This window comes from Saccharomonospora sp. NB11 (assembly GCF_015910535.1).
Classification (GTDB): domain Bacteria; phylum Actinomycetota; class Actinomycetes; order Mycobacteriales; family Pseudonocardiaceae; genus Saccharomonospora.
Genome location: NZ_JACBJG010000001.1, coordinates 1 through 57,671, shown reverse-complemented (window position 1 = coordinate 57,671; position 57,671 = coordinate 1). Strand labels below are relative to the sequence as shown.

The window sequence follows — 57,671 nt, the reverse complement described above, 5'->3', positions numbered from 1 at the left end:
GTGAATGCTTTCACGAACCCTCGGGTTCGACAAGTGTTCGGCGACGATCGGTGAGTCAGCTCACCCGGCCCAGCTACACGCTTGACCTGCGGCTTTGTCCATTCGTCGCCGCTGGGACGGAAAAGCGGTGCGGTGAACGGACCGTTCCCGTCGCCGAGTGGCAACGCGGACTTTGCCGCGAGCGATCACGTCGCTGTTGCTCGCCGACCACGGTGACTCACACCGCAACCTTGAGCGCTCGGGGCACGCTGACGAACTCCACGTGAGTGCGTTGACCCACCAGATCTCCGTCGACCTGCAAGTTTACCGGCGATGGCGCCGTGATGCCGACCAACGACAGATCGTCGTGACGAAGCAGACGCCGACCGCGATGCTCGCCACGTTTCCGCAACGCCTGCCGAACGTGCCGCAACACCGTGGGCAGACCGAGTCCGGTGAGGGCGAAAAGGCCCAGGCCGGTGTCGAACGAACAGTTGTCGTTGAGGTGGACGGGCCGGGGGCCGAGATAGCTCCACGGGTCGGTGTTCGACACGAACGCCGTGCGCACCGTGGTCGGTTCCTCGCCGGGCACCTGCACCGTCAGCTCCGGATGCCCCTGCGGCGGCCGCAAGTAGCACCGCACGGCCGTACGGAGGTACAGCGACGGACTCGCGCGCTTGCCGCGTCGCTGGTCGACCGCGGCGACCACGTCCGCGTCCCAGCCCATCCCGGCGTTGAACGTGAACCAGCGGCCGTCCGCCCTGCCGAGTCCCACCTGCCTGCTGCGCCGCTGCCGCAGCGCGTTCAGCAGATGGTGTGTCGCCTCGACGGGGTCGCGAGGCAGGCCGAGGGCGCGCGCGAACACGTTCGCCGACCCACCCGGCACCACGCCCAGCATCGGGATCTCGTCGAAGGAGCCGGGCCTGCCGTCCGTTACCGCGAGCAGGCCATTGACGACCTCGTTGACGGTGCCGTCACCGCCGTGCGCGACCACCAGGTCGATGTCGTCGGCCGCGGCGGCACGCGCCACGGTCATGGCATGCCCTCGGTAGTCGGTCTCGACCACGTCGAGCTTCACCTGGCTGGCGAGAGCGTGCGCCAGCACGTCGCGACCAGCCGGTGTGGTGGCGGTTGCCTGAGGGTTGACGACGAGTACAGCGCGCACCAGGCGCAGCGTAGGTGAGTCGACGCGGTTTGCGGTGACTTCGCGACGGAACTACCGATGCGAATCTCGTCACTGCGTTGCCCTCGGCTCCCGCCGGACCTGCTTACTCGTTCACTTCCGCCAGTTGCCTCCCGTCGAGTCGTGGACACCGACAGCGTCGTGACGAGTGCACCCCGGGCACGACCGCCCGCTCATCGACGACACCTGAATCATTGCCCGCCGCGGCGCGGAGTAAAACGGCCGACCGGGTGGCATACCATCGGAGGCGTTCACGCAGTGTCACGGTCACCCGTGTCACAGTCTGCTCGCTCAGGAAGGCAAGCATCCCGTGCCGATCAGCGACCTCGTCTCCCCAGCGCCGCGTCAGGTTCGTCTCGCGGGTGCACTCACCGCTCTGCCCGGTCTCGCACTCCTCGCCTTCGGAGTCCTGCTCGCCGTGAACGCGGGTGACGAACCCGCCATGACGGGCAACAACGTCGCGGCCGAGATCGCCTACTACGTGGTGCTCGCGGCCGGTGTGCTGGCGTGTGCGGTGGCGTTGTTGTTCGGCAAGACGTGGGCGCGGTCGCCGTCGTTGGTCGTCAATCTCGTGGTGATCGGGATGGGGTGGTACGCCACGGGACCGTCGAACCAGCCGGGCTTCGGCGTCCCCGTGATGATCGTGGGTGCGGTCGTGATCGTCCTGCTGTTCCAGGAGCCGTCGCGAGCCTGGGTGCTCGGGCAGCGTCCGGGGGAGAGCGAGGAGGAGGCCGCCCGCCGTGGCGGTGCGGCGGGACGTGCCGCCGAACGCGAGCAGCGAGGCGAGTGACCGGCGAGTGACCTCAGCCCTCGACGGCAGGGGCCTCGGACGCCAGCTCGGTGAGCGGTCGGTCGGTGAGCCGGTAGACGGTCCACTCGTCCATCGCCTGTGCGCCGAGCGAGGCGTAGAACTCGATCGCCGGGTTCCAGTTCAGCACCCACCACTCCAGGCGGGCGTAGCCGCGGTCGACGCACTCCTTGGCGAGGGTCGCCAGCAGCGCCTTGCCCAGCCCGCGTCCGCGCATCTCGGGCCGGACGTAGAGGTCCTCGAGGTAGATGCCGTGCACGCCACGCCAGGTGGAGAAGTTGAGGAACCACAGCGTGAACCCGACGACCTCGCCGTCGACCTCGGCGACGTGCCCGTAGAGCGCCGGATTCTCACCGAACAGCGCGCTGCGGAGCTGGTCCGACGTGAGGTGGCACTCGTGCGGTGCCTTCTCGTACTCGGCGAGATCGTGGACGAGTGAGACGACGGTGTCGACGTCCGACTCGCGGACCCGACGGATGTGGCTTTCCAAGACGATTCCTCTTCCGGCGACTTCGACGCGGTGATCAGGACGGTGGCAGGTTCAAGTGCAGTAGCCGCGGCCCGTGGGCGGCGCGACCGAGCACGGTGAGGCTCGCGGGGTCGAGGCCGAAGGACCGGCCCGCCGTGGTGGGGAGATGCAGCCAGCGCGCGACGAGTACCCGCCCGAAGTCGCCTGGCACCACCAGGGCGACCGGTTGGCGGGTCAGCTCCTCGCGCACACGGGCCAGCAGGGCGTCGGCACGCTGCTCCACGTGGTCGACCGACTCGCCGTCGGGGACGGGATGGGACCACACCGACCAGCCCGGGACGCGGTACCGGACCTCGTCGACGGTGCGGCCCTCGTACGTCCCGTGGTCCCACTCCAGCAGCGCGTCGGTGGTCTCGGACACGGCGAGCCCGGCGAGTTCGGCGGTCCGGAGCGGAGCCCGGCGAGGACTGCTCAGCACGAGCGTCGGAACGTCGTCCGACATGAGGGCATAGGTGCGCCCTGCCGCGTGGGCCTGCCGTTCTCCGACGGCGGTCAGGGGCGGGTCGCTCCTCCCGGTGAATCGCCCGACCGCGGACCACTCGGTCAGGGCGTGTCGCAGGAGGAACAGGCGGTGGTCGGGCACGCCTGCAATATAGCTGTCTTCCAGGGAATCAGGGGCTCGTCGAGGCACACCTCGACTCCCTTGTGACGTGCCCGTTCGAGTGTCACACGTGTCGGGACCAGTCGTGGCTGAGGGTGACTGCGACGGTCACGCTCGGCGGTCGGTCGCCCGTCAGCTCTCGCCCTTCCGCAGTCGCTCGTAGTGGGCGACGCAGTCCTCGTAACGGGGCAGCAAGCCGCTCGTGAGAGCGTCGGCGAGTGTCGGGGCGGCGGCGTCTTTCTCCGACAGCAGCGGCTCGACGTCCGACGGCCAGGGCAGCCCGAGCGCCGGGTCGAGCGGATCGACCCCGTGTTCGGTTGCCGGGTCGTACCCGGTGGAGCACAGGTACGTCATCACGGTGTCGTCCTCCAGGGACATGACCGCGTGACCGAGTCCCTCGGCGAGATAGACGCACCGGAGGCTCCGGTCGTCGAGGCGCACGGCGTCCCACTTGCCGAAGGTCGGCGAGCCCACCCGAAGATCGACGACGACGTCGAGCAGGGCTCCCCGAGCGCAGTAGACGTACTTGCCCTGCCCCGGCGGGACGTCCTTGAAGTGGATGCCGCGCACCGTCCCCCGGCGGGACACCGTGTTGTTGGTCTGCGCGACGGACAACGGGTGGCCGACCGCGTCGACGAACGCCGCCTGCTGGTAGGGGGCGGAGAAGAAGCCTCGCTGGTCCGGGAAAGTCCGGGGAACGAACTCGTAGGAGTCCTTCACGGACAGTTCGCGCACGTCCATGCGCGCCAGCTTAGAGCGCGTCGGTCGCGATGCCGGGAGAGGCCACACAAGCCGGACGGACGTCTTGCTAACCGCCCGCTGACCAGCCTAAAGAGTGGAGTCTTCTGTGATCTCAACCGCACCGGGCGACAGGGCGAGCGGGCCTACTGGCACACTGGTCGAACCGCTGCGTCCGCGGCCACGGTGTCATCCGACCCACCTCACCACGGGCCTCGACGGACGCCTCGGCGGCGAGGTGCGCTACAGCGCCGGACTCGCCGTGTGGAGGAACCCACTTCACCGGGGACGCCCGGATTCTTCGAATGCGTCCCGTCTTCCAGTCACGGAGATTGTTGTGTCCCAGGCTCAGGTGAGCGACGAAGACATCTTCCATGGTCACGAGCGCGGAAAGCTCTCGGTGGCCGCCACCCGCCCCATCTGCGAGGCGCGTGACCTCTCCATCGCCTACACCCCCGGTGTGGCGAAGGTCAGCCGCGCCATCGCCGACGACCCCGCGTTGGCCGCCCGCTACACGTGGGCCGACCGCCTCGTCGCCGTGGTGAGCGACGGCACGGCGGTACTGGGCCTCGGCGACATCGGGGCGCGAGCGTCGCTTCCGGTGATGGAAGGCAAGTCGGTGCTGTTCAAGACGTTCGCCGGGCTCGACTCCATCCCCCTCGTGTTGGACACCACGGACGTCGACGAGATCGTCGAGACCCTCGTGCGGCTCCGGCCGTCGTTCGGTGCGGTCAACCTCGAGGACGTGTCCGCTCCGCGGTGCTTCGAGCTGGAGGCCAAGCTGGTCGAGGCGCTCGACTGCCCGGTCATGCACGACGATCAACACGGCACGGCCATCGTGGTGCTGGCGGCGCTGCGTGGGGCCGCCCAGGTGCTCGGACGCGACGTGGCCGACCAGCGCGTGGTCATCTCCGGCGCCGGAGCCGCGGGAGTCGCGTGCGCGAAGATCCTGCGGGCCGCCGGAGTCGGCGACGTCACGGTGCTCGACTCCAAGGGCATCATCCACAGCGGGCGCGACCACCTGAACCCGGTCAAGGCCGAACTCGCGGAACTCACCAACGCGGAGGGGCTGCGCGGGGGGATCGCCGAGGCGCTGCGCGGGGCGGACGTTTTCATCGGACTCTCCAGCTCCCGTGTGGACGGCGAACTGCTCGCGACGATGGCTCCCGACCCCGTGGTGTTCGCGTTGTCGAATCCGGACCCGGAGGTGCATCCGGAGGTCGCGGCCCGGTACGCCTCGGTGGTGGCCACGGGACGCAGCGACTTCCCCAACCAGATCAACAACGTGTTGGCGTTCCCCGGGGTGTTCAAGGGCGCGCTCGACGCCGGGGCGACGGCCATCACGGAGAACATGAAGCTCGCGGCAGCCGACGCGATCCTGTCCGTCGCGGCCGACTCGCTGGCCGTCGACCGGATCGTGCCGAGCCCGCTCGACGAGCGCGTGGCCCCGGAGGTCGCCGCGGCCGTGGCGAAGGCCGCCGAGTCCGACGGCGTGTCCACGTCGGCGACGCGGTGACGACGTCGGGCGGTCGAGGGCGATCCGGTCCTCGGCCGCCCGTCGGTTCCCCCTTCGACCGGGCCTCGATCGTCGGTCGGTCACGCTAAGCTGCGGCGTCCGCGGCGCAGGGTGCGCTGACGGAGGAGAGGAGAACGATGTCGGTAGACCCTCACGGGACCGGCTCTCCGCAGGGGCCGCAGTACCAGCAACCGGGCATGGCGCCGCCCCCTGCGATGCCGCCGATGCCGCCGATGCCGGGAGGTGCGCTGCCTGCCAGCCCCATGCCCGGCGACATCCACATGGTGCGTCCCGAGCGTCCCGGCACGCTCACCGCGGCGGCCGTGTTCGGGTTCATCACGTCGGCCTTCGAGATCATCGGTGGGCTGCTGTGGATTCTCGGTGGCTCGCTCGTGGGCGACCTGGAGGACGCGTACGCGACGGGCACCGACTACGGCACCCTCATCATGCTGCTGGGCCTGGCCTCGCTCGTGGTGGGCGGTGTCTACATCTGGGGCGGTGCGACGGCGCTGAAGTGCAAGACGCCGGTGCTGTACGCCGCGTGCGGAGTCGGCCTCGTGCTCAACACCGTGGCGATGGTGCTGTCGGAGGGACGCAACGGGTGGCTGTCCGGCGTGCTCGGGCTCGTGACGCTCATCCTGTTGGCGGTTCCGGCGAGCCGGAAGTTCTGATCGCCCTAGTCGGCGGTGTCGCCCTCCGAGAGTCGACGGAGCACGTCGACGATGCGGTGGCGGGGGAGGTCGATCAACCGCCGGTCGGCCACGTCGCCGGGAGCTTCCGGCCAGACGTTGCCCAGGCGGGCGTGGGCTCTGGTCCACACCGGATGCGCGGCCGTGGTGGTTCCGGTCTTCTCCGCGACCACCACGGCGTGCTTGTTGTCCGGAGTGCTGCGCAGCAGCCGCAGTCGGTACTTCGGCGCGACGAGGTCGATCAGCGCCGCCTGCGCGGCGGCGTCGGCGAGGTCGGGATGGGCGTTGGGCACCAGCACGGCCAGGCGTTCGGCGTTCACCCCGAGCAGCACGCGGCACAACCACGGACCGGGGTCTCCCGTGAGGTCGACGGTCGCCGCCCTGCCCGGGTCCACCGTGGTCGGCTTCGTCCAATCAGGACCCGCCGACACGACGTCGCGCCCGCCCTCTCCGGCGATCCGGTCCACCGCTGCGCGCACCTCGGGGGCGGCGGTGCCGCCGGACTCGACGGACCGAGGGCCGTGCGTGTAGATCGCCTGGGGCGACTTGGTCTTCCTGCGGGCTCGGGGCGTCGGCTGACAGACGTAGAGGTCGGCGGAGCTGCCGACGGCCTGCGCGCCGTGGTAGCGGTGGAAACCCGGCAGGATCGCCTCGAACGTCAGTCCGAGGTTGAGTAGTGCCTTCTGGACCTGCTGGCCGAGTGTGGGATGGCGTCGGCTGTAGCCGTAGGCGAGCAGGACCCGGCCGTGCGGAGGATCGGACAGACACTCGATCGCGCGCGCCGCGAACAGGCCCATGCCCTCCGGGGTGTAGGGCGGGTCGCTGAACACGAGGTCGGCCGAGCCGGCCACGGCGCGGGGCAACCCGAACCGCAGGTCGGCGTGCACGACGTCGATCGTGCCTCCGCTGCGCCGGTCGACGTGTTCGAGCACGCGGTCGTCCACGTCGACCACGGCGAGATCGGCGTCGGGGCGAAGCTCTCGCACCGCGAGCGAGGTCAGGTCGTGGTCTCCCACGAACACGAGCCGGAGTCGACCGAGGTCGTACTGCTCGTCGAGCCACAGGGCACGGTTCACCACGGTGTCGACGGTCGCCTGGACGTGGTCGAGGGCGGGCAACGGTGGAGGCACGTCGGCGAGGTGAGCCGCGACGCGGGCGGTGAAGTCGGTCGGCACTTCGGCCCGGCGACCGGCGAGGCGAGGCCGCGCGGTGTCCGGACGCAGTCGCAGGGCGGTGCCGTCGCGTTCGAGATCGTCGGCGAGGTCGTCGAGCAGCTCCTCCACCGAGCGCCGTGGCAGACCCGTGTCGCGCACGAGGTCGTCGAACTGCACCCACCCCGCGTCGAGACGGTCGAGAGCCCACCGGTACTGCCGCGCGAACACGCCGAGATCCACGACACGGAGCCTAGACCGCGGAGGTCCACTCACGTCCGGCGGTCTTTCCCGGTTGTCCAAGGTGTCGTAGATCACAGAGAAGTGGCTCGTTCGGACCAACGGAGCCTGTCCGGATCAGGACACTCTTCCTACTTTCGGCTCGGACCAACAGGGTGGTTGTCGGGCTGTCCGAGTCGTCAGATGCGGGTCGCTTACCGCTTTTGTCCGTCCGAAACAAGAACTATCTGTGGACGGCCGTCGCGCTTACTTTTTCCGCCAACGTTCACCGGAACGTGTAGGAGGAACAGTGCGAGGTCACAGAGTGTTCAACGGCAGATCGCTCGCCGGTGTGGGACTCACCGCGGGGGTCGCCGTCCTGACCGCGTTGGGGGCGAACCTCCCCGTCGCCGCGGCGCAGGAGGGAACGATCCTGGGGGCGGACGCCGAAGGTGCCATCGACAACAGCTACATCGTCGTCCTGAAGGACGGCGCGACGGTCGACGAGGTCGCCGACCGGCACAGCGCGGACGTGGAACGCGTCTACGACAACGCGCTCAACGGCTTCTCGGCCACGATGAGCGAGACCATGGCCAAGCGCGCCGCCGCCGATCCGCGAGTGGCGTACGTCGAGCAGAACCGGGTCTTCCGCACGATGGCCGACCAGGCGAACCCGCCGTCCTGGGGCCTCGACCGCATCGACCAGCGCAACCTGCCGCTGGACAGCAACTACAGCTACTCCACGACCGCGTCCAACGTGGAGGCCTACGTCATCGACACGGGTATCCGGATCACGCACAACGACTTCGGCGGTCGTGCGCGGTACGGGTACGACTTCGTCGACAACGACGCCAACGCCGACGACTGCAACGGCCACGGCACCCACGTCGCGGGCACCATCGGTGGTAGCTCCTACGGCGTCGCCAAGGGCGTCGAGCTGATCGCCGTCCGCGTGCTCAACTGCTCGGGTTCGGGTACCTACGACGGCGTCATCGCCGGTATCGACTGGGTGACCGAGAATGCCTCCGGCCCGGCCGTGGCGAACATGAGTCTCGGTGGCGGCGCGTCCACCGCCGTGGACGACGCGGTGCGTCGCTCGATCGCCGCGGGTGTCACTTACGCCCTGGCCGCGGGCAACGACTACGGCGCCGACGCCTGCAACACCTCGCCCGCGAGGACGGAGGAGGCCATCACGGTCGGCTCCACCACGAACACCGACGCGCGGTCGAGCTTCTCCAACATCGGCACCTGCGTCGACATCTTCGCCCCGGGCACGAACATCACCTCGGCCTGGATCAGCAGCGACAGCTCCTCGAACACGATCAGCGGCACCTCGATGGCGACGCCGCACGTCGCGGGCGCGGCGGCCCTGTACCTCGCCGACCACCCGTCGGCCACGCCGCAGCAGGTGCGTGACCACCTCGTGGACACCGGCACGACCGGTGTCGTCGGCAACCCGGGCTCCGGCTCGCCGAACGTCCTGCTCTACACGGGTGGCGAGGGCACCAGCGAGCCCAACCCCGAGCCCACCGACTGCAGCCCGGTGACCAACGCCTCGGCGGTGGACATCCGTGACGTCAGCACCGTGACCAGCTCCGTGACGGTCAGTGGCTGCGAGCGTGCCGCGTCGAGCACCACCAAGGTGACGGTGGACATCGAGCACACCTACCGCGGTGACCTGCGCATCGACCTGGTGGCCCCCGACGGCACGACCCACCGGTTGAAGGACAGCGGCTTCGACTCGGGTGACGACGTCAAGGAGACCTACACGGTCAACGCGTCGAGCTCGCCGGCCGACGGCACCTGGGAGCTTCGGGTGACCGACGTGTACTACGGCGACACCGGTCGCCTCAACGGCTGGACCCTCACCGTGTGAGAGTCTGACCGGTTCCTTCCCTGAGGGCCTGTCCGCACCTGCTGTGGTGCGGGCAGGCCCTTCGTCGTCTCCACGGTCGGGTGAATCGGTTGATATGGGATACCCCGGTAGAGTATAACCGTGGATGTCGACATCGAATATCGCTGATCAGCCGAATCCCTGCCATACGGGTACCGGGTACTGTGATAGTGCGGTGTCGGCGAGGCGAGGAGTTCACGATGCGGGGATACACCCAGGGTAAGGACGCGTATCTCAAGCGACTGCGGCGGATCGAAGGTCAGATCCGAGGGCTTCAGCGCATGGTCGAGAACGACGAGTACTGCATCGACGTGTTGACGCAGATCTCGGCGGCGACGAAGGCGTTGCAGGCGGTCTCCCTCGGCCTCATGGACGAGCATCTGCGGCACTGCGTCGCCCAGGCGATCGCCGAGGGCGGCGAGACCGCGGACGCGAAGGTCAAGGAGGCCACCGAGGCCATCGCCAGGCTGGTGCGGTCCTGAGCCGTCGGGGCGTCCCCGAAGCACCGACAGAACCGGGAAAGGAAGTCCACATGGCCGAGCAGACCTACACGGTGACCGGCATGACCTGCGGCCACTGCGCCAGTTCCGTGACCGAGGAGGTCCAGGAGATCGCCGGTGTCACGAACGTCTCTGTGGACCTGCCCACGGGCAAGGTCACGGTGACCAGCGAGCGTGAGCTGGCCCTCGACGACGTCCGCAAGGCCGTGGAAGAGGCCGGGTACTCGCTGAGCGCCTGATCGACGCCTCGGGACGGGACGCGACATGAACACAGCAGCCAAGCTCTCGGCCTACGGCGTGTCGCTGGCGCTGGTCGCCGTCGGCGGCTGGCTGGTCGGCGAGGCTGTCGGTCCCGGCGACACCGGTGTGCGCGGTGCGGACGCCGCGCACACCGGGCCCGGCGCGGACCACAGTGGTGAGGGCGACGCCGGAGACGTCCACTACGGGCACGCGGCGGGAGAGCACCTGCCGGACGGGCTCGCGTCGTCGAAGAACGGCTACACCTTCACGCCGGAGACCACGACACTCGAAGCGGGCGAGAAGACCACGTTGTCCTTCCGGATCACGGGCCCGCAGGGCGAGCCGGTGACCCGGTTCGACGTCGAGCACGAGAAGCGGATGCACCTGATCCTGCTGCGCCGCGACACCACGAACTTCCAGCACGTCCACCCGACGATGGCCGCCGACGGCACGTGGAGCGTGCCGATCACGATCGACGACCCGGGCAGCTACCGGGCTTTCGCCGACTTCACCCCGACCGGCGGGGAGTCGACGACCCTGGGGATCGACCTGGCGGTGCCGGGCGACTTCCAGCCCGTCCACCACGAGCCCTCGCGGGTGGCGCACGTGGACGGCTACGACGTCCGCCTCGACGGCGCGCTGGTGCCGGGCCGCACGTCGACGGTCACCGCGACCGTCAGCAAGGACGGCCGCCCGGTCACGGACCTGCAGCCCTACCTCGGGGCCACGGGGCACCTCGTCGCCGTGCGCACGGGCGACCTCGCGTACCTGCACGTGCATCCCGGCGACCACGATGGGAACCCCGGTCCTGCGATCGAGTTCGCCGCCGAGGTGCCGTCGGAGGGCACCTACCGGTTGTTCCTCGACTTCCGGCACGAGGACACCGTCCACACGGCGGAGTTCACCGTCGAGACCGGGCACGCGGAGCACCCGCCGGGCCCCGGCCACGGTCATTGATCGACGTCGACGCGAGTCGACCTAGGAGCTGACACATGACTTCCGACGTCTCCACCGAGACCCGAGCGAGCCGTGAACTCGAACTCGCCATCGGAGGGATGACGTGTGCGTCGTGCGCCAACCGTGTGGAGCGCAAGCTCAACAAGCTGGACGGCGTCACGGCCACGGTCAACTACGCCACGGAGAAGGCGAAGGTGACCTTCCCCGCGGAGCTGGACCCGGCCGAACTCGTCTCCACGGTGGAGGCGGCGGGGTACACGGCCGAGCTGCCCCGGCCTGCCGAGCCCGAGGAAGGGACCGATGTCGCGGTCGACGACGAACACCGTTCGCTGCGGCAGCGGCTCGTCGGTGCTGCGGTGCTGTCGGTGCCGGTGGTGCTGCTGGCGATGGTGCCGGCCTGGCAGTTCGAGTACTGGCAGTGGATCTCCCTGACGCTGGCGGCCCCGGTGGTGACGTGGGCGGCCTGGCCGTTCCATCGTGCCGCGTGGACCAACCTGCGCCACGGCGCGGCCACGATGGACACGCTGGTGTCGATGGGGACCCTCGCAGCGTTCGTCTGGTCGCTGTACGCGCTGTTGTTCGGTAGTGCCGGCGTGCCCGGCATGACCCATCCGTTCGAGCTGACCATCGAGCGCACGAGCGGGGACGCCAACATCTACCTGGAGGTCGCGGCGGGGGTGACGACGTTCATCCTCGCGGGCCGTTACTTCGAGGCGCGGTCGAAGCGACGCGCCGGGGCGGCATTGCGGGCTCTGCTGGAGCTCGGGGCGAAGGAGGTCGCCGTCCTCCGCGACGGGGTCGAGCACCGGATCGCCGCGGATCGCTTGGCGGTGGGCGACCGCTTCGTGGTTCGGCCGGGCGAGAAGATCGCCACGGACGGCGTGGTGGAGGAAGGCACGTCCGCGGTCGACGCGAGCATGCTCACCGGCGAGTCGGTGCCCGTGGAGGTGCGGCCCGGTGACGCCGTCGTCGGGGCGACCGTCAATTCCGGTGGACGGCTGGTGGTGCGGGCGACGCGGGTCGGCTCCGACACGCAGCTCGCGCAGATGGCCAAGCTGGTGGAGGACGCGCAGACGGGCAAGGCGGAGGTGCAGCGGCTCGCTGATCGCATCTCCGGCGTGTTCGTCCCGATCGTGATCGCGTTGGCCGTCGGCACGCTCGCGTTCTGGCTCGGGTCCGGGGTCTCGACGTCGGCGGCGTTCACGGCCGCCGTCGCCGTGCTGATCATCGCGTGCCCGTGCGCACTGGGCTTGGCGACGCCGACGGCGCTGCTCGTGGGGACGGGACGCGGTGCTCAACTCGGCATCCTCATCAAGGGGCCGGAGGCGCTGGAGTCCACCCGGCGCGTGGACACGGTGGTGCTCGACAAGACCGGCACCGTCACCACCGGCGTCATGACCCTGGTGGACGTCCACGTCGCCGACGGCGAGGACGCCGACGAGGTGCTGCGGCTCGCCGGGGCGCTCGAACACGCCTCCGAGCACCCGATCGCCAGGGCCGTCGCCGCGAGTGCGGCTGAGCGGGTGGGTCCGCTCGCCACTCCGGAGAGTTTCACGGCCGTGGACGGTCTCGGCGTGCACGGCGTGGTGGACGGTCGCGCGGTGCTGGTCGGGCGGACCGCGCTGCTGGACGACTGGAGCCACCCATTGCCGCCGGAGCTGTCGGACGCCAAGGCCGAGGCGGAGAAGCTCGGCAGGGCGGCCGTCGCCGTGGGCTGGGACGGTCGAGCGAGGGCCGTGTTGGTGGTGGCGGACACGGTGAAGCCGACCTCCGCGCAGGCCGTGGCGCGGCTCAAGGAGCTGGGCCTGCGGCCCGTGCTGCTGACCGGCGACAACACGGCCGTCGCCGAGGCGGTCGCCGCGGAGGTCGGCATCGACGAGGTCATCGCCGAGGTACTGCCCAAGGACAAGGTCGACGTCGTCCGACGCCTGCAGGGCGAGGGCCGGGTCGTCGCGATGGTGGGGGACGGCGTCAACGACGCCGCCGCGCTGGCCCAGGCCGATCTCGGCCTGGCGATGGGCACGGGCACCGACGTCGCCATCGAGGCGAGCGACATCACCCTGGTGCGCGGTGACCTGCGGGTCGTGGCGGACGCGATCCGGCTCTCCCGGCGCACGCTGGCCACTATCAAGGGCAACCTGTTCTGGGCGTTCGCCTACAACGTCGCCGCGCTGCCGTTGGCGGCGGCGGGCCTGCTCAACCCGATGCTCGCGGGAGCGGCGATGGCGTTCAGCTCGGTGTTCGTCGTCAGCAACAGCCTGCGTCTGCGGACCTTCCGCAGCGACGTCACGCCCGAGAACAGCAACTCGAACAGCAACTCGAACCGCCGCTCCGACACCCGTGTCGACTCGGAGCTGCCGAGCCGCACGGCGGTCTGAGCCCGCGGCACCAGCGGCCCTCTCGGGCGTCACCGCGCTACTTGCGGGGAGCCTGACCGGCGCCCTGCCGGGCGAGCCCCGAAACACCGATGGCGGCGGCACCCACCGGGTACCGCCGCCATCGATCGTCGTTCGGCTTACTCGAACGCCTTGGCGATCAGCGCCTTCTGCTCGACCTCGTGCACCTTGGACGAGCCCGCCGACGGCGCGGCCATCGGCCTGCGCGCCACCACCTGCAGGCGCGGGAACGCCTCGGGCAGCCTGCGCGGCAGGTTCAGCCCGAAGAACGGCCAGGCGCCCTGGTTCTCCGGCTCCTCCTGCACCCAGACGATCTCGGCGTCCTTGTTGTAGCGCTCCATCTCGGCGACGAGCTTCTTCTTCGGCAGCGGGTAGTACTGCTCGATGCGCACGATGGCGACGTCGTCGGCCTCCCGCTTGCGGCGCTCGGCCACCAGCTCCCAGTAGAGCTTGCCGGAGGTGAGCAGCACCTTGCGGGCCTTGGCCGGGTCGACCTCCTGCTCACCGATGACCGACAGGAACTTCGAGTCGCCGATGAAGTCCTCCACCGCCGAGGTCGCCGCCTTGTTGCGCAGCATCGACTTCGGGGTGAAGACGATCAGCGGGCGGTTCACGCCGTCGAGGGCGTGCCGACGCAGCAGGTGGAAGTAGTTCGCCGGGGTCGACGGCACCGCCACGGTCATCGAGTGCTCCGCGCAGAGCTGGAGGAAGCGCTCGATGCGGCCGGAGGTGTGGTCGGGACCCTGACCCTCGTGGCCGTGCGGCAGCAGCAGCACGACGTCGGAGAGCTGGCCCCACTTGGCCTCACCGGAGGAGATGTACTCGTCGATGACGGTCTGCGCGCCGTTGACGAAGTCGCCGAACTGCGCCTCCCACATCACGAGCGCCTCGGAGTTGGCCACCGAGTAGCCGTACTCGAAGCCGACCGCCGCGTACTCGGACAGCGCCGAGTCGTAGATCATCACGCGGCCCTGGTCCTCGGACAGGTGCTGCAGCGGCGCGTACTCCTCGCCCGTCTTGCGGTCGATGAGCACCGAGTGCCGCTGGGTGAACGTGCCGCGGCGGGAGTCCTGACCGGACAGCCGCACGAGACGACCCTCGAGGGCCAGCGAACCGAACGCGAGCAGCTCGCCGAACGCCCAGTCGATGTTGCCCTCGCGGGACATCTTCTTCCGCCGCTCCAGCACCGGCTTGACGCGCGGGTGCGGGGTGAAGCCCTCGGGCAGCGTGACGAACGCGTCGCCGATGCGCTCGATCGTCTCGCGGCTCACGGCGGTCGGCACCTGGGCGGGCACCTGCTGGCGCTTCTCCACCGACGGGCTCGGCGCGATCGGGTGCTTCTCCAGCTCCCTGACCTCGTTGAACACGTGCTCCAACTGGCTGGAGAAGTCGCGCAGCGCGGCCTCGGCCTCCTCCATCGAGATGTCGCCGCGACCGATCAGCGCCTCGGTGTAGGTCTTCCGGACACTGCGCTTGGCGTCGATGATGTCGTACATGCCGGGCTGCGTCATCGACGGGTCGTCGCCCTCGTTGTGACCCCGCCTGCGGTAGCAGATCATGTCGATGACGACGTCCTTGTTGAACGCCTGGCGGTAGTCGACGGCCAACCGGGCGACCCAGTACGCGGCCTCGGGGTCGTCGCCGTTGACGTGGAAGATCGGCGCGCCGATCATCTTGGCCACGTCGGTGGCGTACTGCGACGAGCGCGAGTGCTCGGGCGCGGTGGTGAAGCCGACCTGGTTGTTGATGATGACGTGGACCGTGCCACCGGTGCGGTAGCCGCGCAGCAGCGCGAGGTTCAGCGTCTCGGCCACCACACCCTGGCCCGCGAACGCGGCGTCACCGTGCAGCAGCACCGGCAGGACCGTGAAGCCGCCCGTCTCGCGGTCGCCCTTGTCGAGCAGGTCCTGCTTGGCCCGCACGATGCCTTCGAGCACCGGGTCCACAGTCTCCAGGTGCGACGGGTTCGCCGTCAGCGACACCTTGGTCTCGCCGTCGCCGAACATGCGGAAGTACTTGCCCTCGGCCCCGAGGTGGTACTTCACGTCACCGGAGCCGTGTGCCTGACCCGGGTCGAGGTTGCCCTCGAACTCCTGGAAGATCTGCGCGATCGGCTTGCCGACGATGTTGGCCAGCACGTTCAGCCTGCCGCGGTGCGGCATGCCGATGACGACCTCGTCGAGCTGGTGCTCGGCCGCCTTGTCCAGCACGGTGTCGAGCAGCGGGATCACGGTCTCGCCGCCCTCCAGCGAGAACCGCTTCTGGCCGACGTACTTGGTCTGCAGGAACGTCTCGAACGCCTCGGCCGCGTTGAGCTTCGACAGCACGTACTTCTGCACCGACGGCTCGGGCTTCTCGTGCGGAACCTCGACGCGCTCCTGGATCCAGCGACGCTCGTCCGGGTCGAGGATGTGCGTGTACTCCACGCCGACCGTGCGGCAGTAGGAGTCGCGCAGCACGCCGAGCACGTCGCGCAGCTTCATGCGCTCCTTGCCCGCGAAACCACCGACCGCGAACTCGCGGTCGAGGTCCCACAGCGTGAGGCCGTGGGACAGGATGTCGAGGTCCTCGTGCCTGCGCTGGCGGTAGTTCAGCGGGTCGGTGTCGGCCATCAGGTGGCCGCGCATCCGGTAGGCGTCGATCAGTTCGAGCACGCGGGCGGTCTTGTCGATCTCGCCCTCGGGCAGGTCCTCGACCCAGCGCACCGGCTCGTACGGCAGGCGCAGCGACGTGAAGATGTCGTCGTAGAAGCCGTCGCCGCCGAGCAGCAGCTCGTGGATGCGCTTGAGGAACTCACCGGACTCGGCGCCCTGGATGATGCGGTGGTCGTACGTCGAGGTCAGCGTCATGATCTTGCTGACGCCGAGCTGCACCAGGGTCTGCTCGCTGGTGCCCTCGAAGTGCGCCGGGTACTGCATCGCGCCGACACCGATGATCGTGCCCTGGCCCGACTGCAGACGCGGCACCGAGTGGTTGGTGCCGATGCCGCCCGGGTTGGTCAGCGAGATCGTGGTGCCCGCGAAGTCGTCCGCGGTGAGCTTGTTGTTCCTGGCCTTCTTGACGATCTCCTCGTAGGCCTGCCAGAACTGCAGGAACGTCATGTTCTCGCAGTTCTTGATCGAGGCGACGACCAGCGAGCGCTGCCCGTCCTTGCCCTTCATGTCGATGGCGAGGCCGAGGTTCACGTGCTCGGGCGTCACCGCGTACGGCTTGCCGTCCACGAGCGCGTAGTGGCGATTCATGTTCGGGAAGTCGTGCAGCGCACGGATCATCGCGTAGCCGATGAGGTGCGTGTACGAGATCTTGCCGCCACGGGTGCGCTTGAGGTGGTTGTTGATGACGATGCGGTTGTCCGCCATGAGCTTGGCGGGCACCGCGCGCACGCTGGTGGCCGTGGGAACGGTCAGCGAGGCGTCCATGTTGCGCGCGATCGCCGCGGCCGCACCACGGAGCGGCTTGCGCTCGGGCTCGCTCGTCGACTTCGGCGGCGCGGTCCGGGCCGCCGCGGCGGAGGACGCCTGCTTCGGCTCGGTCTTCGGCTTGGGAGCCGTGGGCGCGCTCGCCGTCGGAGCCTTGGGGGCCGGGGCGGGCTTCGAAGCCGTCTTCGGGGCTGCCTTGGGTTCAGTCTTCGGCGCGGTCTGCGTCGACTGACCGTTCGCAGCCGACTTCGGCTCTGCGCCCGTCGCGTCCGGCTTCGCCTGTGCGCTCTGGGCGGGTTTGAAGTCGGCAAAGAACTCATGCCAGGCGGCGTCGACTGAGGAGGGGTCGGCGAGGAACTGGTCGTACATCTCCTCGACGAGCCACTCGTTGGGGCCGAACTGTGACGCAGGGCTGCTGCTGGACACGGCTGGGACTCGCCTCTATCCGTCTCGATCTTGGTTTGGTGAATTCGCGACTACCAGGCTAACCCCCGGGTTTCGGCCCGTGTCACCGAACTCGCCCATGACATGGGTGGAAGACCGGCCCGACCGGGCTGTATCGATAAGGTGAATGTTGTCACAACAACCGGTGGTCAAGATCATCCGTCGTACTGAGGGAAAGCGCGTCCCGATATCGGACCGACTCGCCGCGTCCGCCATGTGAGCACGCCGGGTCACTGCGAGTGACGCCACATCCGCGCGTAGACGCCGCCCGCGGCCACGAGTTCCGCGTGAGACCCCCGCTCCACGATCCGGCCGTGGTCGAGCACCACGATCTCGTCGGCGCGCGCCGCCGTGGCGAGCCGATGGGCCACCACGAACGTCGTGCGGGTCGACGCCAACCGGTCCGTGGCCTGGAGCACGGTGGCCTCGGTGGCCGGGTCGAGCGCGGCCGTGGCCTCGTCGAGCAACAGAACGTCGGGGTCCACAAGCTCCGCCCTGGCCAGTGCCACGAGCTGACGTTGTCCGGCCGACAGGGAGCGGCCTCGCTCGCCGACCTGCTGGTGGAAGCCGTTCGGCAGCGCGGCGACCGCGTCGAGTGCCCCCACCGCGCGGATCGCCGCCTCCACCTCGGCGTCCGTGGCGTCGGGGCGGCCGTACCGCACGTTGTCGGCCACCGTGCCGGAGAACAGGTGGGACTCCTGCGGCACCAGCCCGATCCGGCGGGTGAGCTGCTCGGGGTCGTAGTCGCGGACGTCGACGCCGTCGAGGCACACCCGGCCGCCGGTGACGTCGTAGAAGCGCGCGACGAGTTTGACGATCGTCGACTTCCCGGCCCCCGTCGCTCCCACCAACGCCACCGTGGTGCCCGGGGCCACACGCAGGTTCAGCCCCTGCAGGGCCGGCTTCTCCGCACCCGGGTACCGGAACTCGACGTCGCGGAACTCCACCTCGCCGCGGAGTCGGGGCGGCACGGGAACGGGGTCGGCGGGCGGCGGCACCGACGTCGGCGTGCGGAGCAGGTCGCCGATCCGGCGGAGACCGACCTTCGCCTGCTGGTAGGCGTCGAACACCGTGGACAGTTGCTGCACGGGGGAGAAGAACAACCCGAGGTAGAGCAGGAACGCCATGAGGACGCCGATGGTCAGGGTCCCCTCGGCCACGCGGGTGGCACCCACCACGAGCACGACGGCCTCCGCGACGCCCGACAGCAGCGTGATGAACGGGAAGTACGTCGCCACGTAACGCTGTGCCCGTAGCCGCGAGCGGCGATAGGCGTCGCTGCGGGAGGCGAACTGCTGAGCTGAGCGCTCCTCGCGCGTGTAGGCCTGTGCGACCCGCAGCCCGGAGACGTTCTCCTGCATGTCGGCGTTGACCGCGCTCACCCGCTCCCGGGCCTCGGAGTAGGCCACGGAGGCTCGACGATGGAACAGCACCGTGGCGACCACCAGCACCGGCAGCGCCGCGAACACGTACAGCGCGAGGCCGACGTCCGTCACGATCAGCGCCACGCCGATGCCGCCGAGCGTCAACACGCTCACCACGGCCATGGCGAGGCTCGTCTGGAGGAACGTCGACAACGCGTCGACGTCGGTGGTCATGCGCGTCATGATCCGGCCCGCGAGTTCGCGCTCGTAGTAGTCGAGGCCGAGTCGCTGCAGGTGGGCGTAGCTGCGCACGCGCAGCAGGTAGAGCACCGACTCGCCGCTGCGGGCGGTCAGCCGGGTCTGGGCCCACACGGCGACCCAGTCGGCGGCGATCACCAGAGCACCGACGAGCGCGGCGATCCACACGGCCGACTCGACGCCCACGCGGACTCCGTCGTCGACCCCGCGTTCGTAGAGCGCGGGCACGGCGATGGCAGCGAGCGCGTCGACGGCCACGAGAGCCACCACGGCCGCCAGGATCGGTCGCACCGGGCGGAGCAGCCGCCACAGTCGGAAGTGCGGGTCCTCCGCCGTCGGGTCCTCCCCGGCGAGCTGTGGTTCACCGGTCGCCTCGGGGAGCCGACGGACGCGTTCCAGCAGGTCGGGCGTGGGTGGGAGGTCGAGTGCGGCTCGGGCTCCAGGGCCGACGGCGCTCGTGGTGGTCGGGCGGGTGGCCACGGTGTCCTCGTCGGCGTCCTCGCGGGGTGCGGGCCAGAGCTGTGGTGTCACCCCGCTGGGGTCCGGCACCACCCGGGTGTGCCGGTGGGGTTCCTCGACGTCATCTCCCGGCCCGGACACGAGATCCCGGAAGAGCGCACACCGCTGCCACAGCTCCTCGTGCGTGCCGACGTCGAGCACCCGACCGCCGTCGAGGACGGCGATACGGTCGGCCAGGGCGAGGGTCGAGCGGCGATGCGCGATGAGCAGCGTGGTCCGCGAGCGCGTCACACTGCGCAGGGTGTCGTGGATCGCGGCCTCGGTGACGGTGTCCACGGCGGACGTCGCGTCGTCCAGCACGAGCACCCGGGGGTCGGTGAGCAGCGCCCGGGCCAGGCCGAGGCGTTGTCGTTGCCCGCCCGACAGCGTCAGTCCGCGCTCGCCCACCTGCGTGTCGTAGCCGTCCGGCAGCGCGGTGATGAAGTCGTGGGCCTCGGCCGCCTTCGCGGCGGCGACGATCTCCTCGTCGGAGGCGTCCGGTCGGCCGTAGGCGATGTTCTCGCGCACCGACGTCGAGAACAGGAAGGCCTCCTCGAACACGACGCCCACGGTGCGGCGCAGGTCGGCGAGCGCCAGCTCGCGGACGTCCACGTCGCCCAGTCGCACCGAGCCCGCGTGGGGGTCGTAGAAGCGGGGGAGCAGCAGCGAGATCGTGGATTTCCCCGAGCCCGCCGTGCCCACGAGCGCGAGCGTCTCGCCCGGTCGGACTTCCAGCGACAGCCCCGAGAGCACGGGCTCGCTGCGCGTGTAGCCGAAGCGGACGTCGTCGAAGCGCACCGACAACGGGCCGGGCGGGACGGGACGGGGATTCTCCGGGTCGACGACCTCGGGCTGCGCGTCGACGAGTTCGTGGACGCGCTCGACCCCGGCCCGGGTCAGTTGTGCCTGCACGAGGAGGCTCGCGAGCATCCGGGACGGTCCGACGAGGGCGGAGACGTAGGTGGCGAATGCGAGGAACGTGCCGAGGCTGATCTGTCCCCGCAGGGCGAGCAGGCCGCCCACACCGAGGACGGCCACCTGACCGGCGGCCGGGAGCGCGGAACTGGTGGCCGACGGCACGGCGGACAGTCGAGCGGCGCGAAGCCGCTCGGCGTAGAGCCTGCGCGCCCGGCGGGAGAACGTCTCGACCTCGCGCCCGGACTGTCCGAAGCCCTTCACCACGCGGACTCCGGTGACGGTCTCCTCGACCTGCTGGGCGAGGTCGGCAGCCCGCTGCTGGGCCGACCACGTCGCGGGGAAGAGCCGTTTGCGGCTCACGGCCACCACCACGCCCACGGCGGGCGCCACCACCAGGGCGATGAGCGTGAGCAGCGGCGACATCCACAGCATCGCGCCGAGCGCGAGCAGTGCGAAGACCACCGACCCCGCCGACAGCGGGACCTGCATGAGGAAGCCGGTGACGAGCTGCAGGTCGGTGATGGCCCGCGACACGATCTGCCCGGTCTTCATCGAGTCCTGCTTGCCGCCGTCGAGGCGGGAGACGGACGCGAAGACGTCACGGCGGAGGTCGTGTTGCACGTCGAGGGCGAGTCGACCACCCAGGTAGCGGCGGGCGAACGCGCTGCCGAACGCCAGGAGTTGCAGCCCGACGAGGCCACCCGCCAGAAGTGTCAGCCGAGAGGTGTCACCCGCGACCGCGTCGTCCACCGCGGCCCGCACGAGCAACGGGGTGGCCGCCTGCAGGCCGACCCCGACCACCGCCGCCACCAGCGCGAGCACGACCAGGACGGGGTGTCGCCAACAGGCGGAGGCCAGACGCCGGATCCAACCGTCCCGGGGACGGGACGAGGGGTCGTGAGCGGGTGACGGTGTCGGTGGTCTGCTCTGCACTCACGACCCCTCTTCGTTGCGCGTCAGGTGATGTCGCGGTTCTGGTTGGCGGTCCAACCACTCCCGAAGAACAGCATGGTCCATGCGAGGAAGATCAGGGCGGAGGACCACCACGAGAACGCGCCGGGCGCGCCCGCGAAGAACTGCATCGCCCACTGCAGGTCCTCGTCGATGTCGCCGAGGTTCGCGCCCCACGACGAGCCGATCGCGCCGAACGCCTCCGCGCCGACGGCGCCGACGATGCCGTTGAGCGCCCCGTTGGGCAGCACGCCGCCGAGCCAGTCGAGTTCGGCGGAGAAGTACGCCACCATCACGAGGATGTTCTCGATGAGCAGCATCCACAGGCACAGGAACACGGTCGGCCCGGTGACGCTGTTCCACACCGCGCCGAGCCCGACCCCGAACAGGGTGCCGAGGACGGCGGCCAGCAGGCCGGTCGCTCCGATGCCGAGCCACTGACCCGCCGTGGGGAGGCCGACGCTGTCCACGGTGATCGCCGTGCCGATGCTGGCCGCCGCCACGGCGACGACGCCGTAGAACAGGCCCCACACCGAGAAGGTGATCATCTTCGCGGAGAGCACGGACGCCCGGTTCGGGGCGGTGAGGAACGTCGTGCTGATGGTCTTGTTGCGGTACTCGCCCGCCAGCGCCGTCACCCCGAAGAGCACGGCGAAGAACACCCCGATGTTGATGGCGCGCCCGAGCGAGAGCATGCCCACCGGCATCGTGTCCACGCTGATGCCGAGGATGCTCGCGAGTTCCTGCGCGTCGCTGTTGCCGAGGAAGTCATTGAAGTCGTTGACGCTGGCTCCCCAGCTCAACGAGAACACCAGCGCGGCCAGGAAGGCCGGGATGGCCAGCGCCCACCACAGGTTGAGGCTGAGTGTCTTGCGGAACTCCGCCTTGATCAGGTTGCCCATCACTGCTGCTGACCTCCCCAGCCCTGGTTCGGCTGCGGTTGTTGACCGGGTTGCTGGTAGTTCTGCTGATACGGCTGTGGCGGCGCCTGCTGGTACTGAGGTCCGGACTGCATCGGCTGGGCCGCACCCGGCTGTGCCCAGTTGCCCTGCGCCGCGTACTGGCCGGGCAGCGGAGCCCCGCTGTACTGGCCGGAGGTGAGCTGGAAGAACAGCTGTTCCAGGTCCGCCTTCTGTTCCTCCATGCCGTACACGGCGATGCTCGCCTTCGCGGCGACGTCGCCGATCTGCTGCACCGTCGCGCCGCTCACGGCCACCCGGCCGTCCGGAGTGGGCTCCACCTCGGTGATGCCCGCCTCGCGCAAGGCGGTCGCGAGCGCGGACGCGTCCGCGGGCTGCACGAGCACCCGCGAGCGCTGGCTCTGCCGCAGATTCTCCAGCGGACCGAAGTAGCGCGTCATGCCCGCGCTGACGATGACGACCTGGTCGATCGTCTGCTCGACCTCCGACAGCAGGTGGCTCGACACGAGCACGGTGCGGCCCTGCGCCGCGAACGACCGGAGGAAGGTGCGCAGCCACGCGATGCCTTCGGGGTCGAGCCCGTTGGCGGGTTCGTCGAGCACCAGCACCTGCGGGTCGCCGAGCAGCGCCGTCGCCAATGCGAGTCGTTGTCGCATGCCGAGCGAGAAGCCGCCCGCCTTGCGGTCGGCGGCCGGGCTGAGTCCGACGAGTCCCAGGACCTCGTCGGCGCGCTGGTCCGGGACCCCGATCGCCGCCGCGTACACGCGGAGGTGGTCGCGAGCGGATCGCTTGGGGTGGAAGCTGCCGTTGTCGAGCACCGAACCGACGATGCGGGCGGGGTTGCCCAGTTCGTGATGCTGTCGACCGTTGATGGTGGCCGTGCCTGCTGTCGGGCGGACGAGCCCGAGCAGCATCCGCAACGTCGTGGTCTTGCCTGCACCGTTGGGCCCGAGAAAGCCGGTGACGCTGCCGGGTTCCACCGTGAAGCTGAGGTTCTGCACCGCTGTGACGGCGCCGAACTGCTTGGTGAGGTTCTGCACCGCGATGCGGCCGCTGCCGTCGTGCATGCTGGCCCTCTATTCCTCGTGATCGTGCGCTTGGCTCGCGCCATACTGCCGTACCGGCTGTTTGGACGATCGATGGGAGTGATCGGTTTCGTCGGCGACGGGACGGAAAGTCCGTCAGGTCGGGTCGAACTGGACGATTCACCATGCAATTCACACCGTGGTGGGAAAAAAACACCGTGTGACACCGCGCCCCCGAGCGGCGAAGTCCGAGGTTATTGCTTAAGCTGGGTGTCGGCGGCCCGCTCCCGGTGACCCCCAGGCTGGTTGAGCGGGCCGCCCCTTCTTCTACGTCGAGTTCCGTACCTCACAACGGACCGGCACTTCTTCTCTCCTCGCGCGTTCTCGGGCAGGAACTCCGTCGGGCCTGTGCTCGTCCGCGTTGCCGTGGTGCCGTCGCGATCTTGACCTCCAGTCGAGTCGAGGTTGCAGGCTGGTGACCTGGTAAAGGAGTGAGTCGTGCGCATGATGAGGTTCGGTGGCCCCGCGGTCCTGGTGCCCGGGGAGGCCCGGGATCCGGAGCCGGACGCGGGACAGGTGATGCTCGACTCGGCCGGTGTCGGCGAGGGCGAGCGGGTACTGGTCGAAGCCGCCGGGGGTGGCGTCGGGAGCCTGCTGGTTCAGCTCGCCCGAGCGAGGGGAGCCACGGTGGTCGCGGCCGCGGGAGACAGTCGTAAGAGGGAGCTCGCCGCCGATCTCGGCGCCGAGGTGACCGTCGACTACCGCGACGACCGGTGGGCGAGGACATCCGCCGTCGAACGGGAGGGGTGGACGTGGTGTTCGCCCCTCATCGAGTCGCGCCGGGCGCTCGGCAAGACGCTGCTCGAGGTGCGATGACGGCCTCGACGTTCCGCATCGGCGGAGAGCTGGACGTGGGGCGGCTCGGGTTCGGCGCGATGCGCCTGCCGACCGAGCCGGGCCCCGCCCGGGAGGGCTCGCTCGCGGTCGCGCGACGGGCGGTCGAACTCGGTGTCACGCTGATCGACACCGCGTACCTGTACGGCTGGGGAGCCAACGAGGAACTGCTGGCCGAAGCTTTGCACCCGTACCCCGAGGGGCTGCTGATCACCACCAAGGTCGGTCTCACGCGCTCGGAGTCCGATCCTGGGTGGAGGTTCGACGGGAGACCGGCGATCCTGCGCGATCAGGTGGAGCGGGCGCTCCTGCGGCTGCGAGTCGAACGGATCGAGTTGCTTCAGCTCCACCGCATCGACCCGGAGACGCCGCTGGCCGAGCAACTCGGCGCACTGCGGGAGCTGCAGGACGAGGGCAAGATCGGCCACATCGGACTGTCCGAGGTCACCGTCGACCGACTTGAGCAGGCGCGGGCCATCGTCGACGTCGCGAGCGTGCAGAACCGCTACAACCTGCTCGACCGCGCGCACGATCCGGTACTCGCGGCCTGCGAGGCAGCGGGCATCGCCTTCCTCCCGTGGCACCCCGTCGCCATGGGGGAGGCGGGAACGAACGCCGAAATCGCCGCCGTGGCCGCGGAGTCGGACGCCACGCCCTCGCAGATCGCGCTCGCCTGGTTGCTCGATCGCTCTCCGGTCGTCGTCCCGATCCCCGGCACCGCCAGCATGCGTCATCTGGAGGAGAACGTCGCCGCCGCGCGCATCCGATTGGACCCTGCCCAGCGAGCCCGCCTCGACCGGCTGGCCGACCCGGCGACGGGCGCCGACCGGGAAGCGGCTACTCGCTGAAGACGGACTCGATCCAGCCCGGGACGGGCAGGTCGCGTTCGAGGCACTCGGTGGCCAGGCGCAGCGTCCAGTGCAGAGCGGCGAGCACCACGCTGTCCACCTCGTCGGGTGCGGCGTTGGCGAGCGCGATCTCCACCTGGTCGGCGGCGGCGTCGGTGTTGCCGTGGACCTCGGCGAGCAGCGTGCGCACGGCCGTGCGCATCGCCGGTTCCGCCTGGTCGATCGAGACCTCCTCGCCGGTCTCGTCGAGCACCTGCACCCGGACCGGGCGATCACCACCGTCGCCGAGGGCGGAGATCATCGTGCTGCACGCGCCGAAGAGCAGAAGCAGCAGTTCCCGGGTCTGTGGCATCGTGTTGCGCAGGCCTGCAGGGCCGACGGCTTCGAGCGCGTCCTCCTCGTCGGAGAGCGCGGCGGCCACCAGGGCGCGTTGTGCTCGACGCAGCAGCGCGTCCTCGTGCCCGTGGTGTTCGTCGGCCCACACGGCTCCCATCCAACACGACCCGAGCCGTCTTGGGTGCCGCCCGCCAGGGTGATCGTCACGCGGCGGCGTACAACGCGCCGAGAGCCAGTGTGGTGAGCAGGTCGGCGAGTTCGTCGTCGGGCAGATGTCGGCTGTGGGGCGTGGAGTTCATCAGACCGAACACGGCGTGGGCCGCGGAGCGGGCGCGGACGTCGCCGAGTCCCGGCACGGCCGCCTGCAACACCGACACCCAGATCTCGACGTAACGGCGTTGCAGGGCGCGGACCTCCTTGCGGTCCGATTCGGAGAGGTTCGCGAGGTTGCGTTCCTGCACCGTGATCAGCGCGGGCTGGGAGAGCGCGAAGTCGACGTGGAAGCGGACGAGCCCGGCCAGTACCTCGTCGGGAGAACCGCCGTCGTCGGCTCTGGCCTTGCCTCCGTCGAGCAGGTAGCGGCTGATCGACGTGAGCATCTCGCCGAGCATCGCGTCCTTGCTTCGAAAGTGTCGATACAGGGCCGGGCCGGAAATGCCGACGGCTGCGCCGATCTCGTCGATGCCGACGCCGTGGAAGCCGTGCCGAGCGAACAGCTCTGCGGCGGCGGCGAGGATCTGGTCGCGACGAGTCGTCTTCTCGCCGCGGACGAGCGGGGAGTCCGAAGGCACAGCGACACTGTAGCGACCTTCGTTAGTGCCGGTTAACGATTCGGCCCGACTTCCGGCTTGGTCCGGTCGGGTTATGTCGGGTTCGTGAGCTTCAGTCGTCACACCTTCACCTGATAAAGCTTCGGGCGGCCAATCACTGACGAAAGGTGCGCCCATGAGAGTGCGGACTCGACGGTTGTTCTCGGTTCTGATGGTGTTCGCGTTCGCGCTCGTCGGAGGCGCTGTTTCGGCAACAGCGGCCCCCGCCGCCGTGAACTACGTCGCGCTCGGCGACTCGTACTCGTCCGGCGTCGGTGCCAAGGACTACGGGGACTCGGGCGACTGCATGCGCAGCGCCAACGCCTACCCCCAGCTCTGGGCGAACGCCCACAGCGTGTCGAGCTTCAAGTTCGTCGCGTGCTCCGGTGCGGTGACCTCCGACGTGATCAACCAGGCGTCGGCGGTGGACTCCAGCACCACGTTCATCACGGTGTCGGTCGGCGGTAACGACGCCGGCTTCGCCAACGTGATGACGACCTGCACGACGACCTCGGACAGCGGTTGCATCGCCCGTGTCGAGGAGGCGAAGACCTTCGCCCGCAACACGCTGCCCGGTCGGCTCGACAACGTGTACAGCACGCTGAAGAGCAAGGCGCCGAACGCTCAGATCGTGGTTCTCGGCTACCCGCACTTCTACGAGATCGGCGGCTCGTGCAGCGTCGGCCTGAGCGACACCAAGCGCGAGGCCATCAACTCCGGTGCGGACACGCTGGCCGAGGTGACGGCTGCTCGCGCCGCCGCGCACGGGCTGACCTTCGTCGACATGCGTCCGGCCTTCAAGGGCCACGAGATCTGCGCCTCGGGTGAGCGTTGGCTGCACAGCCTCACCTGGCCGGTCGTGGAGTCGTACCACCCGACCGCCAACGGTCAGCGTTACGGCTACTACGCGGCCCTGACCAGCGTCACCGGCTGAGGTTCCACCTCGGCTCGTCGCGAAACCCTGCCGATCGACGGCCGTCGCACCGAGTGTGCGGCGGCCGTCGTCGTTTTTTCGAATCGCTTTCTGCACCCTAGACGCGCTGGTTAGCGGGCGCTAACATGCCTGAGAAAGGTTAACGGGTGCTAACTTGGTGGTGTGATGGACACTCCTGTTCTCGCCAGCGCTGTCGACACCCGAGGTGAGTCCTACGCCCGCAATGTCGCCCACCACGAAGAGCTGGTGGCCGACCTGCGGAAGCGGCTGGCCACGGTGCGGCAGGGTGGCCCGGAGAAGGCGCGGACCAAGCACGTCGAGCGGGGCAAGCTGTTGCCGCGCGACCGGGTCGACGCGCTGCTCGACCCCGGCTCTCCGCTGCTCGAACTGTCGCCGCTGGCCGCGAACGGCCTCTACGACGACGAGGCGCCCAGCGCGGGCATCATCACCGGCGTCGGCCGGGTGTCCGGTCGGGAGTGCGTCGTCGTCGCCAACGACGCCACCGTCAAGGGCGGCACCTACTACCCCATGACGGTGAAGAAGCACCTCCGGGCGCAGGAGGTGGCACTGCACAACAACCTGCCGTGCCTCTATCTCGTGGACTCGGGCGGTGCGTTCCTGCCCAAGCAGGACGAGGTCTTCCCCGACCGCGAGCACTTCGGCCGCATCTTCTACAACCAGGCGACGATGTCCGCGCGCGGCATCCCGCAGATCGCGGCCGTGCTCGGCTCGTGCACCGCGGGCGGCGCGTACGTGCCCGCGATGAGCGACGAGGCGGTGATCGTCCGCAACCAGGGCACGATCTTCCTCGGCGGCCCGCCCCTGGTGAAGGCCGCCACCGGCGAGGTCGTCACGGCGGAGGAACTGGGTGGCGGCGACGTCCACGCCCGTTCGTCCGGGGTCACCGACCACCTCGCCGCCGACGACGCCGACGCGCTGCGCATCGTGCGCTCGATCGTCGGCACGCTCGGTCCGCGTTCGCCGCGCCCGTGGGACGTGGTTCCCACCGAGGAACCGGTCGTGGACCCCGACGAGCTGTACGGCGTGGTGCCCGCCGACCCGCGGACTCCGTACGACGTGCGCGAGGTGATCGCCCGCATCGTCGACGGCAGCCGATTCGCCGAGTTCAAGAAGGAGTACGGCACCACCCTTGTCACCGGGTTCGCCCGCATCCACGGTCACCCGGTCGGCATCATCGCCAACAACGGTGTGCTGTTCTCCGAGTCCGCCATGAAGGGCGCGCACTTCATCGAGCTGTGCGACCGGCGGTCGGTGCCGCTGGTGTTCCTGCAGAACATCACCGGTTTCATGGTGGGTCGGGACTACGAGGCCGGCGGGATCGCCAAGCACGGCGCGAAGATGGTCACCGCCGTCGCGTGTGCACGCGTACCGAAGTTCACCGTGATCATCGGTGGCTCGTTCGGCGCCGGGAACTACTCGATGTGCGGGCGCGCGTACTCGCCGAGGTTCCTCTGGATGTGGCCGAACGCCCGGATCTCGGTCATGGGCGGGGAGCAGGCCGCGTCCGTGCTGGCCACCGTGCGTCGCGACGGGATGGAGGCGCGCGGCCAGGAGTGGTCGAGCGAGGACGAGGAAGCCTTCAAGAACCCCATTCGCGAGCAGTACGAGGAGCAGGGCAACCCGTACTACTCGACGGCTCGGCTGTGGGACGACGGTGTGATCGACCCGAAGGACACCCGCACCGTGCTGGGGCTGGCGTTGTCGGCGTCCGCCAACGCGCCGCTGGAACCCGTGAACTACGGCGTCTTCAGGATGTGAGGGGCATGTTCGACACCGTGTTGGTCGCCAACCGGGGCGAGATCGCCGTGCGGGTCGTCTCGACCCTGCGACGCCTCGGCATCCGGTCGGTCGCCGTGTATAGCGACGCCGACGCCGACGCCCGGCACGTCGCCGAGGCGGACGTCGCCTGCCGGGTCGGTCCCGCCGAGGCCGCACGCAGTTATCTGTCCATTCCGGACATCATCGCCGCCGCGCGCGCGACCGGTGCGCAGGCCGTGCACCCGGGCTACGGCTTCCTCGCGGAGAATGCGGCGTTCGCCGAGGCGTGCGCGCAGGCCGGTCTGGTATTCGTCGGTCCGCCCGCGGGGGCGATCGAGGCGATGGGCGACAAGATCCGGGCGAAGGAGACGGTGTCGGCGGCGGGTGTCCCCGTGGTTCCCGGTGCCAACGACGTTTCCGATGTGGACTCGGTCGCCGCGGCGGCGGAGCGGGTCGGCTATCCGGTGCTGTTGAAGCCGTCCGCGGGCGGTGGTGGCAAGGGCATGCGGCTGGTGCGCACCCCGGACGAGCTGCCCGCCGCCGTCGAATCGGCACAGCGGGAGGCGCGCAACGCCTTCGGTGACGACCGGCTGCTGGTGGAGCGGTTCGTCGCCGACCCCCGGCACATCGAGATCCAGGTCCTCGCCGACGGCCACGGCGGCGTCGTGCACCTGGGGGAGCGCGAGTGCAGCCTGCAGCGGCGTCACCAGAAGATCGTGGAGGAGGCACCGTCGGCGCTGCTCGACGAGGCCACCCGAGAGCGGATGGGCAAGGCGGCGGTGGAGGCCGCGCGGTCCGTCGGCTACGTCGGGGCGGGGACGGTCGAGTTCATCGTCTCGTCGACGGCCCCGGATGACTTCTTCTTCCTGGAGATGAACACCCGGCTTCAGGTCGAGCACCCCGTCACCGAGTTGGTGACCGGGCTCGACCTCGTGGAGTGGCAGCTCCGCGTCGCGGCGGGTGAGCGGTTGGGGTTCACCCAGGACGACGTCCGGCTCGACGGCCACGCCGTGGAGGCGCGCGTGTACGCCGAGGACCCGGCGCGGGACTTCGTGCCCACGGGCGGAACGGTGCTCGGCCTGCACGAGCCGTCCGGTCCGCACGTGCGCGTGGACTCCGGGATGCGACAGGGCAGCGTCGTGGCGTCGCACTACGACCCGATGCTCGCGAAGGTGATCGCGTGGGGGCCCGACCGCACGTCGGCCCTCCAGCGGCTCGATCGGGCACTGGCCGACACCGCCGTGCTCGGCGTGCCGACGAACGTGCCGTTCCTGCGCGCGTTGCTGCGGCACGACGACGTCCGCGCGGGACGGCTCGACACCGGTCTCGTGGAGCGGGAGCTGCTGAGCCTCACCGATGCCACCACCGACGTCGAGGAGTTCGTCGTCGCGGCGGCGCTCGACCGGGTGCTCTCGCTGTGGCCGACCGGCGAGATCGTCGACCCCTGGGACGTGCCGAGCGGGTGGCGCATCGGCGGCAACGCCGGGCTGACCATGCGGCTGCGCGCGGGGACCGCGGAGGCGCTCGTGCGGGTCGAGGGCACTCCCGACCGGGCCAGGGTGATCGTGGACGGCGCCGAGCCGGTGACGGCCTCCGCCCGCCGGGACGGCACCGACCTCGTCGTGCGCGTGGCGGGCGAACACCGCCGCTACCGGCGTGCCGAGGCCCCGGATGGTGCGGTCTGGTACGCGCGGGAGGGCCGGACCGTCGCGGTCAGCGAGCGCCCCAACCTGCTCGCCTCCCACGCAGAGTCGGTGGACGCGGGACCGGTGACGAGTCCGATGCCCGGCACCGTGCTCGTCGTCAAGGCGGCGCTCGGCGACGTCGTGAAGGCGGGAACCCCGCTGCTCGTCGTCGAGGCGATGAAGATGGAACACACGATCACGGCGCCCGTCGACGGGGTCGTGACGCAACTCGACGTGCGGGCGGGCCAACAGGTCGCGCTCGACGAACCCCTCGCTCTGGTGACCCCGGAAGAAGGCGCATCATGATCGACGACAGGCTGGACAAGGAGTACGAGGACCTGCGGGTCACCGTACGTGACTTCGCCACCTCCGAGGTGGCCCCGGTGATCGGGGACTTCTACGAGAAGGAGGAGTTCCCGTACGAGATCGTCCGCCGCATGGGTGAGATGGGGCTGTTCGGCCTGCCGATCTCCGAGGAGTACGGCGGTATGGGCGGCGACTACTTCGCGCTGTGCCTGACGCTGGAGGAACTCGCGCGGGTCGACTCGTCGGTCGCGATCACCCTGGAGGCCGGGGTGTCGTTGGGTGCGATGCCGATCTACCGGTTCGGCACCGAGGAACAGAAGCAGCGTTGGCTCCCGGCGTTGTGCGAGGGCCGGGCGCTCGGCGCGTTCGGCCTGACGGAGCCGGGTGGCGGTTCCGACGCCTCGGCGACCCGGACCACCGCCAAGCTCGACGACGGCGAGTGGGTCATCAACGGCAGCAAGTCGTTCATCACCAACTCCGGCACCGACATCACGAGCCTCGTCACGGCCACCGCCGTCACCGGGCACAGCGCGGACGGCCGCAAGGAGATCTCGGCGATCATCGTGCCGTCGGGGACTCCCGGCTTCACGGTGCAGCCGAAGTACTCCAAGGTCGGCTGGAACGCCTCCGACACCCACGGGCTGACGTTCGACGACTGCCGCGTGCCGGAGGAGAACCTGCTGGGCGAGCGCGGCAGGGGATACGCGCAGTTCTTGTCCATTCTGGACGAAGGTCGCGTCGCGATCGCCGCGCTGTCGGTGGGACTGGCGCAGGGATGTGTGGACGAATGCCTGCGCTACGTCAAGGAACGTGAGGCGTTCGGCCGACGGATCGGCGAGTACCAGGCGATCCAGTTCAAGATCGCCGACATGGAGCTGCGTGCCCACACCGCCCGGTTGGCCTACTACAACGCGGCGGCGAAGATGCTGCGGGGCGAGCGGTTCAAGAAGGAGGCCGCGATCGCCAAGCTGGTGGCCTCCAACGCGGCGATGGACAACGCCCGCGACGCCACGCAGATCTTCGGCGGGTACGGCTTCATGAACGAGTACCCGGTGGGTCGCTTCTACCGTGACGCCAAAATCCTGGAGGTCGGCGAGGGCACGAGCGAGGTGCAGCGCATGCTGATCGCTCGCGAACTCGGTGTGACGGCGTGATCGAAGCGCGTAGGCTCCCCGCCTTGTGAACGAGATTCGACTCCGGCCGGGCCGTCCCGAGGACGTCACCGTGCTGCTCGACATGTTCGACGGCGCGGTGGCGTGGCTGACCGCGCGCGGCCGCACGGGACAGTGGGGTTCCGTGCCCTTCTCGCAGGACCCGAAGCGGGTGGAACGGGTGCGGGGCATGGCTGCGCACCCGCAGCTGGTCGTGGCGGAGATCGACGGCGTCGCCGCAGGCGCGTCGATCTTCGCCGACCACCCGCCCGCCCACATTCCTCCGGTGGCCGAGCCGGAGGTCTACGTCGACCTGCTCATCACGGCGCGCGCCTTCACCGGACACGGCGTGGGAGCGCAGCTGCTCGACGAGGCACGCCAGGAGGCCCGTCGACGGGGCCGGAGTCTCGTGCGCGTCGACTGCTGGGCGGGTGGCGACGGGGCGTTGGTGCGTTACTACCGCTCCCAGGGGTTCACCCCGACGGAGACGTTCCGGGTGAACGACTGGGTGGGTCAGGTGTTCGAGGACCGGCTGGAGCCGTGAGCACTCGCCGTCGTCGCACGGAGCACGGACGGGCGGATCAGCGGCCCTGCCTGCGCAGCAGCTCGTCGAACGGGACGAACTCCTGCTCCGGCGCGGCGGAGGTGGGGCGTCCGGCCAGCGCGTCGGCGAGTTCCCCGGCGGCCCGGTCGATGCGTTCGGCCAGTTCGGCCGCGCCCTCACCACCCCAGTCCTGCGACGCGGCGTACACGCCGGTGGGCAGCACGACCGCGCGGAGGTAGGCGAAGAGCGGCCGGACGGCGTGGTCCAGGGCGAGCGAGTGGCGTGGCGTGCCGCCCGTCGCCGCGACGAGTACGGGCTTCCCGCGCAGCGCCGTGGGCTCGCCGACGTCGAAGAACGACTTGAACAGTCCGCTGTAGGACGCGTTGAAGATCGGGGTGACCGCGATCAGGCCGTCGGCCTTGGCCACCGCGTCGAGCTCCGTGGCCAGCGCCGGAGGGGCGAACCCGGTGACGAGGTGGTCGGCGATGTCGCGGGCGTGGTCGCGCAGCTCCACGACGTGGGGCTCCACGGGGACGCGGCGGGCCACCGCCTCGGTCAAACGGTCGGCCAGCAACCGCGTGGACGACGGGGTGGTCAGTCCGGCCGTGACCACGGCCAGGGTGTGGGCACTCATGGTCACCTCGCGGTGGTCTCGTCGGCGGTGCGTGCGGCCCGCAGCGACTCGTGAGTGGGGGCGTCCGGCACTCCCGACGCCCGCAGTGCGGCGAACTCCTTGCGCAGCACCGGAAGGATCTCGCCGAGCAGGTCGAGCTGCTCCAGCACCGTCTTCAACGGCAACCCGGCGTGATCCATGAGAAAGAGCTGACGCTGGTAGTCGCCCGCGTACTCGCGGAAGCTCAACGTGCGGTCGACGACCTGCTGCGGGCTGCCGACCGTGAGCGGGGTCTGGGCGGAGAAGTCCTCCAGCGACGGCCCGCCGCCGTAGACGGGGGCGTGGTCGAAGTAGGGGCGGAACTCGCGGACCGCGTCCTGCGAGTTGCGGCGCATGAACACCTGCCCGCCCAGGCCGACGATCGCCTCGTGGGGCTCGCCGTGGCCGTAGTGCGCGAACCGCTCGCGGTACAGCTCGACCATGCGCTTGGTGTGTTCGGGAGGCCAGAAGATGTTGTTGTGGAAGAAGCCGTCGCCGTAGTAGGCGGCCTGCTCGGCGATCTGCGGACTGCGGATGGAGCCGTGCCAGACGAACGGCGGCACCCCGTCGAGCGGACGCGGGGTGGAGGTGAAGCCCTGCAACGGGGTGCGGAACCGGCCCTGCCAGTCGACGACGTCCTTGCGCCACAGCTCGTGCAGCAGCGCGTAATTCTCCACGGCGAGCGGGATGCCCTGGCGGATGTCCTGCCCGAACCACGGGTACACGGGCGGGGTGTTGCCCCTGCCGAGCATCAGGTCGACGCGCCCGTCGGCGATGTGCTGGAGCATCGCGAAGTCCTCGGCGATCTTGACCGGGTCGTTCGTGGTGATCAGCGTCGTGGACGTGGAGAGGATGAGGCGCTCGGTGCGGGCGGCGATGTAGCCCAGCATCGTGGTCGGTGACGACGGCACGAAGGGTGGGTTGTGGTGCTCGCCGGTGGCGAAGACGTCGAGCCCGATCTCCTCGGCCTTGAGCGCGATGCGCAGGATCGCCTTGATCCGCTCGTGCTCGGTCGGGGTCCGGCCCGTCGTGGGGTCGGTCGTCACGTCGCCGACGGTGAAGATGCCGAACTGCATGAGTGTCACCACGCCCCGAAGTAGTTGTCCTGTCAACTATCCACTCTAACGTGTGAACGCACCCAGGTGTTCCCCCACGTCGCTCGGCGCGCACCTCCGCCGTTCCGGCGCTATAACGGCGGGGAAGGCGCAGCGGAAGGAAGGTGTTGCGCGTGGCCGTTCCCGCCGGGCTCGTCGACGAGCCGATCTACCTCGACCACAACGCCACCACACCGGTCGACCCGGTCGTCGCCGACGCCTGCGTGCCGTACCTGACGCACGCGTTCGGCAACCCGTCGAGTGCCCACCACTACGGGACGGAGCCGAGGGCGGCGCTGGAGCGCGCACGCGAGCAGGTGGCCGCCGTCATCGGTGCGCAGGGGGAACACGTCGTGTTCACGGCTTCGGGTTCCGAGGCAGACGCGCTGGCCGTGTGCGGGGTTGCCCTCGCCGTCCGGGGCAAGCGAGCGCACGTCGTCACCCAGTGCACCGAGCATCCCGCCGTGTTGGAGGCGTGCCGGGCACTGGCGAACGCCGGGGTCGACGTGACCGTCCTGCCCGTCGACGGGGACGGTGTGGTCGATCCGGACGCGTTGCGAGCCGCGCTCACGTCGCACACCGTGCTGGTGTCGATCATGGCGGCGAACAACGAGACCGGGGCGCTGCAGCCGATCGCCGAGCTGGCTCGGATCACCCACGAGCACGGCGCGGTGTTCCACTGCGACGCGGCGCAGGCCGTGGGCAAGGTGCCCGTCGACGTCGCCGACCTCGACGTGGACCTGCTGACCGTGGTCGGACACAAGATGTACGCGCCGAAGGGGATCGGTGCCCTCTACGTCCGCCCGGGGGTGCGACTGGAGCCGTTGGTGCGGGGCGGCGGGCAGGAACGCGGGCTGCGGGCGGGCACCGAGAACGTGGCCTTCGCCGTGGCGCTCGGCACTGCCGCCCGGCTGGCGGGTGACGCGCTCGCGGCAGGTGAGGCCGACCGCGTCCGGGCGCTGCGCGACCGCCTGCACGATCGGCTTCGGGAGGGACTGGGGGATCGAGTGCTGCTGAACGGGCCGGTGGCGTCACGGCTGCCGAACACCCTCAACGTCAGCATCGACGGCGTGGCCGCGCACCGGTTGCTCGCGGAGATTCCGCAGGTGGCGGCCTCGACCGGGTCGGCCTGTCACAGCGGCAGCGCCACTCCGTCGCCGGTGTTGACGGCGATGGGGCTGTCCCCGCGCCGGAGTCTGGCGGCCCTGCGGTTGTCCCTCGGGCGATGGAGCACCCGCGAGGACGTCGACCGGGCGGCCGAGCTGATCACCGCGCGGGCGACGGTCGCGGAACCCGTCGGGTGAGGTGCGGTCGGGTGTCACCGGCCGGGGAACATCGGGGTGAGTTCCCCGGCCCGTGACGTCAACGGTCCACGGGGTTTGGCTGGGGCAGCGGGGTGAGGATGTAGTCGGCCTCCCTGTGGCGGTTGGGCATGGCGACCAACGTCCACACCGCGGCCACCATGGACAGGATCGCGGCGGCGACCATCGCCGAGGACAGCCCGCTCAGCCACGCGTCCGTCGTCGTCGCCAGGAAGGACTCCGCGGCGGCGGGACCGGCCTGTGCCTCCACGACCGGAGCCACCCCGTGCACGGCGGCGGCGAAGCTGCTCTCCGTGGCGGCGGCGGCCTCCGGGGGCAGCGTGGCGGTCAGGTCGGCCACGCCGTTCTCGTAGCCGCGGGCGATGAGCGTGCCGAGCACGGCGATGCCGAGCGCGGCACCCAGTTCGCGCACGGTGTCGTTCATCGCCGAGCCCATCCCCGACCGGTTCTTCGGCACGGCCGCGATGATGAGGTTCGTGGCGGGCGGCATCACGAACACCATGCCGACCACGACGATGAGCAGCGAACCGAAGATCTGCCAGTAGCCGCTGTCGGCCGTCCACAGACTGCACACGGCGAACCCGGCGGCGATGACCACCAGGCCCAGCCCGACGGTCAGCCGGGAGCCGAACCGCCCGCTCACCTTGGGCACGAGCGGCGACAGCAACAGCATCGGGATCATGATCGGCAGCGTCAGCAGCGACGACTTCAACGTGCCGTAGCCGAGGACGAGCTGGAACAACTGCGCGAGCAGGTAGAACGCGCCCGCGAGGGCGAAGAACACGATCAGGCACGCGGTGGAGGACACCGAGAACAGCGGATTGCGGAAGAGCGTCAGGTCGAGCATGGGATGCGCGGTTCGCGACTCCCACCACACGAACAGGCCGAGCCCCACCACGGCGGCGGCGATGCCGGTGCGCACGTCGGCCTCGGACCAGCCCTTCGTCGGTCCCTCGATGATGGCGTAGACGAGTCCAAGGATGCCGATGGTGGAGAGCACGCCGCCGAACCAGTCGATCGGCGTCTGCTTCTCGTCCCTCGACTCGTGCGTGAGGATCTGGTTCGCCACCACCGCGAGGACGCCGAACACGACGCTCATGAGGAAGGCCGACCGCCAACTCCAGAACTCCAGCAGCAGTCCACTCGCGACCGTCCCGAGCCCGACACCCGCCCCGGCCACACCGGTCCAGACGGCGATCGCGCCCGCGCGCTGACCACTGGGGAAGGTCGTGTTGATGATCGACAGGGTCGACGGCATCACCATTGCCGCGCCGAGCCCCATGAAGCCACGCATCACGATGACTTCGAGGCCGCTCTGGGCCACGACGCCCGCGTAGAGGCCGGCGGCGGTGAAGATCACGAGGCCGATCTGCAACAGCAGCTTGCGCCCGTACCGGTCGCTGACGGCGCCGGAGGTGAACAGCAGGGCCGCGAACACCAGCGAGTACAGGTCGACGATCCAGGTCTGCTCGGTGGTGGTGATGCCGAGATCGCTGGTCATGCCGGGCAGGGCGAGGTTCATGCTGGAGTTGGCGAGCATGACGACGAGAAGACTCGTGCACATGGCGGCCACCACGATCCAGCGTCGGCGGTAAACCGCCGGGTCGATGCCCTCGGCGACCGCCTCGGCCAGTTGTCTGGCGCGTCTGTCCTCGGCGGACTCGGGCGGGTTCGGCGGAACGGACGAGCTCTCGGACTCGGACATGGTTCTCCTCGCGGAAACGGTGGGGACACGATGCGTCGCCGCACGTCGTCGGGCGGCGGTGGACTGGGGCGGGTCGTCAGTGCCGGGCCGGGCGGATGCCGTTGCGGAGCTGGTCGATCACCGAGGCGACGTGGGGCCGGGGATCACCGCCGTGCCGGGCGCAGAGAGAGGTCGAGACGCGCAGCGCGACGGCGGCGCACTCGACGACGAGCATGCTGGCCGGGTCTCGCGTGAGGTCACCGGGGAGCCGGCGGGCGAACTCGGCGTGCAGCGCTCGCATTCCTTCCTCCAGGGGAAGACGCCCGGAGGCCGTGGCGTCGTGGACCAACAACAACGCGGGGGAGGCACTCACGAGTGCGTCGGCCTCGGCGACGAGCGCGAGGTCGGTGTCCGGGGACGTCAGCGTCTCCTCCACCGCGTGGTGGATCACGTCCCAGATCGGCTCGTCGTCGGGGCGCGCGCCCAAGGCGGCGATGAAGTGGGTGACCATGGCCTGCAGCGGCCACGTGAACGCGGCTTCCTTGGTGGGGAAGTAGTTGAAGAACGTCCGTCGCGAGACCTCTGCGCGTTCCGCGATGGCGTCGACGGTCACGGCGTCGGGCCCGCCGCCGTCGGTCGCGAGCGTGATCGCGGCACGGCTGAGGTTTTCCAGGACGCGCTCGCGTTTCAGCGCACGCCACCCGCTGTCGGGATTCACTCGAAAGAGTGTATCGGCGGGTGTGCACCCGCGTGCAAACCTGCACCGAAGTGCAGAAGGGCGTGGAGTCGTGGCGGGAGTCGGGCCGGGAATACGCGTGTCGCGTTCGGGCGTTTCCGCCGACATGCGAGCGATCATTCAGGAGCAGTACGGCGGCCCCGAGGTGTTGACCCTGGCGGAGCGTCCCGAGCCGAAAGTGGCGCCCGGAGAGGTCCTCATCCGGGTCAAGTCGGCCGGGGTCAATCCCGTCGACTGGAAGCTCGGCGCCGGATACCTCGACGCCATGATGGAGACCCGGTTCCCGATCATCCCGGGCTGGGACGTGTCGGGCGTCGTGGAGGCCGTCGGGCTGGACGTCTACGACTACCAGGTCGGCGACGAGGTCATCGGGTACGCGCGCAAGGACTGGGTGCAGAACGGCACCTACGCCGAGCTGGTGGCGGCCAACGTCCGGTTGATCGCCCGCAAGCCCGCGTCGCTGGACTGGAACGAGGCGGCCGGACTGCCGCTCGCGGGGCTCACCGCGTACCAGAGCCTCCTGCGGGCGCAGGTCACGAAGGGTGAAACGGTGCTCGTGCACGCCGCCGCAGGGGGCGTGGGGACATTCGCCGTGCAGCTCGCGGTGGCCGCCGGTGCTCGTGTGATCGGCACGGCCTCGGAACGCAACCACGACTTCCTGCGCGAGCTGGGTGCCGAGCCCGTGAGCTACGGCGAGGGGCTCGTCGAGCGCATCCGGTCGGTCGCGCCGGACGGGGTGGACGCGGTCGTCGACTGCGTGGGTGGCGAATCGATCGACGCCTCCCGGGAGGTGTTGTCCGACCTCTCGCGGCTGGTGTCGGTGGTGGACTCCCGGGCGGAGGAACTCGGCGGCGCGACCCTGTGGCTGCGGCCCAACGCCGACGACCTCGCCGAGCTGGCGCGACGCGCGGACGCGGGCGAGGTCCGCGTGTTCGTCGACCGTGTGCTGCCGTTGGAGCAGGCCGCCGAAGCCTGGCGCCTGAGTCAGGAAGGCCGCACGCGAGGCAAGATCGTGCTGTCGGTCGCCTGAGGTACCACGCCACGGCGTGTCCTCGCCCCACGCACGCGTGTCCGCAGGCTATGACCGCGTGTCCGCACCTCGCGAACGTGTGTCCGCACCTCGTGAACGTGTGGTCGCAGGTCATGACCATGTCCGCGCGAGCGCGGTGGAAAACCAGTTGTCCACTTCGCACCGCCCCACCCACACTGACTGCCGTCAAGAGGCGGGAATGCTGCCGTCAGGAGGCGGGATGTCGTTGGGTGCCGAGCAGGTCGAGCAGTTCGTTCGTGACGGGTTCGTGAAGGTGGAGGCAGCGTTCCCCGCCGAGGTCGGGGACCGCTGCGTACGTGAACTGTGGGATGCCACGGGGTGCTCGCCCACGGACCCGACCACCTGGACCCAGCCGGTGATCCGTCTCGGCGGCTTCTTCACGCCGCCGTTCCGGGAAGCGGCCAACACGCCCGCGCTGCACGAGGCGTTCGACGCGCTCGTGGGCGCCGGGCGATGGGAGCCGCTGCGTGGGTTGGGCACGTTCCCGGTGCGGTTCCCGAGTGACGACGACCCGGGCGACGCCGGGTGGCACGTCGAGGCCAGCTACACGGGGGCGAGCGGCGAGCTTCGGCTCAACCATCGGTCTCGCGGTCGTGCGCTGCTCCTGCTGTTCCTGTTCTCCGAGGTCGGGGAGGATGACGCGCCGACCCGCATCCGTGTCGGGTCCCACCTCGACGTCCCGCCGCTGCTCGCCGCTTCGGGTGAGGACGGACGCGAGTGGCTGTCGTTGTGCCAGGACGCGGTGGAGGCGTCCGCGGACCGCCCGGTCGCGCTCGCGACGGGCACCGTCGGCGACGTCTACGTGTGTCACCCGTTCCTCGTGCACGCGGCTCAGTCTCATCGGGGGCGCACGCCGCGGTTCATGGCCCAGCCGCCGCTCGTGCCGATCGGGGAGCTCGACCCGTCGGCGAGTGAACCGAATGCGGTCGAGCGCGCCATCGCCCTTGCGTCACCGGGCGCCCGAGAATTGTCGTGACGTTTCTGGGTTGAGGCTGTGTTGATTCGTCACTCTGCGCGGGCTCGTCCGGAAGGTCGCACATGCTTCCGGTGAAATCTTCCGGACGAGTTCGAGCCCGGCGTGGAATCGCGTGAATCGAGCTGATTCGGTCCTGTTGAGGAATTACTTGCGCCGAGCCGCCGAGCGGTTATTCCGGGGTGATCAGCGATTCCTGGCGCACTTCCAGGAAGTCGTTCGGCATGTCAAGCCGGCATTGTCAAGATGATTGTAGTCATAGTAGCGCCACGGCTCGGGTGGAGATAGCGCCCGAGTCGTGGCGTCTACCTGCGACGTCTCGTGGTGTTTGATCAAGCGGAGTGGCGGTTTCGTCAGCTAGATCGGCTGCTTCTGGTGATCTGGATCACCGTCCTATTTGTGGCTTAGGTTACTAAGCGGTTCCGGGACCTCGGCAAGTGAACTAAGACCTCCTTCGCCCGCCCCTCCCGGAAATGAGGGGGAGAACCAAAGGTCATGGAGAGTTTTAGTTGTTTCAGCTCAGTGCAACAACTACCGTTCTCTTATTGGTCGGATTCTACGGACTGACCTACCTTCTCACGCGCACCATTCGCGAGAAGAAGGAGAACGTCGACGGATTCATGGTCTCGAACAACGCTGTGGGGTTCGGGATCTCGGCTGCGAGCATGACCGCCACCTGGGTGTGGGCGGCGTCGTTCTACGCCAGTGCCACGTCGGGCTATACGTACGGATTGTCCGGTCCCATCCATTACGGACTCTGGGGCGCGTTGATGATCCTGTGCATCTACCCCTTCGGCCGGCGCTTCCGTGAGCTCGCGCCCCGCGCGCACACGCTGGCGGAGATGATGCGGGCCCGCCACGGCAAGTCGAGCCAGCTCATTCTCGCCTTCTCGAACATCGCGGGCAGCGTCATCAGCCTGACGGCGAACTTCACGGCCGCGGGGGCGCTGGTGGAGGTGCTCACGCCGTTCGACTTCGTCCACGGTGTCCTTGCGGTGGCGATCGGCGTGCTGGTCTACACGCTCTGGTCGGGCTTCCGTGCGTCCGTGTTGACCGACTTCGCGCAGCTCGTGGCCATGATGGTGGCGGCGGCGATCATCATCCCGATGGTGTTCTTCGCCGCCGGTGGTACGGACCTCGTCGACGAGGGGCTGCGTTCGATCACCGACGAGCAGGCGGACTTCTTCTCCACGACGGCGTTCCTGGAGCAGGGCGCCCCGTACCTGGCGGCCGTGCTGGCCTACGCGGTCGGCAACCAGACCATCGCGCAGCGGCTCTTCGCGGTCCGCAAGGACAAGATCAAGGCCACGTTCGTCACGGCGACCCTCGGCTACGCGGGCACCGTGATCGGTCTCGGCATGATCGGTCTGGTCGCCCTGATGATCGGCCTGGAACCGCTGAACGGCGACATGAACAACATCATCCCGCAGACGGCGTCGGAGTACCTGCCCGCGGCGATGATCGCGCTGCTGTTCATCCTGGTCATCGGTTCGCTGTCGTCCACTGCGGACTCCGACCTCGCTGCGCTGTCGTCGCTCGTGATGACCGACATCTACGGCCGCAACGTGGCCAAGCGCAAGGTCAAGCCGGAGACGATGCTCCTCATCGGCCGGTTGACGATGGTGGGTGCCACGGCGATGGGCGTCATGATCGCCATGACGAAGTTCGACATCCTGGGCCTGCTGGTGTTCATGGGTGGCCTGTGGGGCGCGCTGGTGTTCCCGGTGATCGTGAGCTGTTTCTGGGACCGCATCAGCAACGCGGCTTTCACGTCGGCCGCGCTCGTGGGTGTGGCGTTCTTCCTCGTGTCGCGCTTCGAGTGGCTGCCGCTCACCGGAGTGGTCGGCATCGTCATGGAGCTCGCCGCGCTGATCGGTGCCGCCGTGGTGTTCGGGCTCATGGCCTTCGGTTTCTTCGGCAAGCAGGCCGGTTTCACGATCGCGGGTATCACCGTCGTGGGCCTCGCGCCGTTCGTGTTCGGGTTCCTGCGTGACTACCCGACGCTGCTCGGTGCCCTGGTCGCCTACGGTGCCAGCACCGTGACGTGTGTGCTGGTCACCATGCGCAACACCGAGCGGTACGACTTCGCGCTGCTCAACGAACGCGTGACGGCGTTCCAGGACGAGGAGAAGGAGCTGACCGGGAACGGCGACGACCCGGTCGCGACCCGCTGAGAGGGGTAATGATGGAAACGATCCTGGTGACGGCCTACATCCTGGTGTGGCCGGTGCTCACCGCCGGTGTTCTGGCCGTGTTGGCGCGCGGCGTGATCAAGGACTACCGCAACGCCCGCAAGGACGGCACCACGGTGGTGTAGCACCCTTCGGTGACGACAGCGGCTAGTGGGGCCACGGGGACTTTCCCGTGGCCCCGCTGCTTTTCCGGGTTTCGCCGAACTGTCCACTGTGGCTTTTGAGGGCTCGTCCGCAGGCGCCGGTTCGTACGACACACGGGGATGTGGCAGCCGGTGTCCACGGCGACGGGGCGTCGGCGTAGGCCGAGCCTTCGTGGTGGCCGGAGACGTCGCTACCGGTGAATCGCCGAGGCGGCCGGTGCGTCGGCTCGCGGCCACGGTCCGGCGTGCCACAGCACCGACCGGCTGATCGGACGTCACACGGCACGGACATGTCCCCCGTGAGAGCTACTCGAATCGTCCGCTCGTTGGTGATTCGCCGGTGTGGGGTTCGTTTCTAGTGTGCCCAGCGGGTCGCCCGACCGGGCGGGCCGTGGTCAACCGGAGGTCACCATGCACACGATGTCGGTCGCGCGTACAGATCAGCAGCCTGGGGGAGCGGGCCGTGTCTTGCGGTTCCCGCTCGTCTGGATGCTGGTCGGGACAGTCGGTGTCGGCGCGGTGTCGGCGCTGTCGTCGAACGGGTCGCCGGTGCTCGCGGTCGTGGGTGCACTTGCCGCGATCGCCGTCTACTGGGCGGTCATGCGCTACGTCGCGCGGCGGAGCACGCCGGAGATCGCGAGGTCACGAGCCGGGGGCCAGGCGTTGCTCGGCATCGGGCTCGGCGCCGTGTTCATCACCATCTCGATGCTCATGGTGATCAGCGAGTTCTCGTTCACCACGGCGTCCGGGAGTGTCATGGCGACCGTGGCGAGCATCGCGGCGGTGCAGTTCGGTGCGGCGGTGACGGAGGAACTGCTCTTCCGCGGTCTGCTGTTGCAAGCACTGGAACGGCTGTGGGGCAGTTGGGTGGCGCTGGCGATCAGTGCGGTGCTGTTCGGTGTCGTCCACCTGGCCAACCCCGGCGCCACGTTGTGGACCGGGTTCGCGATCGCCGTCGAGGCCGGGGTCCTGATGGGCGCCGCGTTCCTGTGGCTGCGCAGCATCTGGGCGGTCGTGGGCCTGCACTTCGCCTGGAACACCATCGAAGGGCTGCTCGGCGTCCCGGTCTCGGGTCACACGTCGCCGGGTTTGCTGATCGCCGAACCGACGGGTCCGGAGTTGCTGACCGGCGGCCAGTTCGGCTTCGAGGGGTCGATCATTCCCGTCATCGTGAGCCTGCTGTTCGTCCTGCCCATGCTCATCGCCGCTCACAAGCGAGGCAACCTCGTACCCATGCGGCGGCGCTAAACTCGCCGAATGCTTGCGAGCGCGACATCCCGCCTCAGCACCGCACTCAACGGATGGCGAGACCTTCCACATTCCATAAAAGACAGTGTGTTGGCGGTGGTCGTGACCGTGCTGGCATTCACGCCGACCGTCGCCCACATCGGGCCGGAGATCGGCGATCTTCCGCGGCACGAGCCGGGCGGTGTCGGCGCGGTGGTCGGCGTGGCGCTGACGCTGGCGATGTGCCTGCCGCTCGCAGTACGCAGCCGCATGCCGGCCGTGTGTTTGTCGGTCATCGGCACCGCGTTCGCGATCAGTCAGGCGCTGGGCTACCCGGAGACGTTCGGCAAGGTGGGGATTCTCCTCGCGCTGTACGCCGCCGGCGCGCACCTGGCGCGGTTCCGTCGAACCTTCGCCGTAGTGCTGACCGCGGGTTATGCGGTGCTCGCCGTGGCACTGCACAACCTCGGCTCACCGCAACGGTTTCCGGATTTCGTCGCGTTCTACCTCGTGTTGGTGGTGATCTGGTTGGCCGGCACCGGCGTGCGTCGATGGCGCGCGGAAGAAGCCGAACGTAGACGACTGGCTGCCGAGGTGGCCGCGGCCACCGAACGGGCACGCATTGCTCGGGATCTCCACGACGTGGTCACCCATCACGTGACCGCGATGGTGGTCCAGGCCGACGCGGCGCAGTTCCTGCTCGACTCCGCGCCGGAACGAGCCGGGACGGGCCTGCGCGCCATCAGCGACACCGGACGCCGGGCGTTGACAGAGCTGCGGACCTTGCTCGACGTCCTCGAAGCGACAGGCGAGTCCGGGACCGCGGAGCGGACGCCCGCCCTGGGAAAGATCGCCGACCTGGTCGAACGGGCTCGGCTGTCCGGACAGCCCGTCGAGTTGAGCGAGCAGGGTGAGCCACTACCGCGGTCCGTCGACGTGGAACTGGCCACCTACCGCGTGGTGCAAGAGGCGCTCACCAACGCGCTCAAGCACGCGACCTTAAACCCGACCGAGGTCAGGATCCGACACGGTCAGGATCACATCGAGGTCGAGGTGATCACTCTCGGTCCCGCGGTCGGCGACGCGGCCACACCGTCCGGTGGCCGAGGACTGACAGGACTTCGGGAACGGGTGCGGATGCTCGGCGGGGACCTGGTTTTCGGCGGTCTGCCCGATGACGGCGGCTTCCGCGTCCGGGCCACGATTCCGGGGAGTCACGCATGACCGAGCCGATCCGGGTGCTGATCTGCGAGGACCAGGAACTGGTGCGCGCCGGGTACGTCACCATCTTCTCCGCACAGCCCGACATCGTGGTCGTCGGTGAAGCGGCCGACGGCCGCGCGGCGGTGGAGGCGGCGCGGCGGCTGCACCCTGACGTGATCGTGATGGACGTCCGCATGCCCGTTCTGGACGGCATCGAGGCGACCCGCCTGTTGACCGGTCCCGGCGTCGAGTCGGCGGTGAAGGTGCTGGTCGTCACCACGTTCAACGTCGACGAGTACGTGTACGAGGCACTTCGTGCCGGTGCCAGCGGGTTCCTGCTCAAGGACACGCCGCCCGCGCGGCTGGTCGACGGCGTCCGCACGATCGCCCGCGGCGACTCCCTGCTGGATCCCGCGGTCACCCGAAACCTGATCGGCCACTTCGCCGAACGGCTCCGCCCCGCCGACACCTCCCGCCCCGAACGGGAAGCCGTCGTGCGGGCACTGGCACCTCGCGAGCTGGAAGTGCTCGAACACCTCGCCGCCGGCCTGTCCAACGCCGAGATCGCTGCGGAACTGGTCATCTCCCCCGAGACGGTGAAGACCTACGTGTCCCGCATCCTCACCAAACTCGACCTGCGGGACCGCGTACAAGCAGTCGTGCTCGCCTACCGGACCGGCCTGGCAGCCAACACGGACTGACACTCCGCGATGTCGACCGGAATGCACGAGAGTTGGCGCCAGGACTGGCGGACTGAGTGAACTAACCGCCATCCGCTTCATCGCTGAGTACGGTGCTAAGTACGGGTACAACTTCGTTTGCCAACTTCTCGGCGGCGCACACCGTAGACGGGGAATCGAGACGGTATCCCGAACCATCTTCAGAGACGACTGTCGCTTTGGCCTCACGTGCCACGAGTGTGCCCGCCGCCATGTCCCAGGGCTTGTTGCTGAGGATGACGCAGGCGTCGGTTCGACCTTCGGCGACCCAGGCGAGGTCGAGGGAGGCTGCGCCGAACATGCGGACGCGTTCGACGTTCTCGGCGAGTGCCTTGGTGACGGCGAAGCGGCGGCGGTTCTTGTCGGCGGCTCCTTCTCCGGTGGCGTAGTCACCGATGGAGACGATGGCGCGGCTGAGGTCGGTTGTCTTGCTGGCGTGGATGGGCTTGTCGTTGCAGTAGGCTCCGCCGCCTCTGGTGGCGTGGTAGCGCAGGTTCAGAAACGGTGCGACGATCACGCCGACGATGGGTTCGCCTCGGTGGACCAGCGCTAGTGAGGTGGCGCAGAGCGGGATGCCGTGGGCGAAGTTCGAGGTGCCGTCGATGGGGTCGAGCACCCACACGTGCTCGGTGGTTTCATCGATCGTGCCACCGCCTTCTTCCTCACCGAGGAAGTCGATGTCCGGGGTGGCGCGGGCTAGGAAGTCGCGGATCTCATGCTGAATCCGCACGTCCAGCTCGGTCACGTAGTCCCGGTCGCCCTTGGCGCTGACGGTGCCCGGCGTTGAGGTGGTCATCAGGTCCGCGCCGATGTCGGCGGCTTCCTTCGCCACGGCGAGCAGTGCGTTCAGGTCCTTCACGCGGTGATCTCCTTGCTTCGCGCCCACATCGACTCGAACACCTGCGAGAACGTCTCGAACAGGCCCGGCGGACCGACCTGCTTCGCGACGACGAACGTGGGGGGACTCGACGCCTCGCGCGTCCGGTAGGTAGAGCTGCACCTGCGGAGCGCGCGCGTCTACGCCGAGGTCGCGGAGATCGACCGAGCCCACCACCACGAGGCGAGGTACTGGGCTGACCGGGAACGCCGCAAGGCCGAGGAGATCAAGCGCACCGGGGTTCACGAGGGGCCAGGGCGGACGGTGAGGGTCTGAACGCGAAAACCGCCCGTCACCGCGGAAAGTGCAGTGGACGGGCGGTTTCCCTCACGGTCTACTTCAGTTCCTTGCTTGTCTTCCCCAGCAACCTGCGGGCAACGATGAGCTGCTGGATCTGTTGCGTGCCTTCGAAGATGTCGAGGATCTTCGAGTCGCGCGCCCACTTCTCCAGCAGCGACTCCTCGGTGTAGCCGAGGGTGCCGGCGAGTTCGACGCACTTGAGCGTGATGTCGACGACCGTGCGGCCCGCCTTGGCCTTCGCGATGGACGCCTGCAGCGAGTTCGGCTTGCGGTTGTCCGCCATCCACGCCGCTTCGAGGGTCGTCAGGTACGCGGCCTCGTAGTCGGCTTCGAGCTGCAGGAACGTCGCCGCCGCAGCGTGCTGCGTGAGCGCGGGCTTGTCGTAGTCGATCTCGATGCCCGCCTCGTCGAGGAGCTTGCGGGTCTCCTCCAGCGCCGCGCGGGCGACCCCGATCGCCATGGCCGCCACCAGCGGACGGGTGTTGTCGAAGGTCTGCATGACCCCCGCGAAACCCTTCTTGGTGTCGATCTCCGGCGAGCCGAGCAGGTTCTTCGCGGGCACGCGGCAGTTGTCGAAGCGCAGCACCGCCGTGTCGGAGGCGCGGATGCCGAGCTTGTGCTCCAGTCGCACGACCTCGAACCCGGGGGTGCCCTTCTCGACCACGAACGACTTGATCGCGGCGCGGCCCTTGCTCTTGTCGAGCGTCGCCCACACGACCACGGCGTCGGCGCGGTCGCCGGAGGTGACGAAGATCTTCTCCCCGTTGAGGATGTAGTCGTCGCCGTCCTTGGTCGCCGTCGTGGTGATGGCGGCGGAGTCGGAACCGCAGCCGGGCTCGGTGATGGCCATGGCGGCCCACACCTTGCTGAAGCGTTCGAGCTGCTCGTCGTTGGCCACCGACGCGATGGCCGCGTTGCCGAGTCCCTGTCGGGGCATCGACAGCAGCAGCGCGACGTCACCCCAGCACAGCTCGATGGTGCCGAGCACGGTGAGCAGGTTGCCGCCGTTGCGGTTGCCGCCGGAGTTCTTGTCGTCCTTGCGGCGCACGCCTGCCGCGCCCGCGCCGCCTTCGCCGGAGGTGTTCAACCCGTCCAGCAACGCCGCGAGCATGTCCAATTCGGACGGATACGAGTGCTCGGCGCGGTCGTACTTGCGCGAGATCGGCCGGAACACCTCGGTCGCGGCCTGCCGGGCCTGGTTGACGAGCGCCTTGGCCTTCTTCGGGACCTCAAGGTTGATCATGCTGAGACGACCCCTTCCATGACGCCGACCGCGCGCAGGTCGCGGTACCAGCGCTCCACCGGGTGTTCCTTGATGAAGCCGTGCCCGCCGAGGAGCTGCACACCCGTGCTGCCGATCTGCATGCCCTTGTCGGTGGCGAGCTTGCGGGCGAGCGCGACCTCGCGGGCGTGCGACTTGCCCTGTTCCATGCGGGACGCCGCCCGCAGCGTGACCAGCCGCATGCCTTCCAGTTCGATGCCGATGTCGGCCACCTGGAACGCCACGCCCTGTCGGTGGCTGATCGGCTCGCCGAACGCCTCGCGCTCGTTGACGTACGGGATGACGTAGTCGAGCACTGCCTTCGCGGTGCCGCATGCGAGCGCCGCCCACGCGAGGCGCGAGGAGCGCACCACGTCGGTGAACACGTCACGCGTCCCGCCTCCGACGAGCGCACTCGCGGGCAGCGACACGTTGTCCAGCACGAGCTTGCCCGTGGCGGCGCCACGCAGACCCATCGCGGGCTCGGACTCGATGCTGATGCCCTTCGTGCCCGACTCGACGACGAACAGCGCCGGTCCGGCGCCCTTCGGGCCCTCCAGGGTCGCCGAGACGATGAAGAGTTCCGCCTGCGCGGCCCTCGGCACGAGGTTCTTCACGCCGTCGAGGCGATAGCCGTTGGGGGTGCGGCGCGCGGTGGTGCGCGGCGAGAACACGTCGAACAGCGGGACCTGTTCCTGCAACGCGAGCGCCGCGGCGGGCACGTCCTCGCCGGTGAAGGCGGGCAGGTAGGTGGCCTGCTGGTGGGCGTCGCCGTGTCGGACGAGCACGTTGCTCACCGCCGACGGCGCGAGCACGGCCACGGCCAGTCCGAGGTCGCCGTGGGCGAGGGCCTCGGCCACGAGGACGTTGGTGACGGCGGAGCGTTCGGAGCCGACGCCGCCGACCTCCTCCGGGATCCCGACGACCGTCAACCCGAGTTCCGCCGCTCGCGCGAGCAGGCCGTCCGGGGGAGCGAGCTTGTCGTCGGCCTCGGCCGCCGCAGGCCGCAGCTGCTCGGCGGCGAACTCCGAGACCGTCTCGACGATCATCTGCTGCTCGTCGTCGGGCGTCAGGTCGAACAGTCCCTTGTCGGTGGCGGGCGCGAGTCGCGCGGGCTTGCCGAGCCGGGTGGTCGCCTTGAACGTCCGCTGCGCCGCGCCTGCCACGCGGAAGCCCTGTTTCGTGGCCGTGGCCACGAGGTTCTCCACGGGCTTGCGCAGGCCGGTGCGGTCGAGCAAAGGACTTCCGGCGAGCCGGTTGAGCGCCGCGAGACCGAAGCCCATGGCGTCGCGTCGTGTCGCTTTCTGTCGGGCCACAGCATTCCCTCCGGTTTACCTACTCGCGAGTAGGTTAGCGGGTGTCCCTGCCGTCGCGCCAGTAGGGGTTGACAACGACTCAGTCGATCCCGAGCACCGCGTGCAGGAGGGTGGTCAGTTCCTCGACGAGGTTCGGACGACTCGCGACCCGGCGGGTGCGCGTGAGGTCGTTGGCGATGGTCAGCGCCGCGTGGACGGTGATCTTCGCCTCGCGGGTCTCCAGGTCGGGCTGCGCGGCTTCCAGGAGTCGAACCCACTGGTCGACGTAGTCGCGTTGGATACGCAGCAGTTCCGGACGGTCGCGCTCGTCGATGTGCACGTGGTCCACCGAGAACGCCACGAGCAGCTCCGGCGGGCCGGTCAGGGTCTGCACGTACGACGCGGCGAGTCTGCGCAACGCCTCCCGCTCGTCGGCGGGGGCGCTCGCCCGCAGGGCGTGATCGGCGGCGACCATCAACCGGTCGCCCGCGCGGCGGCCGATGGCGGCCAGCAACGCCGCCTTGCTGGGGAAGTGCCGGTAGACGCTCGGGCCCGCGATGCCCGCGGCCTTGCCGATGTCCTCCATGCTCACGGCGGCGAACCCGCGCTTGCGGAACAGCTCGGCGGCCTCCGTGAGCAGTTGCTCGCGACGCGACGGGGTGCCCAGTGCGCGTGGCGGAGGCGGCTCGGACGGGCCGTCGCCCTCGGGGAGTTCGACGTGCAACACGCGCAGCGCCAACGACGTCAGCAGGTCCGTGAACCGGCGCTTCGGCAGCGTGGTGCGGTGGACCGAGACGCTGCCGAACACCGACAACGTCGCCCAGCACAACAACTCCGCGTCGTCGTCCGACAGCTCGGGTCGCTTGCGCTGCAGTACTCGCGCCCACGCCGCGAGCATGGCCGTGGACCGACGGCGGATCTGCTGCTGGCTCTCGGCGTCGAGGTGACGTCCCTCCCAGCGCCACAGCGCGGCGACGTCCCGACGTTCCACCGAGCGCGCCGCCAGTCCGGTGAGCAACTCCCGGATGCTCTCGTACGACTCGGTGCGCCGCTCGTCGTCGAGCGCGGCCTCCGTGGCCAGCTCCATGTCGCGCAGCCCCGTGAGCAACACGTGCGCCAGGATCGCTTGCTTGTCGGCGAAGTGCCGGTAGAGGGCGGGGCCCGTGATGCCCGCCGCCGCGGCGAGGTCGTTGATGCCGACGCCGTGGTAGCCGCGTTGCCGGAACAGCTCGGACGCGACCGCGGCGAGCTGGGCCTTGCGGTCGCGTGGGCGCCTGTTCCTGCTGCTGTCGTCACTCATAACGCCTGGACACTCTAGCGCGCGTTGGCATCGTGGCAACCCCGACAACACGTTGACAACCTCGGACGATCCGGGATTATGTTAGTAGCGATTAGCACCACGAACGGCAATCTGCGCCAGGAAGGACCTCAGGCGTGAGTACAGAGGCGTTCATCTACGAGGCGATCCGTACGCCTCGTGGCAAGAACAAGGGCGGTTCCCTCCACGGAACCAAGCCGATCGACCTGGTGGTCGGCCTGATCGACGAACTGAAGGCGCGGCACCCGGGGCTCGACCCGGCGCTGATCGACGACATCATCCTGGGTGTCGTCTCGCCGGTCGGTGACCAGGGCGCCGACATCGCCCGCGCGGCCGCCATCGCCGCCGGGCTGCCCGAGACCGTCGCGGGTGTGCAGCTCAACCGCTTCTGCGCCTCCGGGCTGGAGGCCGTCAACCAGGCCGCGCAGAAGGTCCGGGCGGGCTGGGACGACCTCGTCATCGGCGGTGGCGTCGAGTCGATGTCGCGCGTGCCGATGGGCTCCGACGGCGGTGCGATGTTCACCGACCCCGCCACCAACTACGACTCCTACTTCGTGCCGCAGGGCATCGGCGCCGACCTCATCGCCACGGTCGAGGGCTTCTCCCGTGAGGACGTCGACGCCTACGCCGTGCGCTCGCAGGAGCGTGCCGAGGCCGCGTGGTCGGGCGGCTACTTCTCGAAGTCCGTGGTGCCGGTCAAGGACATGAACGGCGTGACCATCCTCGACCACGACGAGCACCGCCGTCCCGGCACCACGCTGGAGACGCTGGCCAAGCTGCGTCCCGCGTTCGCCGACCTCGGCGACTTCGCCGGGTTCGACGCCGTGGCGCTGCAGAAGTACCACTGGATCGAGAAGATCAACCACGTGCACACCGGCGGCAACTCGTCGGGCATCGTGGACGGCGCGGGCATCGTCCTCGTCGGTAGCGAGGAGATCGGCAAGCGGATCGGCATGGAGCCGCGGGCGCGCATCGTCGCCACCGCGGTCACCGGTTCCGACCCGACGATCATGCTGACCGGCCCGACGCCCGCCACCGAGAAGGTGCTCGCCAAGGCCGGCCTCACTGTCGACGACATCGACCTGTTCGAGCTGAACGAGGCGTTCGCCGCGGTCGTTCTCAAGTGGATGAAGGACCTGAACCTCCCGGAGGAGAAGGTCAACGTCAACGGCGGTGCCATCGCCATGGGCCACCCGCTGGGCGCCACCGGCGCGATGATCCTCGGCACGATGGTGGACGAACTGGAGCGCCGCCAGGCCCGGCGCGCGCTCGTGACGCTGTGCATCGGCGGTGGCATGGGCCTCGCCACGATCATCGAGCGCGTGTGAGGAACGAGAACAAACGATGACTGAATCCAAGACCATTCGCTGGGAGCAGGACTCCGACGGCATCGTCGTGCTCACGCTCGACGACCCCAACCAGTCGGCCAACACGATGAACGCCGACTTCCGCGAGTCGCTGCGCGTCACCGTCGACCGGCTGGAGGCGGAGCAGGACTCGATCACCGGTGTGGTGCTGACCTCGGCGAAGAAGACCTTCTTCGCGGGCGGCGACCTCAACGACCTGATCAAGGCCACCCCGGACGACGCCGCGGGCATCACCGAGATGACCAACGCGATGAAGCAGGACCTGCGTCGTCTGGAGACCCTGGGCAAGCCCGTGGTCGCTGCGATCAACGGCGCGGCCCTCGGTGGCGGTCTGGAGATCGCGCTGGCCTGCCACCGCCGCATCGTCGCCGACGTGCGTGGTGTGCAGATCGGTCTGCCCGAGGTGAGCCTCGGCCTGCTGCCCGGCGGTGGCGGCATCGTGCGTACGGTGCGCCTGCTCGGCATCCAGAACGCCGTGCTGAACGTACTGGTGCAGGGCCAGCGGCACCGGCCCGCGAAGGCGCTGGAACTCGGCCTCGTGCACGAGCTCGTGGGCTCGGTCGACGAGCTGCTGCCCAAGGCCAAGGAGTGGATCAAGGCCAACCCCGAGGCGCAGCAGCCCTGGGACGTCAAGGGCTACAAGATCCCCGGTGGCTCGCCGTCGAACCCGAAGTTCGCCGCGAACCTGCCCGCGTTCCCCGCGACGCTGCGCAAGCAGCTCAAGGGCGCCCCGATGCCCGCGCCGCGTGCCATCCTGGCCGCCGCGGTGGAAGGCGCCCAGGTGGACGTCGACACCGCGTTCAAGATCGAGACGCGGTACTTCGTCAGCCTGGTGACCGGCCAGGTCGCCAAGAACATGACGAAGGCGTTCTTCTTCGACCTGCAGCACATCAACTCCGGTGGCTCGCGCCCCGACGGGTTCGAGAAGTACACCGCCCGCAAGGTCGGTGTGCTCGGCGCGGGCATGATGGGTGCCGGCATCGCCTACGTGTCGGCCAAGGCCGGCATCGAGGTCGTCCTCAAGGACGTCTCCAAGGAGAACGCCGAGAAGGGCAAGGACTACGCCCGCAAGCTGGAGGAGAAGGCCCTCAAGCGCGGTAAGACCACCGAGGAGAAGTCCAAGGCGCTCCTCGACCGCATCAAGACCACCGGTGACGCCGCCGACTTCGAAGGCGTCGACTTCGTCATCGAGGCCGTCTTCGAGAGCACCGAGCTGAAGCACAAGGTGTTCGGCGAGATCGAGAAGATCGTCGAGCCGGACGCGGTGCTCGGTTCCAACACCTCCACGCTGCCCATCACCACGCTCGCCGAGGGCGTGGAGCGGCAGGAGGACTTCATCGGCATCCACTTCTTCTCGCCGGTGGACAAGATGCCGCTCGTGGAGATCATCCGCGGGGAGAAGACCTCCGACGCCACCCTGGCGAAGGTCTTCGACTACACGCTGCAGATCAAGAAGACCCCGATCGTCGTCAACGACAGCCGGGGCTTCTTCACCAGCCGCGTGATCGGCACGTTCCTCAACGAGGCCGTCGCCGCGGTCGGCGAGGGCGTGGAGCCCGCCACGATCGAGCAGGCCGGTGCGCAGGCCGGGTACCCGGCGCCGCCGCTGCAGCTGATGGACGAGTTGACGCTGACGCTGCCGCGCAAGATCCGCAACGAGACGAAGGCGGCCGTGGAGGCGGCGGGCGGCACGTGGACGCCGCACCCGTCCGAGGCCGTCATCGACCGGATGCTCGACGAGTTCGACCGCAAGGGCCGCTCGTCCGGCGCCGGGTTCTACGAGTACGACGAGAACGGCAAGCGCGCCGGGCTGTGGCCGGGGCTGCGGGAGGCGTTCAACAGCGGCAGCGGCGAGGTGTCGTTCACCGACCTCCAGGAGCGGATGCTCTTCGCCGAGGCGCTGGAGACCGTCAAGTGCTTCGACGAGGGCGTGCTCAACTCGGTGCAGGACGCCAACATCGGGTCGATCTTCGGTATCGGGTTCCCCGCCTGGACCGGTGGTGTGATCCAGTACATCAACCAGTACGAGGGCGGGCTGAAGGGCTTCGTCGCGCGGGCGCGTGAACTCGCGGAGCGCTACGGCAGCCACTTCGAGCCGCCGGCGTCGCTGGTGGAGAAGGCCGAGAAGGGCGAGATCTTCGAGTAAGTCTCCCCAGGGTCTGTAGCCAGGGCCACCGGCCACCCGCGCCTGCGGGTGCCGGTGGCCCTATCCGTGTCGCGACCTCCCGAACGCGAGTCCGCACCTCTCGCACTCGTGTCCGCAGGCCCTGCGCTCGTGTCCTCGGGTTGCGTACGTGTGTCCGCACCTCTCGTACCCGTGTCGTCAGGTTGCGCGCGGGTGGACGCATCCCGCGACGCCTGTCAGCAGGCCTCGTACGCACGCCTGCGGTTTCTGTACGACCGGCTGCCCGGACGATCAGTGCGGAGGGATATGGGTCCGGCCGAACCGTTCTGTGTCGCTGAAGTGCGGACACAGGTACGCCGCCCGCAGACACCCGTACCGGAACTACGGACACAGGTACGCAGCTCGCGGACACGCGCGCGCAGCCTGCGGACACGACGTCGTCAAGCGAGGACACGCGCGCGCAGCCTGCGGACACGATGGGCTGGGCCCCGGGAGGGGCCCGGGTCAGAGCAGGGGCGGGACCATGGCTTCGATCAGGTGGGGGCCGGGTTCGGACACTGCGCGGCGGAACTGCTCGGCCAGCTCCTCCGCCGTCCTCGCGCGCGAGGCGGGAACCCCGAAGCCCTCGGCCATACGCACGAAGTCGAGGTCCGGGGTGGACAGATCGAACAGGCTGCTCGCCTTCGGCCCCGACGACTCCGCGCCCACCCGTTGCAGCTCCATCCGCAGAATCGCGTACGCGCGGTTGTTCAGCACCACCGTGGTGACGTTGAGGTTCTCGCGCGCCTGTGTCCACAGTGACTGGACGGTGTAGAGCGCGCTGCCGTCGGACTCCAGGTTGATCACCGGCCGGTCGTCGGCGGCGATGGCGGCACCGGTGGCCACCGGCATGCCCTGTCCAATCGCGCCGCCCGTCAGGGTCAACACGTCGTGCCGGGGCGCTCCGGCAGTGGCCATCGGGATGAGCAGACCGGAGGTGTTCGCCTCGTCCGAGATGATGGCGCCCTCCGGCAGCAGCGCGCCGATCACCTGAGCCCAGTTCTGCGGCGTCAACTCACCGGTCGGGAGTTCGGGTCGCTGGGCGGGGGACAGGTCGGGTTCGACGTCGGCCGCCACCTCGTCGGCCAACTCCTCCAGCGCGGCGACGACGTCGTCACCCAGCTCGGCCAGCGTGTGCACCTGAGCGCCCTCCGGCACCAGGTTTCCGGCCTTGCCCGGGTATGCGAAGAACGACACCGGCGCCTTGGTGCCCGCCACGACGACGTGACGAATGCCGTCGAGCTGGTAGGCCACTTGTTCCGCCAGATAACCGAGGCGCTCGATGTTGGGCAGGCCCGCGCCGCGCTCGATGCGCGCCGGGAAGGTCTCGGCGAACGGTTTGGCGCCCGTCGCCTTCGCGATACGGCTGAGCGCGCGGAGCCCCGCCTCGCGGCAGGCCGCGCCACCCACCAGCAGTGCGACGGGCTCGCCGCCACGCAGCACCTCGGCGACCGCCTTCACCGTGTCGGAGTCCACCTGACGCGGCGACCGGGACGGCACCGGAGCGGCGGGCGTGCCGCCGTCGCCCCACGACACGTCGGCGGGCAGGATCAACGTCGCCACCCGGCCCGGGGCGTCCTGGGCGGCGGCCACCGCCGCCGCGGCGTCGGCACCGACGTCGGCGGCACTGGCCGAGCGTCGTACCCAGCCCTTCAACGACCCCGCCACGGCCTCGATGTCGGACTCCAGGGGCGCGTCGAGTTCCTTGTGATACGTGGCGTGGTCGCCGATGATGTTGACGATCGGCGTGTGGGCCCGGCGCGCGTTGTGCAGGTTGGCGAGCCCGTTGCCGAGGCCGGGGCCGAGATGCAGCAGCGTCGCCGCCGGCTTGTCCGCCACGCGGGCGTACCCGTCGGCGGCACCCGTGACCACGCCCTCGGACAACCCCAGCACCCCGCGAATCTGTGGCACGTCGTCGAGCGCGGCGACGAAGTGCATCTCCGAGGTCCCTGGGTTGGTGAAGCACACGTCGACGTCGGCGTCGACGAGAGTGCGAATCAACGACTGGGCACCGTTCATGGCCATGTCTAGTCCTCCCGGCCGAAGAGCACACCGGGGTTGAGAATCCCGGCCGGGTCGAACGCCCGCTTCACTCGGCTCATCAACTCGATCTTGACGGGGTCCTCCAACTGGAGGAAGTGGTCCTTCTTCGCGCGTCCGATACCGTGCTCGCCGGAGATGGCGCCGCCCAGCTTCATCCCGGCGGCGAAGATGTCGTGAAGCAGTTCGGCCAGGACGGCCGGGTCCTTCTGGAACACGGCGAGGTGCACGTTGCCGTCACCCGCGTGGCCACAGCCGACGACACCCGAGCCGGTGCGGGTGGCGGCCTCCTGCGCGGCGGTGAGGAAGTCCGGGAGCGCCGAGCGCGGCACGACGACGTCGAGCACCTCGTCGGCTCCTGCGGCCTTCGCCGTCCAGAACGCCTTCTCTCGCGCCTCGATGAGCTTGCGTGCGGAGGAACCCTCCAGGACGTAGACGTCGGCGGCGCCGAGCTCGGTGAGCATCGTGCCTAGTGCCTCGACGTCCTCGGCGAGCCGATCGGCGTCCCGGTTCTCCAGCCCCACGACGAGGTACGCCTGGGACGCCTCCCGCACGGAGTCGGGAACACCGAGGGACAGCTCCGCGGTGTGCGTGATGGCGGCCATGGTGAGGGCGTCGATGTATTCGAGGATGTGGGGCGCGAGTCCGCTGGACACGACCTGCGGGACGGCCGTCATCACGGTCTCGAGGGTGGGGAAGGGGGCGAGCACCGTCGCGCCGTGCTGCAGTCGGGGATGGAGCTTGACGATGACCTCGGTGGCGAGCGCGAGCGTGCCCTCCGACCCGATGATGAGTTGGGTGAGGTCGTATCCGGTGGACGTCTTGACCGTGCGGCCTCCGGTGCGGATGAGCTCGCCCGTGGGCAGAGCGGCTTGGAGGCCGAGGACGTTGTTGCGGGTGACGCCGTACTTGACGGCCCGCATGCCGCCCGCGTTGGTGCCGACGTTGCCGCCGACGCTCGCGCTCAGTTCGCCGGGGTAGACGGTGTAGCCGAGACCGACCTCCGCGGTCCGCTCGTCCAGTTCGGACAGAGTGACCCCGGGCTGCACGACGGCCACGTGGTTCACCGTGTCGATGTCGAGGATCGCGTTCATGCGCTCGAAGGAGACGACCAGGCCGCCTGCTCGCGGTCGCGCGGCGCCGGAGAGTCCTGTTCCGGAGCCACGAGCCGTCACGGGCACGCTTTCCTCGGTGGCGAGCCGTAGGACGGCGGCGACTTCGTCGGCGGACGCGGGTTTCACCACGTGAGCGGGCCGGGTCTTTTCTCCGACGAGTGCCTCGTCGCCGGTGTAGTCCTCACCGACGGCGTCGCCGCTCACCACGTTCTCGGCGCCGACGATCTCGGCCAGCCGCTGTGCTACGTCGCCCATGGCCGAGCAGCCTAGTACGGCCGAGCATCCCTCGGCTATGAATCATTCTTGTCCCTTATACACATCTAAACAAAAAACCGCGATCCCGACGCTGTTCTGCTCGTTCATGCGCATTCTCTACACGATCGCACCTGTCCGTTTCTGCGGCCTGAATTGCACGATCGTCACTACTACGCTGCCGCTCATCCCCCCCCTTCTAA

The 57,671-nt window shown here is 69.3% G+C and carries 48 protein-coding genes; 27 read left to right on the top strand and 21 right to left on the bottom strand.

The features are described 5' to 3' along the window. Positions 1–217: 217 nt before the first annotated feature. Entirely contained in the window at positions 218–1,144 is a 927-nt protein-coding gene (locus JAV51_RS00225) for a diacylglycerol kinase family protein (RefSeq protein ID WP_197318538.1), read from the bottom strand. Between the two features lie 328 nt (positions 1,145–1,472). Here JAV51_RS00225 and JAV51_RS00220 point away from each other — a divergent pair, with 328 nt between their 5' ends. Next, complete coding sequence (locus tag JAV51_RS00220) at positions 1,473–1,952, top strand: hypothetical protein (protein ID WP_197318537.1); 480 nt, start codon at positions 1,473–1,475, stop codon at positions 1,950–1,952. A gap of 13 nt (positions 1,953–1,965) precedes the next feature. On the opposite strand, the gene JAV51_RS00215 is transcribed toward JAV51_RS00220, so the two are convergent. The 3 genes from JAV51_RS00215 to JAV51_RS00205 form a co-directional block, all read right to left on the bottom strand. Continuing rightward, on the bottom strand, positions 1,966–2,460 hold the full coding sequence (locus JAV51_RS00215; protein ID WP_197318536.1) for a GNAT family N-acetyltransferase: 495 nt from the start codon (positions 2,458–2,460) through the stop codon (positions 1,966–1,968). A gap of 34 nt (positions 2,461–2,494) precedes the next feature. Next, positions 2,495–3,082 carry a histidine phosphatase family protein gene (locus JAV51_RS00210; RefSeq protein ID WP_197318535.1) on the bottom strand — a complete coding sequence of 196 codons (588 nt, stop codon included), beginning with the start codon at positions 3,080–3,082 and terminating at the stop codon, positions 2,495–2,497. A gap of 150 nt (positions 3,083–3,232) precedes the next feature. Further along, positions 3,233–3,841, bottom strand: coding sequence for a dTDP-4-dehydrorhamnose 3,5-epimerase family protein (locus JAV51_RS00205; protein WP_197318534.1), 609 nt, complete (start codon positions 3,839–3,841; stop codon positions 3,233–3,235). 334 nt (positions 3,842–4,175) lie between these two features. Between JAV51_RS00205 and JAV51_RS00200 the strand changes: the two genes are divergently transcribed. Beyond that, positions 4,176–5,354, top strand: coding sequence for an NADP-dependent malic enzyme (locus JAV51_RS00200; protein WP_197318533.1), 1,179 nt, complete (start codon positions 4,176–4,178; stop codon positions 5,352–5,354). A gap of 137 nt (positions 5,355–5,491) precedes the next feature. Beyond that, positions 5,492–6,025 (top strand): hypothetical protein, encoded by a 534-nt coding sequence (locus JAV51_RS00195; protein ID WP_197318532.1) that lies wholly within the window; start codon positions 5,492–5,494, stop codon positions 6,023–6,025. Between the two features lie 5 nt (positions 6,026–6,030). Here the strand turns inward: JAV51_RS00195 and JAV51_RS00190 are convergent, their stop codons facing one another. After that, a complete protein-coding gene (locus JAV51_RS00190; protein WP_197318531.1) occupies positions 6,031–7,437 on the bottom strand; it encodes a bis-aminopropyl spermidine synthase family protein in 1,407 nt (468 codons plus the stop codon). A 286-nt stretch (positions 7,438–7,723) separates the two neighbouring features. On the opposite strand from JAV51_RS00190, the gene JAV51_RS00185 reads away from it, so the two are divergent. From JAV51_RS00185 to JAV51_RS00165, 5 genes are all read left to right on the top strand, one after another. Continuing rightward, positions 7,724–9,289, top strand: a complete 1,566-nt coding sequence (locus JAV51_RS00185; protein ID WP_197318530.1) for a S8 family peptidase — start codon at positions 7,724–7,726, stop codon at positions 9,287–9,289. Positions 9,290–9,507: 218 nt separating this feature from the next. Next, the gene (locus tag JAV51_RS00180) at positions 9,508–9,789 is read left to right on the top strand and encodes a metal-sensitive transcriptional regulator (RefSeq protein WP_197318529.1); all 282 of its coding nucleotides are present in this window, start codon (positions 9,508–9,510) and stop codon (positions 9,787–9,789) included. A gap of 50 nt (positions 9,790–9,839) precedes the next feature. Then, on the top strand, positions 9,840–10,046 hold the full coding sequence (locus JAV51_RS00175) for a heavy-metal-associated domain-containing protein (protein ID WP_197318528.1): 207 nt from the start codon (positions 9,840–9,842) through the stop codon (positions 10,044–10,046). A 25-nt stretch (positions 10,047–10,071) separates the two neighbouring features. After that, a complete protein-coding gene (locus tag JAV51_RS00170; RefSeq protein ID WP_197318527.1) occupies positions 10,072–11,004 on the top strand; it encodes a hypothetical protein in 933 nt (310 codons plus the stop codon). Positions 11,005–11,039: 35 nt separating this feature from the next. Continuing rightward, positions 11,040–13,382 (top strand): cation-translocating P-type ATPase, encoded by a 2,343-nt coding sequence (locus JAV51_RS00165; protein WP_197318526.1) that lies wholly within the window; start codon positions 11,040–11,042, stop codon positions 13,380–13,382. A gap of 137 nt (positions 13,383–13,519) precedes the next feature. On the opposite strand, the gene JAV51_RS00160 is transcribed toward JAV51_RS00165, so the two are convergent. The 4 genes from JAV51_RS00160 to JAV51_RS00145 all read right to left on the bottom strand — a co-directional run bounded on the left by JAV51_RS00160 (position 13,520) and on the right by JAV51_RS00145 (position 23,239). Then, complete coding sequence (locus tag JAV51_RS00160; protein WP_197318525.1) at positions 13,520–17,245, bottom strand: multifunctional oxoglutarate decarboxylase/oxoglutarate dehydrogenase thiamine pyrophosphate-binding subunit/dihydrolipoyllysine-residue succinyltransferase subunit; 3,726 nt, start codon at positions 17,243–17,245, stop codon at positions 13,520–13,522. A gap of 248 nt (positions 17,246–17,493) precedes the next feature. Next, positions 17,494–21,234, bottom strand: coding sequence for an ABC transporter ATP-binding protein (locus tag JAV51_RS00155; protein WP_197318524.1), 3,741 nt, complete (start codon positions 21,232–21,234; stop codon positions 17,494–17,496). 23 nt (positions 21,235–21,257) lie between these two features. Further along, positions 21,258–22,154 carry an ABC transporter permease subunit gene (locus JAV51_RS00150; RefSeq protein ID WP_197318523.1) on the bottom strand — a complete coding sequence of 299 codons (897 nt, stop codon included), beginning with the start codon at positions 22,152–22,154 and terminating at the stop codon, positions 21,258–21,260. After that, positions 22,154–23,239 carry an ABC transporter ATP-binding protein gene (locus JAV51_RS00145; RefSeq protein WP_197318522.1) on the bottom strand — a complete coding sequence of 362 codons (1,086 nt, stop codon included), beginning with the start codon at positions 23,237–23,239 and terminating at the stop codon, positions 22,154–22,156. The genes JAV51_RS00150 and JAV51_RS00145 overlap by 1 nt, the downstream gene beginning before the upstream one ends. A 462-nt stretch (positions 23,240–23,701) precedes the next feature. On the opposite strand from JAV51_RS00145, the gene JAV51_RS20435 reads away from it, so the two are divergent. Both JAV51_RS20435 and JAV51_RS00135 read left to right on the top strand, forming a co-directional pair. Further along, entirely contained in the window at positions 23,702–24,073 is a 372-nt protein-coding gene (locus JAV51_RS20435; RefSeq protein WP_307845710.1) for a zinc-binding dehydrogenase, read from the top strand. Continuing rightward, a complete protein-coding gene (locus JAV51_RS00135) occupies positions 24,070–24,939 on the top strand; it encodes an aldo/keto reductase (RefSeq protein ID WP_197318895.1) in 870 nt (289 codons plus the stop codon). Before JAV51_RS20435 ends, JAV51_RS00135 begins: the two co-directional genes overlap by 4 nt. Here the strand turns inward: JAV51_RS00135 and JAV51_RS00130 are convergent. Together JAV51_RS00130 and JAV51_RS00125 are read right to left on the bottom strand one after the other, a co-directional pair. Next, positions 24,929–25,432 (bottom strand): hypothetical protein, encoded by a 504-nt coding sequence (locus tag JAV51_RS00130; RefSeq protein ID WP_197318521.1) that lies wholly within the window; start codon positions 25,430–25,432, stop codon positions 24,929–24,931. The two genes, JAV51_RS00135 and JAV51_RS00130, sit on opposite strands and share 11 nt — an antisense overlap. A gap of 46 nt (positions 25,433–25,478) precedes the next feature. Further along, positions 25,479–26,066 (bottom strand): TetR/AcrR family transcriptional regulator, encoded by a 588-nt coding sequence (locus JAV51_RS00125; RefSeq protein ID WP_197318520.1) that lies wholly within the window; start codon positions 26,064–26,066, stop codon positions 25,479–25,481. Positions 26,067–26,220: 154 nt separating this feature from the next. On the opposite strand from JAV51_RS00125, the gene JAV51_RS00120 reads away from it, so the two are divergent. From JAV51_RS00120 to JAV51_RS00100, 5 genes are all read left to right on the top strand, one after another. After that, the gene (locus tag JAV51_RS00120; protein ID WP_197318519.1) at positions 26,221–27,018 is read left to right on the top strand and encodes an SGNH/GDSL hydrolase family protein; all 798 of its coding nucleotides are present in this window, start codon (positions 26,221–26,223) and stop codon (positions 27,016–27,018) included. Positions 27,019–27,183: 165 nt separating this feature from the next. Next, positions 27,184–28,797 carry a carboxyl transferase domain-containing protein gene (locus JAV51_RS00115; RefSeq protein WP_197318518.1) on the top strand — a complete coding sequence of 538 codons (1,614 nt, stop codon included), beginning with the start codon at positions 27,184–27,186 and terminating at the stop codon, positions 28,795–28,797. A gap of 5 nt (positions 28,798–28,802) precedes the next feature. Further along, positions 28,803–30,788 (top strand): acetyl-CoA carboxylase biotin carboxylase subunit, encoded by a 1,986-nt coding sequence (locus JAV51_RS00110; protein ID WP_197318517.1) that lies wholly within the window; start codon positions 28,803–28,805, stop codon positions 30,786–30,788. Beyond that, on the top strand, positions 30,785–31,942 hold the full coding sequence (locus JAV51_RS00105) for an acyl-CoA dehydrogenase family protein (RefSeq protein WP_197318516.1): 1,158 nt from the start codon (positions 30,785–30,787) through the stop codon (positions 31,940–31,942). Before JAV51_RS00110 ends, JAV51_RS00105 begins: the two co-directional genes overlap by 4 nt. Before the next feature lie 25 nt (positions 31,943–31,967). After that, a complete protein-coding gene (locus JAV51_RS00100; RefSeq protein ID WP_307845692.1) occupies positions 31,968–32,483 on the top strand; it encodes a GNAT family N-acetyltransferase in 516 nt (171 codons plus the stop codon). Positions 32,484–32,520: 37 nt separating this feature from the next. Here JAV51_RS00100 and JAV51_RS00095 read toward each other — a convergent pair whose 3' ends face one another. Together JAV51_RS00095 and JAV51_RS00090 are read right to left on the bottom strand one after the other, a co-directional pair. Continuing rightward, positions 32,521–33,117, bottom strand: coding sequence for an FMN reductase (locus JAV51_RS00095; protein ID WP_197318515.1), 597 nt, complete (start codon positions 33,115–33,117; stop codon positions 32,521–32,523). A 2-nt stretch (positions 33,118–33,119) separates the two neighbouring features. Continuing rightward, on the bottom strand, positions 33,120–34,211 hold the full coding sequence (locus tag JAV51_RS00090) for an LLM class flavin-dependent oxidoreductase (RefSeq protein WP_197318514.1): 1,092 nt from the start codon (positions 34,209–34,211) through the stop codon (positions 33,120–33,122). 152 nt (positions 34,212–34,363) lie between these two features. On the opposite strand from JAV51_RS00090, the gene JAV51_RS00085 reads away from it, so the two are divergent. After that, positions 34,364–35,533, top strand: coding sequence for a cysteine desulfurase family protein (locus tag JAV51_RS00085; protein ID WP_197318513.1), 1,170 nt, complete (start codon positions 34,364–34,366; stop codon positions 35,531–35,533). A 58-nt stretch (positions 35,534–35,591) separates the two neighbouring features. Here the strand turns inward: JAV51_RS00085 and JAV51_RS00080 are convergent, their stop codons facing one another. Further along, entirely contained in the window at positions 35,592–37,256 is a 1,665-nt protein-coding gene (locus tag JAV51_RS00080; protein WP_197318512.1) for an MFS transporter, read from the bottom strand. 76 nt (positions 37,257–37,332) lie between these two features. Then, positions 37,333–37,953 carry a TetR family transcriptional regulator gene (locus JAV51_RS00075; RefSeq protein ID WP_197318511.1) on the bottom strand — a complete coding sequence of 207 codons (621 nt, stop codon included), beginning with the start codon at positions 37,951–37,953 and terminating at the stop codon, positions 37,333–37,335. A gap of 124 nt (positions 37,954–38,077) precedes the next feature. On the opposite strand from JAV51_RS00075, the gene JAV51_RS00070 reads away from it, so the two are divergent. The 7 genes from JAV51_RS00070 to JAV51_RS00045 all read left to right on the top strand — a co-directional run bounded on the left by JAV51_RS00070 (position 38,078) and on the right by JAV51_RS00045 (position 45,461). Further along, complete coding sequence (locus tag JAV51_RS00070; RefSeq protein ID WP_197318510.1) at positions 38,078–39,001, top strand: NADP-dependent oxidoreductase; 924 nt, start codon at positions 38,078–38,080, stop codon at positions 38,999–39,001. Positions 39,002–39,221: 220 nt separating this feature from the next. Beyond that, complete coding sequence (locus JAV51_RS00065) at positions 39,222–39,998, top strand: phytanoyl-CoA dioxygenase family protein (RefSeq protein ID WP_197318509.1); 777 nt, start codon at positions 39,222–39,224, stop codon at positions 39,996–39,998. Between the two features lie 542 nt (positions 39,999–40,540). Continuing rightward, complete coding sequence (locus JAV51_RS00060) at positions 40,541–42,169, top strand: sodium:solute symporter family protein (RefSeq protein WP_231641029.1); 1,629 nt, start codon at positions 40,541–40,543, stop codon at positions 42,167–42,169. An 8-nt stretch (positions 42,170–42,177) separates the two neighbouring features. After that, entirely contained in the window at positions 42,178–42,312 is a 135-nt protein-coding gene (locus JAV51_RS20135; RefSeq protein WP_231641028.1) for a putative transporter small subunit, read from the top strand. A 507-nt stretch (positions 42,313–42,819) separates the two neighbouring features. Continuing rightward, positions 42,820–43,578 (top strand): CPBP family intramembrane glutamic endopeptidase, encoded by a 759-nt coding sequence (locus JAV51_RS00055; protein WP_231641027.1) that lies wholly within the window; start codon positions 42,820–42,822, stop codon positions 43,576–43,578. Between the two features lie 90 nt (positions 43,579–43,668). Then, positions 43,669–44,781 (top strand): histidine kinase, encoded by a 1,113-nt coding sequence (locus JAV51_RS00050; RefSeq protein ID WP_197318506.1) that lies wholly within the window; start codon positions 43,669–43,671, stop codon positions 44,779–44,781. Continuing rightward, positions 44,778–45,461 (top strand): response regulator transcription factor, encoded by a 684-nt coding sequence (locus JAV51_RS00045; RefSeq protein WP_197318505.1) that lies wholly within the window; start codon positions 44,778–44,780, stop codon positions 45,459–45,461. Before JAV51_RS00050 ends, JAV51_RS00045 begins: the two co-directional genes overlap by 4 nt. A gap of 61 nt (positions 45,462–45,522) precedes the next feature. Here JAV51_RS00045 and JAV51_RS00040 read toward each other — a convergent pair whose 3' ends face one another. After that, positions 45,523–46,338 (bottom strand): inositol monophosphatase family protein, encoded by an 816-nt coding sequence (locus JAV51_RS00040; protein ID WP_197318504.1) that lies wholly within the window; start codon positions 46,336–46,338, stop codon positions 45,523–45,525. 135 nt (positions 46,339–46,473) lie between these two features. On the opposite strand from JAV51_RS00040, the gene JAV51_RS20510 reads away from it, so the two are divergent. Beyond that, entirely contained in the window at positions 46,474–46,632 is a 159-nt protein-coding gene (locus JAV51_RS20510; protein ID WP_374058963.1) for an AMED_5909 family protein, read from the top strand. A 58-nt stretch (positions 46,633–46,690) separates the two neighbouring features. Here the strand turns inward: JAV51_RS20510 and JAV51_RS00035 are convergent, their stop codons facing one another. The 3 genes from JAV51_RS00035 to JAV51_RS00025 all read right to left on the bottom strand — a co-directional run bounded on the left by JAV51_RS00035 (position 46,691) and on the right by JAV51_RS00025 (position 50,512). Beyond that, complete coding sequence (locus tag JAV51_RS00035) at positions 46,691–47,899, bottom strand: acyl-CoA dehydrogenase family protein (RefSeq protein WP_197318503.1); 1,209 nt, start codon at positions 47,897–47,899, stop codon at positions 46,691–46,693. Continuing rightward, the gene (locus tag JAV51_RS00030; protein ID WP_231641055.1) at positions 47,896–49,200 is read right to left on the bottom strand and encodes an acyl-CoA dehydrogenase family protein; all 1,305 of its coding nucleotides are present in this window, start codon (positions 49,198–49,200) and stop codon (positions 47,896–47,898) included. Before JAV51_RS00030 ends, JAV51_RS00035 begins: the two co-directional genes overlap by 4 nt. A gap of 112 nt (positions 49,201–49,312) precedes the next feature. Next, positions 49,313–50,512 carry a TetR/AcrR family transcriptional regulator gene (locus JAV51_RS00025; RefSeq protein WP_197318501.1) on the bottom strand — a complete coding sequence of 400 codons (1,200 nt, stop codon included), beginning with the start codon at positions 50,510–50,512 and terminating at the stop codon, positions 49,313–49,315. A gap of 134 nt (positions 50,513–50,646) precedes the next feature. On the opposite strand from JAV51_RS00025, the gene JAV51_RS00020 reads away from it, so the two are divergent. Together JAV51_RS00020 and JAV51_RS00015 are read left to right on the top strand one after the other, a co-directional pair. Next, positions 50,647–51,858, top strand: a complete 1,212-nt coding sequence (locus JAV51_RS00020) for an acetyl-CoA C-acetyltransferase (protein WP_197318500.1) — start codon at positions 50,647–50,649, stop codon at positions 51,856–51,858. A 16-nt stretch (positions 51,859–51,874) separates the two neighbouring features. Continuing rightward, positions 51,875–54,043, top strand: a complete 2,169-nt coding sequence (locus JAV51_RS00015) for a 3-hydroxyacyl-CoA dehydrogenase NAD-binding domain-containing protein (RefSeq protein WP_197318499.1) — start codon at positions 51,875–51,877, stop codon at positions 54,041–54,043. A gap of 483 nt (positions 54,044–54,526) precedes the next feature. Here JAV51_RS00015 and JAV51_RS00010 read toward each other — a convergent pair whose 3' ends face one another. Then, the gene (locus JAV51_RS00010) at positions 54,527–56,080 is read right to left on the bottom strand and encodes an acetolactate synthase large subunit (protein ID WP_197318893.1); all 1,554 of its coding nucleotides are present in this window, start codon (positions 56,078–56,080) and stop codon (positions 54,527–54,529) included. A gap of 8 nt (positions 56,081–56,088) precedes the next feature. Next, positions 56,089–57,471 carry an FAD-binding oxidoreductase gene (locus JAV51_RS00005; protein ID WP_197318498.1) on the bottom strand — a complete coding sequence of 461 codons (1,383 nt, stop codon included), beginning with the start codon at positions 57,469–57,471 and terminating at the stop codon, positions 56,089–56,091. On the opposite strand from JAV51_RS00005, the gene JAV51_RS20130 reads away from it, so the two are divergent. Next, the coding region (locus tag JAV51_RS20130; protein WP_231641025.1) for a hypothetical protein at positions 57,470–57,671 on the top strand (202 nt) is incomplete at its 3' end. The genes JAV51_RS00005 and JAV51_RS20130 overlap by 2 nt on opposite strands.

Excerpts from the sequence above, each read along its gene's own strand:
- JAV51_RS00170 (WP_197318527.1), top strand. The coding sequence starts at position 10,072 with ATGAACACAGCAGCCAAGCTCTCGGCCTACGGCGTGTCGCTGGCGCTG.
- JAV51_RS00095 (WP_197318515.1), bottom strand. The coding sequence starts at position 33,117 with ATGAGTGCCCACACCCTGGCCGTGGTCACGGCCGGACTGACCACCCCG.
- JAV51_RS00135 (WP_197318895.1), top strand. The coding sequence starts at position 24,070 with ATGACGGCCTCGACGTTCCGCATCGGCGGAGAGCTGGACGTGGGGCGG.
- JAV51_RS20135 (WP_231641028.1), top strand. The coding sequence starts at position 42,178 with ATGATGGAAACGATCCTGGTGACGGCCTACATCCTGGTGTGGCCGGTG.
- JAV51_RS20435 (WP_307845710.1), top strand. The coding sequence starts at position 23,702 with ATGATGAGGTTCGGTGGCCCCGCGGTCCTGGTGCCCGGGGAGGCCCGG.
- JAV51_RS00115 (WP_197318518.1), top strand. The coding sequence starts at position 27,184 with ATGGACACTCCTGTTCTCGCCAGCGCTGTCGACACCCGAGGTGAGTCC.
- JAV51_RS00090 (WP_197318514.1), bottom strand. The coding sequence starts at position 34,211 with ATGCAGTTCGGCATCTTCACCGTCGGCGACGTGACGACCGACCCCACG.
- JAV51_RS00150 (WP_197318523.1), bottom strand. The coding sequence starts at position 22,154 with ATGGGCAACCTGATCAAGGCGGAGTTCCGCAAGACACTCAGCCTCAAC.
- JAV51_RS00180 (WP_197318529.1), top strand. The coding sequence starts at position 9,508 with ATGCGGGGATACACCCAGGGTAAGGACGCGTATCTCAAGCGACTGCGG.
- JAV51_RS00015 (WP_197318499.1), top strand. The coding sequence starts at position 51,875 with ATGACTGAATCCAAGACCATTCGCTGGGAGCAGGACTCCGACGGCATC.
- JAV51_RS00195 (WP_197318532.1), top strand. The coding sequence starts at position 5,492 with ATGTCGGTAGACCCTCACGGGACCGGCTCTCCGCAGGGGCCGCAGTAC.
- JAV51_RS00030 (WP_231641055.1), bottom strand. The coding sequence starts at position 49,200 with ATGGGCTTCGGTCTCGCGGCGCTCAACCGGCTCGCCGGAAGTCCTTTG.
- JAV51_RS00110 (WP_197318517.1), top strand. The coding sequence starts at position 28,803 with ATGTTCGACACCGTGTTGGTCGCCAACCGGGGCGAGATCGCCGTGCGG.
- JAV51_RS00145 (WP_197318522.1), bottom strand. The coding sequence starts at position 23,239 with ATGCACGACGGCAGCGGCCGCATCGCGGTGCAGAACCTCACCAAGCAG.
- JAV51_RS00205 (WP_197318534.1), bottom strand. The coding sequence starts at position 3,841 with ATGGACGTGCGCGAACTGTCCGTGAAGGACTCCTACGAGTTCGTTCCC.
- JAV51_RS00105 (WP_197318516.1), top strand. The coding sequence starts at position 30,785 with ATGATCGACGACAGGCTGGACAAGGAGTACGAGGACCTGCGGGTCACC.
- JAV51_RS00055 (WP_231641027.1), top strand. The coding sequence starts at position 42,820 with ATGCTGGTCGGGACAGTCGGTGTCGGCGCGGTGTCGGCGCTGTCGTCG.
- JAV51_RS00010 (WP_197318893.1), bottom strand. The coding sequence starts at position 56,080 with ATGAACGGTGCCCAGTCGTTGATTCGCACTCTCGTCGACGCCGACGTC.
- JAV51_RS00080 (WP_197318512.1), bottom strand. The coding sequence starts at position 37,256 with ATGTCCGAGTCCGAGAGCTCGTCCGTTCCGCCGAACCCGCCCGAGTCC.
- JAV51_RS00120 (WP_197318519.1), top strand. The coding sequence starts at position 26,221 with ATGAGAGTGCGGACTCGACGGTTGTTCTCGGTTCTGATGGTGTTCGCG.
- JAV51_RS00045 (WP_197318505.1), top strand. The coding sequence starts at position 44,778 with ATGACCGAGCCGATCCGGGTGCTGATCTGCGAGGACCAGGAACTGGTG.
- JAV51_RS00070 (WP_197318510.1), top strand. The coding sequence starts at position 38,078 with ATGCGAGCGATCATTCAGGAGCAGTACGGCGGCCCCGAGGTGTTGACC.
- JAV51_RS00035 (WP_197318503.1), bottom strand. The coding sequence starts at position 47,899 with ATGATCAACCTTGAGGTCCCGAAGAAGGCCAAGGCGCTCGTCAACCAG.
- JAV51_RS00165 (WP_197318526.1), top strand. The coding sequence starts at position 11,040 with ATGACTTCCGACGTCTCCACCGAGACCCGAGCGAGCCGTGAACTCGAA.
- JAV51_RS00005 (WP_197318498.1), bottom strand. The coding sequence starts at position 57,471 with ATGGGCGACGTAGCACAGCGGCTGGCCGAGATCGTCGGCGCCGAGAAC.
- JAV51_RS00130 (WP_197318521.1), bottom strand. The coding sequence starts at position 25,432 with ATGGGAGCCGTGTGGGCCGACGAACACCACGGGCACGAGGACGCGCTG.
- JAV51_RS00025 (WP_197318501.1), bottom strand. The coding sequence starts at position 50,512 with ATGAGTGACGACAGCAGCAGGAACAGGCGCCCACGCGACCGCAAGGCC.
- JAV51_RS00065 (WP_197318509.1), top strand. The coding sequence starts at position 39,222 with ATGTCGTTGGGTGCCGAGCAGGTCGAGCAGTTCGTTCGTGACGGGTTC.
- JAV51_RS00175 (WP_197318528.1), top strand. The coding sequence starts at position 9,840 with ATGGCCGAGCAGACCTACACGGTGACCGGCATGACCTGCGGCCACTGC.